This is a genomic window from Streptomyces sp. YIM 130001 (assembly GCF_003574445.1).
GTDB lineage: Bacteria > Actinomycetota > Actinomycetes > Streptomycetales > Streptomycetaceae > Streptomyces.
The window spans coordinates 170,404-221,090 of sequence record NZ_KZ984548.1 but is presented as its reverse complement, the minus strand read 5'-3'; the positions used below and the strand labels follow the sequence as shown (position 1 = coordinate 221,090).

At 66.9% G+C, this 50,687-nt stretch carries 58 protein-coding genes, 1 tRNA gene and 1 pseudogene (1 of these 60 running past the window's edge); 11 read left to right on the top strand and 49 right to left on the bottom strand.

The features are described from left to right. The 30 genes and pseudogenes from DSC45_RS01105 to DSC45_RS00955 all read right to left on the bottom strand — a co-directional run. Positions 1–276 (bottom strand): annotated as a pseudogene (locus DSC45_RS01105) (DNA-directed RNA polymerase subunit alpha); the annotation flags it as partial. 138 nt (positions 277–414) lie between these two features. Then, entirely contained in the window at positions 415–819 is a 405-nt protein-coding gene (rpsK, locus tag DSC45_RS01100) for a 30S ribosomal protein S11 (protein ID WP_003948617.1), read from the bottom strand. A gap of 65 nt (positions 820–884) precedes the next feature. Next, positions 885–1,265 carry a 30S ribosomal protein S13 gene (gene rpsM / locus DSC45_RS01095; protein ID WP_119286218.1) on the bottom strand — a complete coding sequence of 127 codons (381 nt, stop codon included), beginning with the start codon at positions 1,263–1,265 and terminating at the stop codon, positions 885–887. A gap of 207 nt (positions 1,266–1,472) precedes the next feature. Next, positions 1,473–1,586 (bottom strand): 50S ribosomal protein L36, encoded by a 114-nt coding sequence (gene rpmJ / locus DSC45_RS01090; RefSeq protein WP_003974245.1) that lies wholly within the window; start codon positions 1,584–1,586, stop codon positions 1,473–1,475. Between the two features lie 68 nt (positions 1,587–1,654). Further along, positions 1,655–1,876, bottom strand: a complete 222-nt coding sequence (gene infA, locus DSC45_RS01085) for a translation initiation factor IF-1 (protein WP_003948620.1) — start codon at positions 1,874–1,876, stop codon at positions 1,655–1,657. 139 nt (positions 1,877–2,015) lie between these two features. Continuing rightward, entirely contained in the window at positions 2,016–2,852 is an 837-nt protein-coding gene (gene map, locus DSC45_RS01080; protein WP_119286217.1) for a type I methionyl aminopeptidase, read from the bottom strand. 149 nt (positions 2,853–3,001) lie between these two features. After that, on the bottom strand, positions 3,002–3,661 hold the full coding sequence (locus tag DSC45_RS01075; RefSeq protein WP_119286216.1) for an adenylate kinase: 660 nt from the start codon (positions 3,659–3,661) through the stop codon (positions 3,002–3,004). Further along, positions 3,661–4,974, bottom strand: a complete 1,314-nt coding sequence (gene secY, locus DSC45_RS01070; RefSeq protein ID WP_119286215.1) for a preprotein translocase subunit SecY — start codon at positions 4,972–4,974, stop codon at positions 3,661–3,663. The genes DSC45_RS01075 and secY overlap by 1 nt, the downstream gene beginning before the upstream one ends. A 290-nt stretch (positions 4,975–5,264) precedes the next feature. Continuing rightward, the gene (gene rplO, locus DSC45_RS01065; protein ID WP_119286214.1) at positions 5,265–5,720 is read right to left on the bottom strand and encodes a 50S ribosomal protein L15; all 456 of its coding nucleotides are present in this window, start codon (positions 5,718–5,720) and stop codon (positions 5,265–5,267) included. 1 nt (position 5,721) lies between these two features. After that, complete coding sequence (gene rpmD / locus DSC45_RS01060) at positions 5,722–5,904, bottom strand: 50S ribosomal protein L30 (RefSeq protein WP_119286213.1); 183 nt, start codon at positions 5,902–5,904, stop codon at positions 5,722–5,724. Then, a complete protein-coding gene (gene rpsE, locus DSC45_RS01055) occupies positions 5,904–6,506 on the bottom strand; it encodes a 30S ribosomal protein S5 (protein WP_030351447.1) in 603 nt (200 codons plus the stop codon). Before rpsE ends, rpmD begins: the two co-directional genes overlap by 1 nt. 42 nt (positions 6,507–6,548) lie before the next feature. Continuing rightward, positions 6,549–6,932, bottom strand: coding sequence for a 50S ribosomal protein L18 (rplR, locus tag DSC45_RS01050; RefSeq protein ID WP_119286212.1), 384 nt, complete (start codon positions 6,930–6,932; stop codon positions 6,549–6,551). Between the two features lie 3 nt (positions 6,933–6,935). After that, a complete protein-coding gene (gene rplF, locus DSC45_RS01045) occupies positions 6,936–7,475 on the bottom strand; it encodes a 50S ribosomal protein L6 (protein ID WP_119286211.1) in 540 nt (179 codons plus the stop codon). Between the two features lie 24 nt (positions 7,476–7,499). Beyond that, entirely contained in the window at positions 7,500–7,898 is a 399-nt protein-coding gene (gene rpsH / locus DSC45_RS01040; protein ID WP_119286210.1) for a 30S ribosomal protein S8, read from the bottom strand. Positions 7,899–8,108: 210 nt separating this feature from the next. Further along, positions 8,109–8,294, bottom strand: a complete 186-nt coding sequence (locus tag DSC45_RS01030) for a type Z 30S ribosomal protein S14 (protein ID WP_003956452.1) — start codon at positions 8,292–8,294, stop codon at positions 8,109–8,111. A 2-nt stretch (positions 8,295–8,296) separates the two neighbouring features. Continuing rightward, positions 8,297–8,854: a 50S ribosomal protein L5 gene (gene rplE, locus DSC45_RS01025; protein ID WP_119286209.1), complete on the bottom strand. Its 558-nt coding sequence runs from the start codon at positions 8,852–8,854 to the stop codon at positions 8,297–8,299. Beyond that, positions 8,854–9,177: a 50S ribosomal protein L24 gene (gene rplX, locus DSC45_RS01020; RefSeq protein ID WP_119286208.1), complete on the bottom strand. Its 324-nt coding sequence runs from the start codon at positions 9,175–9,177 to the stop codon at positions 8,854–8,856. The genes rplE and rplX overlap by 1 nt, the downstream gene beginning before the upstream one ends. A gap of 2 nt (positions 9,178–9,179) precedes the next feature. After that, positions 9,180–9,548 carry a 50S ribosomal protein L14 gene (gene rplN / locus DSC45_RS01015; RefSeq protein WP_119286207.1) on the bottom strand — a complete coding sequence of 123 codons (369 nt, stop codon included), beginning with the start codon at positions 9,546–9,548 and terminating at the stop codon, positions 9,180–9,182. Between the two features lie 129 nt (positions 9,549–9,677). Then, positions 9,678–9,965 (bottom strand): 30S ribosomal protein S17, encoded by a 288-nt coding sequence (gene rpsQ / locus DSC45_RS01010; RefSeq protein ID WP_119286206.1) that lies wholly within the window; start codon positions 9,963–9,965, stop codon positions 9,678–9,680. Then, positions 9,965–10,189, bottom strand: coding sequence for a 50S ribosomal protein L29 (rpmC, locus tag DSC45_RS01005; protein ID WP_119286205.1), 225 nt, complete (start codon positions 10,187–10,189; stop codon positions 9,965–9,967). The genes rpsQ and rpmC overlap by 1 nt, the downstream gene beginning before the upstream one ends. Continuing rightward, positions 10,189–10,608 carry a 50S ribosomal protein L16 gene (gene rplP, locus DSC45_RS01000; RefSeq protein ID WP_119286204.1) on the bottom strand — a complete coding sequence of 140 codons (420 nt, stop codon included), beginning with the start codon at positions 10,606–10,608 and terminating at the stop codon, positions 10,189–10,191. The genes rpmC and rplP overlap by 1 nt, the downstream gene beginning before the upstream one ends. A gap of 5 nt (positions 10,609–10,613) precedes the next feature. Next, the gene (gene rpsC, locus DSC45_RS00995; protein ID WP_119286203.1) at positions 10,614–11,450 is read right to left on the bottom strand and encodes a 30S ribosomal protein S3; all 837 of its coding nucleotides are present in this window, start codon (positions 11,448–11,450) and stop codon (positions 10,614–10,616) included. Then, the gene (gene rplV, locus DSC45_RS00990; RefSeq protein ID WP_119286202.1) at positions 11,450–11,797 is read right to left on the bottom strand and encodes a 50S ribosomal protein L22; all 348 of its coding nucleotides are present in this window, start codon (positions 11,795–11,797) and stop codon (positions 11,450–11,452) included. Before rplV ends, rpsC begins: the two co-directional genes overlap by 1 nt. Positions 11,798–11,840: 43 nt before the next feature. Next, on the bottom strand, positions 11,841–12,122 hold the full coding sequence (rpsS, locus tag DSC45_RS00985; protein ID WP_030619138.1) for a 30S ribosomal protein S19: 282 nt from the start codon (positions 12,120–12,122) through the stop codon (positions 11,841–11,843). A gap of 12 nt (positions 12,123–12,134) precedes the next feature. Next, entirely contained in the window at positions 12,135–12,971 is an 837-nt protein-coding gene (gene rplB / locus DSC45_RS00980; protein WP_119286201.1) for a 50S ribosomal protein L2, read from the bottom strand. Between the two features lie 38 nt (positions 12,972–13,009). Further along, the gene (gene rplW, locus DSC45_RS00975) at positions 13,010–13,330 is read right to left on the bottom strand and encodes a 50S ribosomal protein L23 (RefSeq protein WP_119286200.1); all 321 of its coding nucleotides are present in this window, start codon (positions 13,328–13,330) and stop codon (positions 13,010–13,012) included. Further along, the gene (rplD, locus tag DSC45_RS00970) at positions 13,330–13,977 is read right to left on the bottom strand and encodes a 50S ribosomal protein L4 (protein ID WP_119286199.1); all 648 of its coding nucleotides are present in this window, start codon (positions 13,975–13,977) and stop codon (positions 13,330–13,332) included. The genes rplW and rplD overlap by 1 nt, the downstream gene beginning before the upstream one ends. A 7-nt stretch (positions 13,978–13,984) precedes the next feature. Continuing rightward, positions 13,985–14,629, bottom strand: a complete 645-nt coding sequence (gene rplC, locus DSC45_RS00965) for a 50S ribosomal protein L3 (RefSeq protein WP_119286198.1) — start codon at positions 14,627–14,629, stop codon at positions 13,985–13,987. Positions 14,630–14,643: 14 nt separating this feature from the next. Beyond that, a complete protein-coding gene (gene rpsJ / locus DSC45_RS00960; RefSeq protein ID WP_014054162.1) occupies positions 14,644–14,952 on the bottom strand; it encodes a 30S ribosomal protein S10 in 309 nt (102 codons plus the stop codon). A 526-nt stretch (positions 14,953–15,478) separates the two neighbouring features. Continuing rightward, positions 15,479–15,823, bottom strand: a complete 345-nt coding sequence (locus DSC45_RS00955; protein WP_119286197.1) for a hypothetical protein — start codon at positions 15,821–15,823, stop codon at positions 15,479–15,481. Between the two features lie 334 nt (positions 15,824–16,157). On the opposite strand from DSC45_RS00955, the gene DSC45_RS00950 reads away from it, so the two are divergent. Beyond that, a complete protein-coding gene (locus DSC45_RS00950) occupies positions 16,158–17,360 on the top strand; it encodes a cytochrome P450 (RefSeq protein ID WP_240434304.1) in 1,203 nt (400 codons plus the stop codon). 48 nt (positions 17,361–17,408) lie between these two features. Here the strand turns inward: DSC45_RS00950 and DSC45_RS00945 are convergent, their stop codons facing one another. From DSC45_RS00945 to DSC45_RS00935, 3 genes are all read right to left on the bottom strand, one after another. After that, positions 17,409–18,371, bottom strand: coding sequence for a lantibiotic dehydratase C-terminal domain-containing protein (locus DSC45_RS00945; protein ID WP_205571213.1), 963 nt, complete (start codon positions 18,369–18,371; stop codon positions 17,409–17,411). Next, positions 18,346–20,997: a lantibiotic dehydratase gene (locus DSC45_RS00940; protein ID WP_205571212.1), complete on the bottom strand. Its 2,652-nt coding sequence runs from the start codon at positions 20,995–20,997 to the stop codon at positions 18,346–18,348. Before DSC45_RS00940 ends, DSC45_RS00945 begins: the two co-directional genes overlap by 26 nt. A gap of 226 nt (positions 20,998–21,223) precedes the next feature. Further along, positions 21,224–21,364 carry a thiocillin/thiostrepton family thiazolyl peptide gene (locus DSC45_RS00935; protein WP_119286194.1) on the bottom strand — a complete coding sequence of 47 codons (141 nt, stop codon included), beginning with the start codon at positions 21,362–21,364 and terminating at the stop codon, positions 21,224–21,226. Between the two features lie 187 nt (positions 21,365–21,551). Between DSC45_RS00935 and DSC45_RS00930 the strand changes: the two genes are divergently transcribed. The 5 genes from DSC45_RS00930 (at position 21,552) to DSC45_RS00910 (ending at position 27,057) form a co-directional block, all read left to right on the top strand. Then, entirely contained in the window at positions 21,552–22,625 is a 1,074-nt protein-coding gene (locus tag DSC45_RS00930) for a hypothetical protein (protein WP_162929078.1), read from the top strand. A 101-nt stretch (positions 22,626–22,726) separates the two neighbouring features. Next, a complete protein-coding gene (locus DSC45_RS00925) occupies positions 22,727–24,073 on the top strand; it encodes a YcaO-like family protein (protein WP_119286192.1) in 1,347 nt (448 codons plus the stop codon). Next, positions 24,070–24,708: a cyclodehydratase gene (locus DSC45_RS00920; protein WP_119286191.1), complete on the top strand. Its 639-nt coding sequence runs from the start codon at positions 24,070–24,072 to the stop codon at positions 24,706–24,708. The genes DSC45_RS00925 and DSC45_RS00920 overlap by 4 nt, the downstream gene beginning before the upstream one ends. Before the next feature lie 16 nt (positions 24,709–24,724). Then, positions 24,725–26,356, top strand: coding sequence for a tpaE (locus DSC45_RS00915; RefSeq protein WP_119286190.1), 1,632 nt, complete (start codon positions 24,725–24,727; stop codon positions 26,354–26,356). Positions 26,357–26,373: 17 nt separating this feature from the next. After that, entirely contained in the window at positions 26,374–27,057 is a 684-nt protein-coding gene (locus DSC45_RS00910) for a tpaF (RefSeq protein WP_240434303.1), read from the top strand. Between the two features lie 119 nt (positions 27,058–27,176). Here the strand turns inward: DSC45_RS00910 and tuf are convergent, their stop codons facing one another. The 4 genes from tuf to rpsL all read right to left on the bottom strand — a co-directional run bounded on the left by tuf (position 27,177) and on the right by rpsL (position 31,535). Continuing rightward, positions 27,177–28,370, bottom strand: a complete 1,194-nt coding sequence (gene tuf / locus DSC45_RS00905; RefSeq protein ID WP_119286188.1) for an elongation factor Tu — start codon at positions 28,368–28,370, stop codon at positions 27,177–27,179. A gap of 154 nt (positions 28,371–28,524) precedes the next feature. After that, on the bottom strand, positions 28,525–30,648 hold the full coding sequence (fusA, locus tag DSC45_RS00900) for an elongation factor G (protein ID WP_119286187.1): 2,124 nt from the start codon (positions 30,646–30,648) through the stop codon (positions 28,525–28,527). A 42-nt stretch (positions 30,649–30,690) separates the two neighbouring features. Further along, entirely contained in the window at positions 30,691–31,161 is a 471-nt protein-coding gene (gene rpsG / locus DSC45_RS00895) for a 30S ribosomal protein S7 (RefSeq protein WP_119286186.1), read from the bottom strand. Positions 31,162–31,163: 2 nt separating this feature from the next. Then, positions 31,164–31,535, bottom strand: a complete 372-nt coding sequence (rpsL, locus tag DSC45_RS00890) for a 30S ribosomal protein S12 (RefSeq protein ID WP_007265893.1) — start codon at positions 31,533–31,535, stop codon at positions 31,164–31,166. Positions 31,536–31,852: 317 nt separating this feature from the next. Between rpsL and DSC45_RS00885 the strand changes: the two genes are divergently transcribed. Continuing rightward, entirely contained in the window at positions 31,853–32,302 is a 450-nt protein-coding gene (locus DSC45_RS00885; RefSeq protein ID WP_119286185.1) for a GNAT family N-acetyltransferase, read from the top strand. Positions 32,303–32,398: 96 nt separating this feature from the next. Here the strand turns inward: DSC45_RS00885 and DSC45_RS00880 are convergent, their stop codons facing one another. The 10 genes from DSC45_RS00880 to DSC45_RS00830 all read right to left on the bottom strand — a co-directional run bounded on the left by DSC45_RS00880 (position 32,399) and on the right by DSC45_RS00830 (position 45,826). Then, positions 32,399–36,313 (bottom strand): DNA-directed RNA polymerase subunit beta', encoded by a 3,915-nt coding sequence (locus DSC45_RS00880; protein ID WP_119286184.1) that lies wholly within the window; start codon positions 36,311–36,313, stop codon positions 32,399–32,401. Between the two features lie 128 nt (positions 36,314–36,441). Further along, positions 36,442–39,924, bottom strand: coding sequence for a DNA-directed RNA polymerase subunit beta (rpoB, locus tag DSC45_RS00875; RefSeq protein WP_119286183.1), 3,483 nt, complete (start codon positions 39,922–39,924; stop codon positions 36,442–36,444). A 581-nt stretch (positions 39,925–40,505) separates the two neighbouring features. Next, complete coding sequence (gene rplL / locus DSC45_RS00865) at positions 40,506–40,889, bottom strand: 50S ribosomal protein L7/L12 (RefSeq protein WP_119286182.1); 384 nt, start codon at positions 40,887–40,889, stop codon at positions 40,506–40,508. A gap of 124 nt (positions 40,890–41,013) precedes the next feature. Beyond that, on the bottom strand, positions 41,014–41,541 hold the full coding sequence (gene rplJ, locus DSC45_RS00860) for a 50S ribosomal protein L10 (protein ID WP_119286181.1): 528 nt from the start codon (positions 41,539–41,541) through the stop codon (positions 41,014–41,016). A 371-nt stretch (positions 41,542–41,912) separates the two neighbouring features. Next, positions 41,913–42,830 (bottom strand): SCO4651 family lipoprotein, encoded by a 918-nt coding sequence (locus tag DSC45_RS00855; protein ID WP_119286180.1) that lies wholly within the window; start codon positions 42,828–42,830, stop codon positions 41,913–41,915. Positions 42,831–42,962: 132 nt separating this feature from the next. Then, positions 42,963–43,685 (bottom strand): 50S ribosomal protein L1, encoded by a 723-nt coding sequence (gene rplA, locus DSC45_RS00850; RefSeq protein ID WP_119286179.1) that lies wholly within the window; start codon positions 43,683–43,685, stop codon positions 42,963–42,965. Positions 43,686–43,768: 83 nt separating this feature from the next. Beyond that, entirely contained in the window at positions 43,769–44,203 is a 435-nt protein-coding gene (gene rplK, locus DSC45_RS00845; RefSeq protein ID WP_119286178.1) for a 50S ribosomal protein L11, read from the bottom strand. A 190-nt stretch (positions 44,204–44,393) separates the two neighbouring features. Continuing rightward, the gene (nusG, locus tag DSC45_RS00840; RefSeq protein WP_119286177.1) at positions 44,394–45,278 is read right to left on the bottom strand and encodes a transcription termination/antitermination protein NusG; all 885 of its coding nucleotides are present in this window, start codon (positions 45,276–45,278) and stop codon (positions 44,394–44,396) included. Between the two features lie 78 nt (positions 45,279–45,356). Beyond that, complete coding sequence (secE, locus tag DSC45_RS00835; RefSeq protein ID WP_119286176.1) at positions 45,357–45,644, bottom strand: preprotein translocase subunit SecE; 288 nt, start codon at positions 45,642–45,644, stop codon at positions 45,357–45,359. 109 nt (positions 45,645–45,753) lie between these two features. Continuing rightward, positions 45,754–45,826 (bottom strand) — tRNA-Trp (locus DSC45_RS00830). A gap of 182 nt (positions 45,827–46,008) precedes the next feature. Between DSC45_RS00830 and DSC45_RS00825 the strand changes: the two genes are divergently transcribed. Together DSC45_RS00825 and DSC45_RS00820 are read left to right on the top strand one after the other, a co-directional pair. Further along, positions 46,009–47,235 carry a pyridoxal phosphate-dependent aminotransferase gene (locus DSC45_RS00825; protein ID WP_162929077.1) on the top strand — a complete coding sequence of 409 codons (1,227 nt, stop codon included), beginning with the start codon at positions 46,009–46,011 and terminating at the stop codon, positions 47,233–47,235. Positions 47,236–47,364: 129 nt separating this feature from the next. Then, positions 47,365–48,408 carry an adenosine deaminase gene (locus DSC45_RS00820; protein WP_119286174.1) on the top strand — a complete coding sequence of 348 codons (1,044 nt, stop codon included), beginning with the start codon at positions 47,365–47,367 and terminating at the stop codon, positions 48,406–48,408. Positions 48,409–48,414: 6 nt separating this feature from the next. Here the strand turns inward: DSC45_RS00820 and DSC45_RS00815 are convergent, their stop codons facing one another. Next, complete coding sequence (locus tag DSC45_RS00815) at positions 48,415–49,317, bottom strand: LysR family transcriptional regulator (RefSeq protein ID WP_119286173.1); 903 nt, start codon at positions 49,315–49,317, stop codon at positions 48,415–48,417. A 141-nt stretch (positions 49,318–49,458) separates the two neighbouring features. Here DSC45_RS00815 and DSC45_RS00810 point away from each other — a divergent pair, with 141 nt between their 5' ends. Continuing rightward, positions 49,459–49,809, top strand: a complete 351-nt coding sequence (locus DSC45_RS00810; protein WP_119286172.1) for a DoxX family protein — start codon at positions 49,459–49,461, stop codon at positions 49,807–49,809. A 15-nt stretch (positions 49,810–49,824) separates the two neighbouring features. Here DSC45_RS00810 and DSC45_RS00805 read toward each other — a convergent pair whose 3' ends face one another. Further along, positions 49,825–50,427: a TetR/AcrR family transcriptional regulator gene (locus DSC45_RS00805; protein ID WP_119286171.1), complete on the bottom strand. Its 603-nt coding sequence runs from the start codon at positions 50,425–50,427 to the stop codon at positions 49,825–49,827. Positions 50,428–50,538: 111 nt separating this feature from the next. Here DSC45_RS00805 and DSC45_RS00800 point away from each other — a divergent pair, with 111 nt between their 5' ends. Next, positions 50,539–50,687: the start of an NAD(P)-dependent oxidoreductase gene (locus tag DSC45_RS00800; protein WP_119286170.1), read on the top strand. It continues 493 nt past the right edge of the window; 149 of the gene's 642 nt are visible here — the first part of the coding sequence; the start codon lies at positions 50,539–50,541; its stop codon lies off the right edge, out of view.

The window sequence follows — 50,687 nt, the reverse complement described above, 5'->3', positions numbered from 1 at the left end:
GGGCTCGTCGTGCTCCGAGGAGACGACCAGCTGCTTGATGTTGAGGATGAGGTCGGTGACGTCCTCCTTGACGCCCGGCACGGTGGTGAACTCGTGCAGGACACCGTCGATACGGATGGACGTGACCGCCGCACCCGGGATCGAGGAGAGGAGCGTACGACGCAGCGAGTTGCCGAGGGTGTAGCCGAAGCCCGGCTCCAGCGGCTCGATCACGAACCGGGACCGGAACTCGTCGACGACCTCTTCGGTCAACGAGGGACGCTGAGCAATCAGCATGAAATGCATCCTTCAGTCATGGGCACCCGCTATTTGATGCCCTCTGATACTGCAAGGGTACGGGCGGCACAGCTCCGAAGAGCCGTACCGCCCGAAAACCCACAAGTCGATCAACCGGCCGCAAGGACCGGCGCCGACTCAGACGCGACGGCGCTTGGGCGGACGGCAGCCGTTGTGCGGGGTGGGGGTGACGTCCTGGATCGAGCCGACCTCGAGGCCGGTGGCCTGGAGGGAGCGGATCGCGGTCTCACGGCCGGAGCCGGGACCCTTGACGAAGACGTCGACCTTGCGCATGCCGTGCTCCTGCGCGCGACGGGCGGCCGACTCGGCGGCCATCTGCGCGGCGAAGGGGGTGGACTTGCGCGAGCCCTTGAAGCCGACGTGGCCGGCGGAGGCCCAGGAGATCACGTTGCCCGTGGGGTCCGTGATCGAGACGATCGTGTTGTTGAACGTGCTCTTGATGTGCGCGTGGCCGTGAGCGACGTTCTTCTTTTCCTTGCGGCGCACCTTCTTGGCAGCGCCCTGACGACCCTTGGGGGGCATCTATAACTCCTACGGGAGGTGGTCGGTCCTACAGCGAAGACCGCTGATGAGCGTCCAGCTGAGGACTACTTCTTGCCCGGCTTCTTCTTGCCGGCGATCGCGCGACGCGGGCCCTTGCGGGTACGAGCGTTCGTGCTGGTGCGCTGACCGTGCACGGGCAGGCCACGGCGGTGACGCAGACCCTGGTAGCAGCCGATCTCGACCTTGCGGCGGATGTCGGCCTGAACCTCGCGGCGCAGGTCGCCCTCGGTCCTGAGGTTGGCGTCCACGTACTCGCGGATCTTGATCAGGTCCTCTTCGGACAGGTCACGAACGCGGGTGTTCGGGTCCACCTCGGTGGCGGCCAGCGTCTGCTGGGAAAGCGTCCGGCCAATACCGAACACGTAGGTGAGGGCAACCTCCACGCGCTTTTCGCGCGGGATGTCAACACCGGAAACGCGTGCCATCTAATGGCTCCAGTTGATTCTCGGAGGTCTTCCGCAGGTCCACTCCCACCCGCCGACCGCTTCTGCAGGAGAAGCAGTGGTACGGGCTGGGTCCCCGGCCTCCGACCGGGGGTGTCGCCCTCCATCACTGAAGAGGAACGGGCCCTGCGTATGTACGTATCGCTTGCGTCGCGCGAGATCTGCGGATGCAGAGGGATTGATCTGGCTTCAGCCCTGGCGCTGCTTGTGGCGCGGGTTGTCGCAGATGACCATGACTCGACCGTGACGGCGAATCACCCTGCACTTGTCGCAGATCTTCTTGACGCTCGGCTTGACCTTCATTGGGTGAGGTTCTCCGGGCTCAGTGCCACCACCCCGACGTGAAGTCCACGGCGGAATGCGGGCAAGATCTACTTGTACCGGTAGACGATCCGACCACGGGTCAGGTCGTACGGAGACAGCTCCACCACGACCCGGTCGTCAGGGAGGATGCGGATGTAGTGCATGCGCATCTTGCCGCTGATGTGTGCCAGGACCTGGTGGCCGTTCTGGAGCTCAACCTTGAACATGGCGTTCGGAAGAGACTCGACGACAGTGCCCTCGATCTCGATGGCACCTTGCTTCTTGGCCACGCTTCGCCCTTCGAATCGACTACCTTGATCGGCCTCGTGCGAGCATGCAGACATGCGGATGCACGAGAGCCGACGCGTCAGTCTACGTCAGGGCATCCCGAAAGACGAATCGAGGAAGGATGCCCCGTGACGGAGATTTTTAAGCAGCGGGATCCGGCGCGATGGTGACGCCGTACTCCGCCAGCTTGGCCTTTCCGCCGTCCACGGCGGTCAGTACCAGTGGTCCCTGCTCGGTCAGCGCGATGGAGTGCTCCCAGTGCGAGGACCAGCTGCCGTCGGTGGTCTCCACCGTCCACTCGTCCTCGAGCGTGCGCGTGCGCGGGGTGCCGAGGCTCACCATCGGCTCGATCGCCAGGCACATACCGGGCACCAGCTTGGGGCCGCGTCCGCGCCGGCGCTCCACGTAGTTCAGGACGTGCGGGTCCATGTGCATCTGGGAGCCGATGCCGTGGCCGCCGTACTCCTCGATGATTCCGTACTTGCCGGTCGACGGGCGGGGCTGACGGCGGATGTAGGACTCGACGGCCTTGGAGATGTCGACCAGGCGGTTGCCGGCCTTCATCGCCGCCAGGCCGGCCCACATCGACTCCTCGGTGACCCGGGACAACTCGACCAGCTCGGGGGCGTGACCGGTGCCGACGAAGGCGGTGTACGCCGCGTCGCCGTGCCAGCCGTCGATGATCGCGCCGGCGTCGATCGAGATGATGTCGCCGTCCTTCAGGACAGTGGCCTGGTCCGGGATGCCGTGCACGACGACCTGGTTCACCGAGGTGCAGATGGTGGCCGGGAAACCGCCGTACCCGAGGAAGTTGGGCTTCGCGCCGTGCTCGTCGAGGACCTTGCGGGCCACCTGGTCGAGGTCGTGGGTGGTCGCGCCGGGCACCGCGGCCGCCCTGGTCGCCTCGTGAATGGCGGCGACGACGAGCCCCGCCTCACGCATCTTCGCGATCTGCTCGGGGGTCTTGATCTCCACCATGGTCCTTCAGCTCTCCGTCTTCGTACAGCCGTCTGTGCGGGCCTCGTTCAGCCCTCTGCTCGTGCGGGGACCGCGGGTCCCGGGCCCCTCACAACAGTACGGCCGCGGCGCCCTGCGAGGGCACCGCGGCCGTGGGGACCACTGTTCAGTCAGGCGGCGTGGTCGCGCTTGAGTGCGTCCATCGCGCGCTGCGTCACGTCCGACACCTTGCCGAGCGCCGAGATCGTGACGACCAGGCCCTGGGCCTTGTAGTAGTCGATGATCGGCTCGGTCTCGCTGTGGTAGACCTCGAGCCGACGGCGCACCGTCTCCTCGGAGTCGTCACCGCGCTGGTAGAGCTCGCCGCCACAGGTGTCGCAGACACCTTCCTGCTGCGGAGGGCTGTACGTCACGTGGAAGACGTGACTCGACTCGTTCTTGCAGATGCGGCGGCCGGCGATGCGCTTGACCACCTCGTCCTCGGGGACCTCCAGGTCGAGCACCGCGTCCAGCTGCACACCGTCCGACGTCAGCGAGGCGTCGAGCGCCTCGGCCTGCGAGACGTTGCGCGGGAAGCCGTCGAGCAGGAAACCGTTCTCGGCGTCCGGCTGCTCCATGCGGTCCTTCGCCATACCGATGGTCACCTCGTCGGGCACCAGGTTGCCGGCGTCCATGTACGCCTTCGCCTGCTTGCCGAGCTCGGTGCCCTGGCTGATGTTGGCGCGGAACAGGTCGCCCGTGGAGATGTGCGGGATCGACAGATTCTCGGCGAGGTACGCGGCCTGCGTGCCCTTGCCCGCTCCGGGCGGTCCGACGAGGACGATTCTCATCAGCGGAGGAACCCTTCGTAATTGCGCTGCTGGAGCTGGCTCTCGATCTGCTTCACCGTCTCCAGACCCACACCCACGATGATCAGGATGCTTGTCCCGCCGAACGGGAAGTTCTGGTTCGCACCGAAGCCCGCCAACGCCATTGTCGGCACAAGAGCAATGAGGCCCAGATACAGCGAGCCCGGCCAAGTGATCCTGTTGAGCACGTAGCTCAGGTACTCGGCAGTGGGCCTACCAGCCCGGATGCCCGGGATGAAGCCACCATACTTCTTCATGTTGTCGGCGACTTCCTCGGGGTTGAACGAGATCGCGACGTAGAAGAAGGCGAAGAAAACGATCAGCACGAAGTACGTGGCGATGTAATACGGGTGGTCGCCCTTGACGAAGTGGGCCTCGATCCACTGCACCCAGCCGGCGTTGGAACCGCTGAACTGCGCGACGAGCGCCGGGATGTAGAGCAGGGACGAGGCGAAGATCACGGGGATGATGCCCGCCTGGTTCACCTTCAGCGGGATGTACGTCGACGTACCCCCGTAGGAACGGCGGCCGATCATGCGCTTCGCGTACTGGACGGGGATCCTGCGCTGAGCCTGCTCGACGAAGACGACCAGGGCGACCATGAACAGGCCGACCAGGATCACGATGCCGAACTCGATCCAGCCTCCCGCGAGGCTGCCCTGCTCCTTGATGGCCCACAGCGAGCCGACGAAACCGGCGGCGATCGAGATGAACATCAGGATCGACATGCCGTTGCCGATGCCCCGGTCGGTGATGAGCTCACCGAGCCACATGACCGCGGCGGTGCCGGCGGTCATGGTGAGGACCATGGTGACGGTCACGAAGATCGACTGATCGGGAACGATCTCGTTGCCTACCGGACAACCCTGGAAGAGCGCGCCGCTGCGCGCGGTGGCTACCAGGCCCGTGCCCTGCAACACGGCGAGGGCGACGGTCAGATAACGCGTGTACTGCGTGATCTTGGCCTGACCCGACTGGCCTTCCTTCTTCAGGGCCTCGAGCCGCGGAATCACCACGACGAGGAGCTGAAGGATGATGCTCGCCGTGATGTACGGCATGATCCCCAACGCGAAGATGGTGATCTGCAGCAGAGCGCCACCACTGAACATGTTCACCAGACCGAACAGGCCCTGGTTGGTGTTGGCCTGGTCGATACAGACCTGCACGTTCGAGTAGCTCACACCGGGAATCGGGATATGTGCCCCGAGCCGGTAGATCACGATCATGGCGAGCGTGAAGAGCAGCTTCTTGCGCAGGTCGGGCGTCTTGAACGCCCGGGCGAACGCGGTGAGCACGGTGCCTCCTGCGACCCCCGCGCTACTGCGTCAGAGGTGACGGTCTTGAGGATCGACGAATACGTAAGTGTGAGTAACTGAGCGGTCTGGCTGTGAAGTTGGTGGTCGGGGGTCCGAACGGCATGCAATTAGCGCGCGGACAGGCCTGTAGGCAGACCACGCGGAAAGTACAGTGCCGCCACCTTACCGGCGACCACACCCCCCTAGGAACGACCAACCGGGGATGCCCCTTTTGCGAGGCATCCCCGGTGGGGTCGTTCATGTCATCGGTATGTCTGGTCCAACCCGGATCAGACGAGCTCGGTGACGGTTCCGCCCGCGGCGGTGATCTTCTCCTTGGCGGAGCCGGAGACGGCGTCGACCGTCACCTGCAGCGCCACGGTGACCTCGCCCTGACCGAGAACCTTGACCAGGCTGTTCTTGCGAACGGCGCCCTTGGCGACCAGATCGGCCACCGTGACCTCGCCACCCTGCGGGTAGAGCGCGGTCAGCTTGTCGAGGTTCACGACCTGGAACTCGGTCTTGAACGGGTTCTTGAAGCCCTTGAGCTTCGGAAGGCGCATGTGGAGGGGCATCTGCCCACCCTCGAAGCCTTCCGGAACCTGGTAACGGGCCTTGGTGCCCTTGGTTCCACGACCAGCTGTCTTACCCTTCGACGCCTCACCACGACCCACACGGGTCTTGGCGGTCTTGGCGCCCGGGGCAGGACGGAGGTTGTGGACCTTCAGCGGGTTCTGCTCACCCATGTCAGTCGACCTCCTCGACCGTCACGAGGTGCCGCACGGTGTTGGCCATGCCGCGGAACTCGGGGCGGTCCTCCTTGACAACCACGTCGTTGACCTTCTTGAGGCCGAGCGAACGCAGGGTGTCGCGGTGGTTCTGCTTGCTGCCGATGTACGACTTCGTCTGCGTGATCTTGAGCTGTGCCATTACGCACCTGCTCCCGCACGCGCACGCAGCAGAGCCGCAGGAGCGACGTCCTCGAGGGGCAGGCCACGGCGAGCCGCGATCTCCTCGGGACGCTGCAGACCCTGCAGGGCCGCCACAGTCGCGTGCACGATGTTGATCGCGTTGTCGGAGCCGAGCGACTTCGACAGGATGTCGTGCACTCCGGCGCACTCGAGCACGGCACGCACCGGGCCGCCGGCGATAACACCGGTACCGGGGGAAGCCGGCTTGAGCAGGACGACGCCCGCAGCCTTCTCGCCCTGGATCGGGTGCGGGATGGTGCCCTGGATACGGGGGACCTTGAAGAAGTGCTTCTTGGCCTCCTCAACACCCTTGGCGATGGCGGCCGGCACCTCCTTGGCCTTGCCGTAACCGACACCCACGGTGCCGTCACCATCGCCCACCACGACCAGCGCGGTAAAGCTGAAGCGACGACCACCCTTCACAACCTTGGCGACGCGGTTGATCGCGACTACGCGCTCAACGTACGCGGTCTTTTCGGCAGCTGCGCCACCGTCACGGCCCTTCCGGTCCCGCCGCTCGCCGCCACCGGCACCGCTTCCGCGGCGCTGGGGTCCAGCCATTGGATTTACCTCTCTCTGTTTCCGCTAGCTACGCAGCGAGGCTCAGAACTTGAGCCCGGCTTCGCGGGCGGCGTCCGCAAGGGCGGCGATGCGCCCCGCGTACTTGTTGCCGCCACGGTCGAACACGACGGTCTCGACACCTGCGGCCTTGGCGCGCTCAGCAACCAGGGCACCGACCGACTTGGCCTGAGCCGACTTGTCGGCCTCGGCACCACGGATCGAGGTGTCCAGGGTGGACGCCGACGCCAGGGTGTGCCCCTTAACGTCGTCGATGACCTGGGCCACGATGTTCCGGTTCGAGCGCGTCACGACGAGGCGCGGACGCTCGGCAGTACCCGAGACGTGCTTACGGATCCGGATGTGACGCCGCTTGATGGCTGCACGCTTGTAAGCGTCGCCCTTAGCGATCTTGACACCGTATGCCATGGCTTACTTACCCGCCTTTCCGACCTTGCGGCGGATGACTTCGCCCTCGTACTTGACGCCCTTGGCCTTGTACGGGTCAGGCTTGCGCAGCTTGCGGATGTTGGCCGCAACCTCGCCGACCTTCTGCTTGTCGATGCCCTCGACCGAGAACTTGGTCGCGGACTCCACCTTGAAGGTGATGCCCTCGGGGGCCTCGACCAGGATCGGGTGGCTGTAGCCCAGCGAGAACTCCAGGTTGGAGCCCTTCGCGAGGACGCGGTAACCGACACCGCTGATTTCGAGCTTCTTCACGTAACCGTCGGTCACGCCGGTGATCATGTTCGCCACCAGCGTGCGGGACAGGCCGTGCAGGGCCTTGTTCTGACGCTCGTCATTGGGACGGGTGACGTTCAGAACGCCGTCCTCGTCCCTGGCGATCTCGATCGGCGCGACAACGGTGTGGCTCAGGGCGCCCTTGGGGCCCTTCACCGAGACCGTCTGGCCATCGAGGGTGACGTCCACGCCGGCGGGAACCGTGATGGGGAGCTTGCCAATACGCGACATAGCTGTTTCCTCCGTTCCCTTCCGCTACCAGACGTAGGCGAGAACTTCTCCGCCTACGCCCTTCTTGCCGGCCTGCTGTCCAGTGAGGAGCCCGTGGGACGTGGAGATGATCGCCACGCCGAGGCCGCCGAGCACCTTCGGCAGGTTGGTGGACTTCGCGTAAACCCGGAGACCGGGCTTGGAGATCCGCTTGATGCCCGCGATGGAGCGCTCACGGTTCGGGCCGAACTTCAGCTCGAGGACGAGGTTCTTGCCGACCTCGGCGTCCTCGGTCTTCCAGCCCGTGATGAAGCCCTCCTGCTGGAGGATCTCCGCGATGTGCGACTTGATCTTGCTGTGCGGCATCGACACCGAGTCGTGGTACGCCGAGTTCGCGTTCCGCAGACGCGTAAGCATGTCTGCGATCGGATCAGTCATGGTCATGAATTGGCCTTCGGCCTCTCTCGCCGGGGTTTCCTATGTGCGCCATCCCTCTCCCCACACAGTGGCGGGACGGGTGCGGCGCGGGGACCTACGGCGTAGTAAGTCGTACGGGGCGGCGGGCGCCCAACCCTCCAAGCCTAAGCCATGGAGAGCAGGGCACCCTACCGACCCAATGCTTACCGAGAGACTCCTGCTACCCCAACTGGGGTATTACCAGGAGCTCTTGGTTACGCCCGGCAGCTCGCCACGGTGAGCCATCTCACGAAGGCACACGCGGCACAGGCCGAACTTGCGGTAGACGGAGTGGGGCCGGCCGCAACGCTGGCAGCGGGTGTACGCGCGCACACCGAACTTCGGCTTGCGGGCGGCCTTAGCGATCAGAGCCTTCTTCGCCACGGTCAGTTCTCCTTGAACGGGAAGCCGAGGTGACGAAGGAGGGCGCGGCCCTCGTCGTCGTTGGACGCCGTGGTGACCACGGTGATGTCCATGCCCCTGACCCGGTCGATCTTGTCCTGGTCGATCTCGTGGAACATGACCTGCTCCGTGAGACCGAAGGTGTAGTTGCCACGGCCGTCGAACTGCTTGGGGGACAGACCACGGAAGTCGCGGATGCGCGGAAGCGCGAGCGACAGGGTGCGGTCCAGGAACTCCCACATGCGGTCGCCACGGAGCGTGACGTGGGCACCGATCGGCTGACCCTCACGCAGCTTGAACTGCGCGATGGACTTGCGGGCCTTGGTGACGGCCGGCTTCTGACCAGTGATCGTGGTGAGGTCGCGGATGGCGCCCTCGATCAGCTTGGAGTCGCGGGCGGCGTCGCCCACACCCATGTTGACCACGATCTTGACGAGGCCCGGGGTCTGCATGACGTTCTCGTAGGAGAACTGCTCCTGCAGCTTGCCCGCGATCTCCTCGCGGTACTTCGTCTTGAGACGCGGAGTGGTGGTGGTAGCCATCAGATGTCCTCACCGGTCCGCTTGGCAACGCGGATCTTGTTGCCCTCGTCGTCGAAGCGGAAACCGACTCGCGTGACGACCTTGTTGCCGTCCTTCTCCACGACCAGCTGGACGTTGGAGACGTGGATCGGGGCCTCGGTCGTGACGATGCCGCCGGCCTGCGAAGCGCGGCCCGGCTGGTTCGCCTTCGTGTGCTTCTTGACCCGGTTGACACCCTCGACCAGGACGCGACCCTCGCGGGGGAAGGCCGCAATGACCTTGCCCTGCTTGCCACGGTCCTTACCGGTGATGACCTGTACCAGGTCGCCCTTCTTGATCTTCATGCTTACAGCACCTCCGGCGCGAGCGAGATGATCTTCATGAACTTCTTCTCGCGCAGCTCACGGCCCACGGGGCCGAAGATACGGGTGCCGCGAGGGTCGCCGTCGTTCTTCAGAATGACAGCGGCGTTCTCGTCGAAGCGGATGTACGAGCCGTCCGGACGGCGACGCTCCTTGACGGTGCGAACGATGACCGCCTTGATGACGTCACCCTTCTTCACGTTGCCACCGGGGATCGCGTCCTTCACGGTGGCGACGATGACGTCGCCGATGCCCGCGTAGCGGCGGCCGGATCCACCGAGAACACGGATGCAAAGGATTTCCTTCGCACCAGTGTTGTCGGCGACCTTCAGCCGCGACTCCTGCTGGATCACGTCTATCTCCTGTTTGTCTGCCGGTTCCCGGCGGGGGCCACTCGCATGACCCCCACCGAGCCTGGCGGAACGAACCTGAGGGAATGCCCCTCAGGCAGTGCTAACGGTCAACTCCCTTACGGGAATTGCCTACTTGGCCTTCTCAAGGATCTCGACGACGCGCCAGCGCTTCGTCGCGGACAGCGGCCGGGTCTCCATCAGGAGGACACGGTCGCCGACACCCACGACGTTCTGCTCGTCGTGCGCCTTGACCTTGGTCGTACGGCGGATGACCTTGCCGTACAGGGCGTGCTTCACGCGGTCCTCGACGGCGACGACGACGGTCTTGTCCATCTTGTCGCTGACGACGAGACCCTCACGGGTCTTGCGGAAGCCTCGGGCGGCCTTGGTCTCTTCAGTCACGTTGCTCTCGCTCATCAGGCGCTCTCCACCGTCTCGATGCCCAGCTCGCGCTCACGCATGAGGGTGTAGATCCGCGCGATGTCCTTGCGGACGGCCTTGAGCCGGCCGTGGTTCTCGAGCTGTCCCGTGGCCGCCTGGAAGCGGAGGTTGAACAGCTCTTCCTTGGCCTCGCGGAGCTTTGCAACGAGCTCCTCGTTGTTCAGCTCGCGCAGCTCGGACGCCTTGGTACCGGCCGACATCACGACTCACCTGCCTCGCGCCGAACGATCCGGCACTTCATCGGAAGCTTGTGAGCAGCGCGGGTAAGCGCCTCACGCGCAATCTTCTCGTTCGGGTAGGACAGCTCGAACATCACCCGACCGGGCTTGACGTTCGCGATCCACCACTCGGGGGAACCCTTACCGGAACCCATGCGGGTCTCGGCGGGCTTCTTGGTCAGCGGGCGGTCCGGGTAGATGTTGATCCAGACCTTGCCGCCACGCTTGATGTGACGGGTCATCGCGATACGAGCGGCCTCGATCTGACGGTTCGTCACATACGCCGGGGTCAGCGCCTGGATGCCGTACTCGCCGAACGCAACCTCAGTGCCACCCTTGGCCATACCACTGCGCTTGGGGTGGTGCTGCTTGCGGTGCTTGACCCTACGAGGGATCAGCATGTCGGTCAGGCCTCCGTTCCAGTGCTCTCAGCCGGAGCGGCAGCTGCGGGAGCCTCGGCCTTGGGGGCCTCTGCTGCCGGGGCCTGCTGCTGCGGCTTGCGGCCGCGGCCGCCACGCTCGCCACCACGACCACCACGGGCCGGACGGTCGTTGCCGCCGCCACGCGCCGGACGGTTGCCCGCACGGGCAGCCGCGTTCTCGGCACGGACCTCGGCGATGTTCTTGACGTCGCCCTTGTAGATCCAGACCTTCACGCCGATACGGCCGAAGGTCGTCTTGGCCTCGAAGAAGCCGTAGTCGACGTTCGCGCGGAGCGTGTGCAGGGGCACGCGGCCCTCGCGGTAGAACTCCGAGCGCGACATCTCGGCGCCGCCGAGACGGCCGCCACACTGGATCTTGATGCCCTTGGCGCCGGCCTTCATCGAGCTCTGCATCGACTTGCGCATCGCACGACGGAAGGAGACGCGGGAGGACAGCTGCTCGGCAACGGCCTGGGCCACGAGCTGAGCATCGGTCTCGGGGTTCTTGACCTCGAGGATGTTCAGCTGGACCTGCTTGCCCGTGAGCTTCTCGAGGTCACCGCGGATGCGGTCGGCCTCGGCGCCACGGCGGCCGATGACGATGCCGGGACGAGCGGTGTGGATGTCCACCCGCACGCGGTCACGGGTGCGCTCGATCTCCACCTTCGAGATGCCGGCGCGCTCCATGCCGGACGTCATCATCCTGCGGATGGCGACGTCTTCCTTGACGTAGTCCTTGTACAGCTTGTCGGCGTACCAACGCGACTTGAAGTCGGTCGTGACACCGAGCCGGAACCCGTGCGGGTTTACCTTCTGGCCCATTACCGGGTTCCTTCCTTGCTGCTGACGACCACGGTGATGTGGCTGGTCCGCTTACGGATCCGGTAGGCACGGCCCTGGGCACGCGGACGGAACCGCTTCAGGGTCGGGCCCTCATCCACGTACGCCTCGCTGATGACCAGCGAATTGGCGTCACTGTGGTCGTAGTTGTGCGCGGCGTTGGCAATGGCGCTGTCCAGCACCTTGCCGACCGGCACGCTCGCGGCCTGCGGGGCGAAACGCAGGACCGCCTGAGCCTCCGTGGCATCCATGCCACGGATGAGGTCCACCACGCGGCGGGCCTTCATGGGCGTGACGCGGATGTACCGCGCCTGGGCCCTGGCTTCCATGGTTGTCCCTTCGGTGTAAGTCATAGTCGTTTCCACCCCGCCTTTAGCGGCGCTTCGACTTCCGGTCGTCCTTGACGTGGCCTCGGAAGGTGCGAGTCGGCGAGAACTCGCCGAGCTTGTGGCCGACCATCGACTCGGTGACGAACACCGGGATGTGGGTCTTGCCGTTGTGCACCGCGATCGTGTGGCCCAGCATGGCCGGGACGATCATCGAGCGACGGGACCAGGTCTTGATGACGTTCTTGGAACCGGCTTCGTTCTGTACGTCCACCTTCTTGATCAGGTGGTCGTCGACGAAGGGCCCCTTCTTGAGACTGCGCGGCATCTAAACCCGCTCCTAGCGCTTCTTGTTCGTCTTGCGGCGGCGGACGATGTACTTGTTCGACGCCTTCTTGGGCGAACGCGTACGACCTTCCTTCTGGCCCCAGGGCGAGACCGGGTGGCGACCACCGGAGGTCTTGCCCTCGCCACCACCGTGCGGGTGGTCGACCGGGTTCATCACGACACCGCGAACGGTGGGACGAACGCCCTTCCAGCGCTTGCGGCCGGCCTTGCCCCAGTTGATGTTCGACTGCTCGGCGTTGCCGACCTCGCCGATCGTGGCGCGGCAGCGGACGTCGACCAGGCGGATCTCACCGGACGGCATGCGCAGGTGGGCCATCGAGCCCTCCTTCGCGAGCAGCTGCACGGAGGCACCCGCGGAGCGGGCGAACTTGGCGCCACCACCGGGACGGAGCTCGATCGCGTGGATCGTGGTACCGACCGGGATGTTGCGGAGCGCCAGGTTGTTGCCGGGCTTGATGTCGGCGCCGGGGCCGTTCTCGACCCGGTCGCCCTGCGCCAGGCCGCGCGGCGCGACGATGTAGCGCTTCTCGCCGTCGGCGTAGTGCAGGAGCGCGATGCGCGCGGTGCGGTTGGGGTCGTACTCGATGTGCGCGACCTTCGCCGGCACGCCGTCCTTGTCGTGACGACGGAAGTCGATCACTCGGTAGGCGCGCTTGTGTCCGCCACCCTGGTGGCGAACGGTCACACGACCGGAATTGTTACGGCCGCCCTTGCTGTGCAGCGGGCGGACCAGCGACTTCTCCGGCGTGGACCGCGTGACCTCGACGAAGTCGGCGACGGAGGAGCCACGGCGGCCCGGCGTCGTCGGCTTGTACTTGCGGATTCCCATTTCTCAGTCCTCGTCCGATATCGGACCAGGGCGCTCCGTTAGGAGGCCTGGCCGAAGATGTCGATACGGTCGCCCTCAGCGAGGGTCACGATGGCGCGCTTGGTGTCCGCACGCTTACCGAAACCAGTGCGGGTGCGCTTGCGCTTGCCCTGGCGGTTGATCGTGTTGACCCCGGTGACCTTGACCGAGAAGACCGCCTCGACGGCCTGCTTGATCTGGGTCTTGTTCGCGCCGGGCGCGACGATGAACGTGTACTTGTTCTCGTCGAGGAGGGCGTAGCTCTTCTCCGAGACGACCGGCTTGACGAGAATGTCGCGCGGGTCGGAGAAGGTCTTGCTGGTGACGGTGGCCTCAGTCATCAGGCCTCGCTCCCTTCGGTCTCAGCCTTGGGGCCGGCGACGAAGGAGTCGAAGGCGGCCTTGGTGAAGACCACGTCGTCCGAAACGAGCACGTCGTACGTGTTCAGCTGGCCCGGCTCCAGGATGTGCACCTGGGGCAGGTTCCGCGCCGACAGCAGGCCGGTCTCGTCCTCACGGGCGACCACCAGGAGCACGTTCTTGCGCTCGCTGACCTTGCCCAGGAGAGCCTTGGCGGCCTTGGTGGAAACGTCGCCCTCGACCACGTCGGACACGACGTGGATTCGGTCGTGACGCGCCCGGTCCGAGAGGGCACCGCGCAGAGCGGCGGCCTTCATCTTCTTCGGGGTGCGCTGCGAGTAGTCGCGCGGCACGGGTCCGTGCACGACGCCACCACCGGCGAACTGCGGCGCACGGGTCGAACCCTGGCGCGCGCGGCCGGTGCCCTTCTGGCGGTACGGCTTCTTGCCACCGCCGCGGACCTCGCCACGGGTCTTGGTCTTGTGCGTGCCCTGTCGGGCAGCGGCCAGCTGTGCGACAACGACCTGGTGGATCAGCGGAACGCTGGTCTTGGCGTCGAAGATCTCCGCGGGGAGCTCGACGGTCCCGGCCTTGTCGCCTGCCGGCGAAAGGATGTCAATGGTGCTCATCGTTACCTCAGGCCCCCTTGGCCGCGGTACGGACCAGGACGAGGCCGCCGTTCGGACCAGGAACCGCGCCCTTGATGAGCAGCAGGCCCTTCTCCGCGTCAACGGCGTGGACGGTCAGGTTCTGGGTGGTGACCCGCTCGTTGCCCATACGACCCGCCATGCGGAGGCCCTTGAACACACGGCCCGGGGTGGCGCAGCCACCGATCGAACCGGGAGAGCGGTGCTTGCGCTGGGTGCCGTGACCGGCGCCGAGGCCCTTGAAGTTGTGACGCTTCATGACACCGGCGAAGCCCTTGCCCTTGCTCTTGCCCGTGACGTCGACCTTGACGCCGGACTCGAACGCTTCGGCAGTGATCTCCTGGCCGAGCGTGTACTCGGCGGCGTCGGAGGTGCGGAGCTCCACCAGGTGGCGGCGGGGGGTCACGTCGGCCTTGGCGAAGTGGCCCTTGAGGGGCTTGTTCACCTTGCGCGGGTCGATCTCGCCGAAGGCGATCTGGACCGACTCGTAGCCGTCGATGTCATTCTTACGGACCTGGGTAACGACGCAGGGTCCGGCCTTGACCACGGTCACGGGGACGACACGGTTGTTCTCGTCCCAGACCTGGGTCATGCCGAGCTTCTCGCCCAGGACACCCTTGATCTGCTTGGTCATCTCTTCCGCGCCTCTCAGAGCTTGATCTCGATGTCGACGCCGGCCGGAAGGTCCAGGCGCATCAGCGAGTCAACGGTCTTGGGCGTCGGGTCGAGGATGTCGATCAGGCGCTTGTGCGTGCGCATCTCGAAGTGCTCGCGCGCATCCTTGTACTTGTGCGGCGACTTGATGACGCAGTACACGTTCTTCTCAGTGGGCAGCGGCACCGGGCCCGCGACCGACGCACCAGTGCGAGTCACCGTCTCGACGATCTTCTTCGCCGAAGAGTCGATGACCTCGTGGTCGTAGGCCTTGAGCCGGATGCGGATCTTCTGTCCCGCCATGGCTACTTCGTAGTCCTGTCTCTCGTAACGCTCTGGAACCCGAGGGTTCTGATGACTCCTCCTCCGACCCACGCGGTCGGGCGTGTCGCAGTCTCGTTCACACAGTTCTCCCGAAGGAGATTTCCCTGCTGGGGACTGCGGCCCTTGGCCGCGGACCGGGGGAAGGCTGCAATCACCTGAAGTCCCACCGGGTGCCTGGTTGAAGGCACCCCGCCACACTTCCCGGAAGATTCCCGTACGTCCGCTCCAGCGCCGCCTTACGACGGTTGGGGCGACGAGTACTGTGGGACTCGCTTCCAGTCCTCCCGGCGGGAGGCGTGCAGCATCGGCACTCAACCGAGCAACCTGGTCAGTGTGCCATACGGGGCATTGCGCTGGCCAATCAAGGGCGAAGACCCTACCCCCCGCCCCACGGCCGTCAAACCCGGCCATCGAGGGGCCCGGACACCCGCACATCGAGGGCGCCGAAGCAGCCCCTCCGCACGCTCTGGGCGATCACCTGATCACGCGCGGTCAGGGGCGCGGCTCACTTCGCCTGGCCCTCCAGGGCGACACCCAGACCGCTCAGCGCCTCGTGGACGCTCTTTCCTTCCGCGGTCGCCTCCAGCGTGAAGCCGCCGACCGAGGTGGGCGGATATCCGATGCGTTCGATGGCTCGGCTGACGCTGTACAGGCCCGGCACCCGGTCGGCGTCGTCCCACAAATAGACCGCCCCCCACAGCTGACGCTCGGCATTCGAGAACCATGCCTTGAGGCGCATGCCGTCCAATGTGGAGTACGCGTCCACGGCGTAATCCCGGAGATATTCCCTGAGACTCTCCACCGTGGCTTCCGACTTCTTCAGATCCCACATCACAATCTGCAGATACATACCCTGAACCCCCTGGTCGGACGGGTGACTTCGCCCGGCCGAGCCTACCTCCGCACCGTCGGCGAAGGGGGCGGACGTGTCGCCAACTCCGTTACTTGCGGAGGGAGTAGCTCCGCAAGCGGGGCGGACCCCCTGGGCGCTCTTCCCGGCGACTGGCGGGCCGAATCCACACTCGGTGACATTGGCGGAATTTCAGGTGCGGAGCCTCGCGAGTTCGGCCCGGTTCCCGTGTTCGCTATGCATCGAATTACCCGTCCGCTTGGATGGTTGGCGTCAACCAGTTCCGTTGCGACCGGTTGCCTGAGTTCCGTTCCAGTCATCGGTGGAGAAGATTTTGACAGACCGTCAGGACGGTGCCTTTCCCTACCCGCGTACCTGCCCGTTGCAGCCGCCGCCGGAGTACGCGTCCCTGCGTACGGACGAGCCCATCTCGAGAGTCACCCTGGCTTCCGGGCGGTCCGCCTGGCTGCTCACCCGCCACGAGCACATACGGCAGTTGCTCGCGAGCCCGCAGGTGAGCTCGAATCTGGCGCACCCCGGCTACCCGCTGCACTTCGACGTGCCGGCCGAGGTCATGGAGCGGATGCGGCCGGTGATGCTCGCGATGGACCCGCCGGTGCATACGGCACAGCGCAAAATGGTGGCCTCGGAGTTCACGGCCAAGCGGGTGCAGCGGATGCGGCCCCGCGTCGAGGAGATCGTGCACGAGCGCATCTCGGCCGTGCTCGAAGGGGAGAGCCCCCTCGATCTGGTCGAGGCCCTGGCTCTGCCCGTCCCCTCCCTGGTCACCTCGGAACTGCTCGGAGTGCCGTACTCCGACCGCGAGTTCTTCCAGGACCGCACCAGAAAGCTGGTGTCGATCGATGTCGACCCGCAGGAGCGCAACGGCGCACACCAGGACCTTCACGAGTACTTCGTCGGGCTGGTGACGGCGCAGGGGGCCGACCCCGGTGACGACCTGCTCGGCAGGCTCGTCGCGAAGAACCGCGAAGCCGGGACGTTCGACCGCGAGGAGTTGGTCGGCATGGCGAACGTCCTGCTCGTGGGCGGGTTCGAGACCACGGCCAACATGATCGCGCTGGGCGTCGTGGGCCTGCTCGAGAACCCCGAGCAGTTGGCGAGGCTGAAGGCGGACCCGGAGCTGGCCCCGCAGGCGGTCGACGAACTCCTGCGCTACTTCAGCATCGCCGACCAGGTGACCTCGCGGGTGGCCCTGGCCGACCTCGAGATCGGCGACGTGCTGATCCGTGCGGGCGAAGGGGTCATCGGGCTCAGCGCCTCGGGCAACCATGACGAAGCGGTGTTCGCCGCTCCGGAGCGCTTGGACATCGATCGCGGCGGCCGGCGCCACCTCGCCTTCGGGCACGGCATCCACCAGTGCATCGGACAGAACCTCGCCAGGCTGGAACTGGAGATCGTCTTCGCCGCGCTCTTCACCAGGATTCCCGGCCTGAAGCTCGCGGTCCCGGTCGAGGAACTCCCGTTCAAGGACAGCATGGGGGTGTACGGCCTCCACCGGCTGCCGGTGACCTGGTGAAGGACCCGGGCGCGCGGGCACGCAGGTGCACACCCGCGCGCCCCGGGACTATCCGGCGGACTCCTCAAGCCCTTTGCGTACCAGATACGCGACCAGGCCTTCGGCGGCGGGGAGCAGGCCGAGACGGTTGTTGGTGGTGTGCACGTAGTTCGAGAGGCAGCCCGGATACGGCGTGGCATCGAGGAGCAGCTCACGGACGTCGCTGCCGTCCTCCGCTCCGCACACGGAACGTGCTCGTGCCGCGGCCTCCGTACTGATGTCGTGGAACACGTCGTCCGTCGCGCCGTCCCGCCAGACGGCGCCACACAGATTGATCATCTGGGGCGCGACGTTTCGGTACAGTCCCGGCCAGGCCCGCTGCGCGTCGTCCGGGGCGTACCTGCGCCACCAGTCCTCGTACTCCCGTAGGAACCGCACGGCCGCTTCGCGGTCGAGTCCGGCGCCGTGCAGGAACATCGCCATGATCCTCGCCGCCTCACCGATCGGCGCCCGTGCGGCCCCGGGTCGGCCCGGCGGCCGGCGATCGAGCATGTCGAGGACCGCGGCCGACGTCCTGCGGAAGACGGCCTCGGCGATGTCCAGTCCCTGCCGGCCGCCGTACTTGCGGTACTCCGGTGCGTAGGGCGCGCGGTCCAGGCTTCCGATCGGGCGGGTCTCCCTGGTGGACGCCTCCTCCAGCCGCGCCAGCTCGTCCTGCAGGGTCAGGCCGAACTCGTACTCCTGCCGTTCCTCCGCCCCGAATTCCGGCATGGCGCGAGCCAGCCCGTCGACGACCCGTTCCGCGGCGTCCGCGGATCCTGCTTCCGGTCCGCAGAGCATCCTCAGCCGCAGATGAGGGCCGCCCTGCCAGTACCGCAGGAAGAAGAAGTGGTCCTGGAGCCCCTCCTGCCGTAGGAGCGGGCCGACGACATCGCACAGGAACGGAGTGTGCGCCGAGTGCGGGACGTGGATGTGCACCACCCGCCACTCCGCCACCCGATTCTGCTCAAGGCCTGTCTGTACAGAGCTCAATGAAAAACTCCTCTGCTGCGGTCCAGCCCGTGGCCGGGCCGTAGTCGTCCACCGACGGAAGGCACTCGCGGATCGACACGAGCACGTCGCCGCGCGACAGCGCGGACTTCGCGAGACTGCGGACCAGGAAGGGATTGCGGAAATCGACGTACATCGGCTTGTGCACGCTGGCACGGCGCAGGTGCGCGTAGTCCGCCCACTGGCGGGTGGCCTTCCGGCCGCGGCCCGCCATCACCTCACGTTCGTCCGGCGTCTGGCACAGCACGAAGGCGTGCCGTGGAAGGCCGCGGTCCCTGCGCCACGCGTCGAAGGCGACCAACGCCTCGAACGAGTCCCGGCTGAGGTCCTGCAGCATGGGGATGTCGGCGGCAGGCACGTTCCACGACCTGCGCTCGGCGACGACGTCGCCGACGACCAGCCGGGGCGCGGTGTCGCTGTGGGCCGGTGGGCCGCCGGCGTCCCGGATGTCGTCGAGCGGCTTCCACAGGTACCGGTTCGACGGGGTCAGCGCCTCGATCAGGCGGTACAGCAGCGGCACTCCGATCGGGGTGAGGAAGTTCATCGGCACGAGGTCGACGACTTCCTGCTCCTGCGGGTCCCACAGACGAAGGGACTTCGTGGCGGGATCCGCTCGAACCTCCAGATGGGCGAGGCCGTACACGGTTCGGTCCGTGCCGCGTGACACCGCGCCCGGGTAGTTCACCACGCGCCGGGTGACCGGAGGATGCAGATTGAAGTTGAAGCCGAGCACGGAGTTGAGGTCGACCTGGTCGGGAAACCGGCGGGCGAGGTGCTCACGCTGGGCGGTCTGCAGGGACCACCCGTCGGTGCCGGTGGCGAACGAGCCGAAGCGTGAGAAGTAGACGCCGTATCCGGTGAGCAGTCCGTTCACGACCAAGGAGCGGTCCCGGCCCGGCAGGACGCGGTGGGCGAACTGCGCGCGCAGCGTGACCGACTCGGTGCCGAGGACGTCATCGACTCGCTCGCAGGCCCGCTCGATGTGCGCGGGGTCGAGGTACACGGTGTCGCCGTCGTGTTCGAGGCTCCCGCGGACGGTGCGCAGGGCCTCGGCCCGCTGCGCCGCGAACCTCTCGGCGGACTCCACCTCGCGCCCCATGAAGACATCGATCTGCTGTTGATCGGTCAGGTCCGAGAAGGCCTTGAAGAAGTCGAGGAACGGCATGGTGCGACGCTCGCCGAGCAGGCCGGTGGCGAAGGCGTACAGGCCGAGCCGTTTCATCTGGCTGTTGTCCATCATCGAGGCCAGGCGCCACAGGCCGGTCAGCGCCGGAATGCTGTGCTCGACGGTCGGCAGGCTCCAGGAGCGGGGCGCTGTGGCCGCGGGGGTGTCCTCGAAGACCGGTGACTTCAGGACTTCCTCCGGTGGCGGTGACACCTCGCAGAGTTCGGCGATGCCGCCGACCGCGCCGTACGCGGAGTCCAGCAGTTTCTGGCGCTCCTCGGCGGCGGCCCCGGCGAAGTCCGTCTCCAGCCGCCTGAGTTCGGCGAAGTGACCGCGCAGGGCGGCCGTCTGCGCAGTGCCCCCGGCAGCGAACGAGGCGTCCAGTTTCGCCGTGTAGTCCGGGTCGTGATCGTCGACGTCCGGCCGGAAGAACAGGACTCCGGCCCGGATCAGACCGTGCACGACCTTGCGGCTCAGCTCGCGCCCACCGGTTGCCGCCGTGACCTCGCGCAGCACGTCAACGGCCTGCGCGGACCCGTCCGGCATGGCCGCCAGCAGCGCACTGACGACTGCCTCCCGGCGGATCCTCAGCACTGTCTCGGAGGCGATCCGGCCCTCCTGGTGGCCTCCCGAGGGCACCCCGATGAACTCGACGGTCTCGGGCCCTGCCCGCAGCGTGGAGTTCAGTACGAGATGCCCGGACTCCAGGCCGCCGGGTACCCGGGGCCAGGCCGCGAGTACCCAGTTCACGAGCAGTCGGTTGAGTGTGGTGACCGACTCCCCCGGTCCCTCCACCCGGTGGGCCGGGGCGGCGGCGCCCGGATCGTCGGGAGGGAACGCGCCGATCTCCGTGAAGCGGCCGAACGGTGAGGGCTTGAGGCTCGCCCGGTAGGCGAAGTTGACCAGTGACGACTCCCGCAGCCTGGCCTTGCTGGGCTTCAGGCCGCCGTCGTCGCCCATCACGAAGTCCCGTAGACCTCGATAGAGCTGATCACCGGAGAGCTGGATACTCCGGGCCATGGCATCGTGCTCGAAGAGCGCCCTGAATCCAGCAGCCGCCTGTGCCTTGTCGTTCTCGAGTTCCCGACGGCCGGCTCGATCGCACTCCTCGGCTCGCGCCGCCAGCGCGCACCAGGTCCGTGCCGCGACCACGGCCTCGGGCGCCAGCCGGGTGGCGATCAGTTCGAGCCGTTCCGTGGCCCGGTCGTGGCGCAGGTTGTGCACATCGCGTCTGAGGCGGATGAGCTGGGTCCGGACTCCGTCGTCGACCGTGGGCACGAACTCCCCCAGGAAGTCGGCCAGTTCGACGGCACGCTCAGCCGTCTCGGCGCGCAGGGCGTGGAGTTCGTCGATGTGTGACCAGGCGGTGGCGAACGACATCGTCGTGAGCTCGCGGAGCGGGAGCCGGCTCCGTCGATGGACGACGTACGGACTGATGCTCACTCCCATGGGAATCCCCCAATTTCGACGCGCGTGACCCACGCCCTCCGCGGCCCCGCCCGTGCGGTACTGAACCGGGAATCGCCTTTTCCCGGGCATCACATTTCAGCCCCGATGCACTGCGGGACGGCAGAATTCCTGGTGGCGCGAATAGATGACCCCAGACTCACAGAAGGCCACCGTCGAGGTGCACCTCGACGGTGGCTCAGCTGCTTACTCGGTCCTTGAATCAGGACGAGGACGAGGAACTCGTCGAAACGCTGCTGGTGGTACAGGACGAGGCCATCACCTGCGCCACGTCGTCATTCTCACCAGCACCCTCGATAAGGTCCGAAATCTCGATAACGTCGAGCTCGATCTGCTGCTCCATTGATTACACCCCCTTTCATCAATGTGATTTCGAAGTTAGTGAGCCAACCGATCATCACGCAAGAGGGTCCGGTGTGACGATGGTCACAGCATAATCGGCCCCACTCGTTGGGCATGGGAGCAATGGGTCGCACGCGAGAACACATGACGACCCATCAAGGGGAACGGCTAAATCCGGGGGCTTATTCGTGCACGTGTTTGCCACTATCACGCAGGCCAATGGTTCGAATTTCAAAGAAACCTGCGTGCCGCTCATCCGCGCGCTGTTCAGTCGGTCACGTACCGCCGGCCACGGCCCCTATTACTTCGTCCGCACCTGGGACGCGCGCACCTCGGCAGACGTCCTGCACATCAGCATCGACGGGACGGCCGAACCTGACCACACCATCGCTGACCTGCAGAGATTGGCACGGGAGCATGGATGCACGGCAGAGGCGGCGGCGACGCCCGCGGAGAACACGCCCTCCCCTCTCTGGAACGCCGGATTCAGCGGAAGGGGATTCTCCGATTCCTCCCGACGGCTCTTCCAGAAGGCCGCCCCCATCCTCGTCGCGCACCTGAACCGTTCCGAACAGGCCAAGGATCCCCTCGCCTCCACCTTGGACGTACTGCGCCTGATGGCCGCGCACAGCAGAGCGACGCTCCTCGGATCTCCGCAGCGGGAAATCGAACGCTATGAATTTCGGGATCTGCTTCCGCTGCGCCTGCTCAGCTATCGCTCGCATTACGAGGCCGTATACCTGCGTACGAAGGACCCGGATTCCTTCGAGGCCGCCTGCTCCCGCTTCTACGAACAGGTAGGGCCGACGGTCCGTGAATTCATCGAACAGTGCGGCGGTCCGGACACCGCACCGATGCCGGACCCACTCCTCGAACAGTGGACCGAACTCGCCACGTCGGAATCACGCCAACTGGCCGATGATTTCGCGTCGGGCGCCCTGGTCAATTCCGGCCAAACCCTCGAAGACCTGGAACGCAAGCAAGGTGGCCCGGTCGCACCCACGCGATTCCATATACCACCCATCCCCGAGACCGAGCACTTGATACAGCGCGACCCCGACTTCATGGCGTTCCGACTGCTCACCAGCCTGATGTACAGCTGCCTGTACTCACTCGGTTTCAGTCTGGCCGAAAGATACGTCTTCTGTTACGTCCTCGCCCGCGCCAACGAAGAGGCCTGCGGGAAGTCGATGACGGACCTCAGGGACGACCTCGACGCCCTCGCCAAGGCCATCACGGCGGCGCACAGCACGACACCCTGACGACGGTCCGGTGACGACCGCCCCGCGACCCCACCCACCGACGAGCGCGCCCCGGTCCCGCACACCGGCGTCGGAGCCACACGACCGGCAGGAAGAAGAGCATGCACAGGGACAGCTACCAGGAGCACATATCGGCCGAGCTGCGCGCACTCGACAAGCTCGTCTCGCCCTACGGCCTGGTCTCCCACACCCGGGCACTGCCGGTACGCGAGGGCGAACCCGACTTCGCCGTCCACATGGCACACCTCGGTGTCCCCTCCCATGCCCTGACCCAACTCAGTACGTGGTCCGACGACGAGGACACGGGCAACTCGGACGGCGCCGGCACCGGCCTCACATCGGAACGCGCACGGCTGATCTCCGTCGCGGAGGGCCTCGAGCGCTACTCCACCTGCGCCTGGGACGAAGAGGAGATGGTCTTCGCCGCCGAGCGGGACCTCACCGAGGACCACGTGTCGCCGTCGCGGTGGCCCCGGTGCTCACCGGCCGAAATGGCACATGACGACTGCGGCATGTCCGAGTACGACCCCGCCGTGCCGATCCGCTGGGTACGAGCCTGGTCGCTGACCCGTCGGCTGCCCGTGCTGGTGCCCGCCATCTCCGTGTACCTGCACATGCCCTACCGGTCGACGTCCGAGGAGTTCACCCGCGGGATCTCCACCGGAGCAGCCGTCCACTCCGACGTACGCACCGCCGTGCTCGGTGGACTGCAGGAGGTGGTGGAGCGGGACGCCATCGCCCTGGTCTGGCTCCAGCGACTGCGACTGCCCGAGCTCCGGGTGGACCCCGCACGGCTCGGCCCCGGCACCCGGGAGTACCACAGGATCGGCACCTCGACGGACCTGCGGGTGAGGTTGTTCGACGCCACGACGGACCTCGGCATCCCGGTGATCTACGGCGTGCAGCTCGCCGACGCCGATCCCACGCTCGCGCAGGTCGTGGCGGCCACCTGCGATATCGACCCCGAGCGGGCCCTGGGCAAGATCTACCGCGAACTGTCCTCGCTGCGCGTGGCGTTGCACGGCTACGTCTCCGCGTACGCGGGGCGTGAACCTGACCCGTCCAAGGTGAGCGTGGTCGGAGGCGCCGTGCACAGCGCGGCCCGCGAACGTCGCGGAGTGTTCGGGTTCCTGTTGGACGGCGAGAGGCCTACGTACGGTCTGCAGGACATGCAGGGCCTGCCGGCGGGAGCCGACCCGCTCGACACCGCGGTCGCCCGGCTCGCCGCGCGGGGCGCAGAGGTCCTCGTCGCCGACATCACCACGGACGAAGCGCGCCAGGTGGGCATGCGCGCCGTCAAGGTCCTGGTGCCGGAGGCCATGCCCGTGTCGTTCGTGCACGGCGAGCGGTACCTGGGCACGCCGCGCCTGTACGAAGCACCTCGCGCGATGGGCCACCCGAGCCACCCCGAGGACGCGATCAACCCCGAGATACAGCCGTTCGCATGAGCGAGCAGAAGGAGCCGCGCACCATGCCGCACAATCCGCGTCCGCAGTGTCTCTATCTCATCGGCGACGCGTTCGGAAGAAGCCTCGTCGAGCACCGGGGCGTCCCCGCACGTCGGTGCGCGTCCTACGGAGACTTCCGGGACGGAGCGGCGGGGCCCGAGGATGTCGTCGTCCCCGTGCACTCCGGCGGAGCCCACGAGATGCGCGACGAGATCGACCGGATCTGCGCGGAACGCGGCACCGCGTCCCTGGGAGTCCAGCTGCTGCCGACCCGGATCGTCTGCGGTCCGGTGGCGGTACCCGGACGCACGGCGTGCTACGCCTGCCACCGCAAGCGCGCCGCACAGCACGCGGGTTCGGCGCTTCCGTACGACATGGACGCGGCCGTGGACGGGCTGCCCGAGGGATTCGGGCCGCACCATGTGGCCGTCGCCTCCGGCCTCCTCGAACTGGCTCTCACCGAGATCACCGACGGTGTCACCGGAATCGGGGGCACCGTCCGCACCTTCGACCTCGTCTCGGGCGCGGTGTCGGCAGCGCCGACCGTATCGGTGAACCGGTGTCCGCGGTGCGGCGGTCGATTCGCACGGGAACGCACGACAGGAGCCGTGCCGTTCCCGGAACTGGCGCGGTGAAGAGGGGATCGGTGTCATGGCTGCGGAGATGAAGGCAGAGCAGATCGGCCGTGCGGCACGTACGGACATGCAACTCACGGTCCCCGTCCGGCCCGTACTCCGACGTGGCGTACGCCTGCGCAGGGCGGGTGACGCCGTCGTCCTCGACGGAGCGGACCGTAAGCAGGCCTTCTCCGGCGCGTTCGCGCGCGAGGGGCTGGTGCCCTTGACCGAGGCCTGCGACGGCACCCGCGGCCACGCGGAACTGGCACTCGAGCTGGGGATGGACGAGGCCGCTGTCTACAAGTGCCTGGCCCTGCTCCGGACCGCGGGAGCCATCGAGGAGGCGCCCGGCGGAGAAGAGCCGAAGGTCGCCGCGGAGTGGGCCGTGCTGCTCTCCCGGCTGGGCAACTCCACGGGGGCGAACGCCTCCTGGGCGGACGCCGTCACACGGCTCGACCGGCGCGCGGTGCGCCTGGAGGGCGACCGCGAGCTCGTCAGCTCGGCCCGTCGCATCCTCGACGGAGTCTTTCGGACGGACCGGGACCCGGGCGGTGCGTCGGACGAGCTCACGGTGTTCTTCGAGACGGCAGCGTCGGCACCGCAGCTCGCAGACGTCGAGCAGCGCTGCCGAGAGAGCGGGCAGCCGCTCCTGCGTATCCGCGCGGACGCCACGACCGTCGTCATCGGCCCGTACGTGGACCCCGCGATCACGCCCTGCCTCGGCTGCGGCCGCCACGGCGAGCCGGGCCCGCCCGGTGAGCACCCCGGCCGACTGGACGACCTGGTCGTCGGCCTGGCCTCGCACCACATCGCGGCCCTGCTCACCCGGACCACGATCACCCAGCTGCCGATCGACTCCGTCGTGATCGATGCCGCGACGCTCAGCACCACCTACCGCCCGGCGGCCGTCCGCCCCGGGTGCCCGCGGTGCTCCGCCGCACGGGGCCCCGTCGCGCCGGAGCCGCCGGCCGGGGCCGTCTACGAGGCCTCGGTGGCGATCCCACCGCGCACGTTCCTCTCGCCCAGGGACCACCAGGCGCACTACCACTCCGGGAACCTCCGTCTGCAGTCGCAGTTCAAGGACTGGCCGAGCCGGACCCACACACCGCTCCCCGAGCCCGACGTCGGCCGACTCGCAGGCCCCGGACGGTCGGCCGCACGGACCTCCGGGTCCGGCGGCGACGTCCCGCTCACCCTGGACACCCTGGGACTCGTGCTGAAGACGGCCTTCGGCATCAGGGACGACCGGACCACTCCGTCGAACGTCAAGCGCTGGACCGCCGCGGCCGGGAACATCGGATGCACCACGGCGTACGTCGTGGTGCGCGACGGGCAGGTGCTGCCGCCGGGCGTCTACGCCTACGCCCAGGCCGACCACTCCCTCGCGCTGGTCTCCGGAGAAGTGCCCTCCGGAAACGCACCGTGCGACATCGTCATCACCGGGGACCTCAGGAAGATCATGACGAAGTACGGCACCTTCGGCCTCCGCCTCGTCTTCCTCGACGCAGGCTGCAGTCTGACCACGGCCCGCGAGGTCACCGGCCACCTCGGCGTGGCCTTCGCGCCCCACACCGACTGGGACGACGAGGCACTGTCCGCCATGCTCGGCATCTCACCGGCCGACGAACCGATCGCCGCGGTCGCGTCCCTGGGAGGCACGGCATGAGGAGCGACCTGACAGCCATGAACGCCGTACTGGAGGGCTTCGCCACCCGTACGAGCACCTCGGACGGCTTGGCCACCGAGCGGCACCCTGTCCCGTTCACGACAGCCGTGCCCGTCGAGCCGGCCCCCGAGGAGGACGGTCTCCGACCGGTCCACGACCTGCGGGACACCCTCCTGCGGCGCCGCTCCACCCTGCAGTACGCCACGCGCCCGGTACGCACCGAGACGGTTCTCTCGCTGTTGCGCGAGGTACTGGTCCGGGACGGGGACGACTGGGGGCTCGACACCGAGGCGGGCGCGCTCGAAGGTTTCGTGTTCGCGCTGCGCAGCGAAGGCACGGAAGCGCCCGGCCTGTACCGGGTGACCGCGGAAGGGAGCTCCCGGCTCGCGGGGCTCGAGGCGCTGGGTCCGGCCGAGGATCTGGGCGTGCAGCGGGAGTTCGCCACCGCAGCGGGCATCGTCGCGCTCTACGCCGACCTGGACCGCTCGGACAGCTGGGCCGGTACCCATGGCTACCGCATCAGCGCCGTACGGGCGTCGATGGCGGCGTACGACTTCAATCTGCGGTGCCAGTCGCGGGGGCTCGTCGGCACTCTCTTCGGCGGGTTCATCCCCTCCGCCGTACACGACCTGGTGCACGGCGACGGCGTGCAACGCCACCCGCTGCTGGCCGCCACGTACGCCCATCCCGTGCAGGACTGAGCCACTCGCTCGTCCCGGACACGGAACGGCACAGGGCCCGTACGACGGAATGTCGTACGGGCCCTGCGTAGCGCTCAATTCAGAGCGACCGGGTCACCCCGATCAGCAAGTAATCGGGATTACTTGGTGATCTTGGTGACCTGGCCGGCGCCCACGGTCCGGCCACCCTCACGGATGGCGAACTTCAGGCCCTCCTCCATGGCGACGGGCTGGATGAGCTTGACGCTCATCTCGGTGTTGTCGCCGGGCATGACCATCTCGGTGCCCTCGGGGAGCTCCACAACACCGGTCACGTCAGTCGTACGGAAGTAGAACTGCGGACGGTAGTTGTTGAAGAACGGCGTGTGGCGGCCACCCTCGTCCTTGGACAGGATGTAGGCCTGGGCCTCGAACTCGGTGTGCGGCGTGACCGAACCGGGCTTGATGATGACCTGGCCGCGCTCGACGTCCTCGCGCTTGATGCCACGGAGGAGCAGACCGACGTTCTCACCGGCCTGGCCCTCGTCGAGCAGCTTGCGGAACATCTCGATGCCGGTGACCGTGGTGGTGGTCTTGTCCTGCTTGATGCCGATGATGTCGACGGTCTCGTTGACCTTGAGGACACCACGCTCGATACGACCGGTGACGACGGTGCCACGACCGGTGATCGTGAAGACGTCCTCGATCGGCATCAGGAACGGCTTGTCGACGTCACGCTCGGGCTGCGGGATGGCCTCGTCGACAGCCTTCATCAGGTTGAGGACGGACTCGCCCCACTCCTTGTCGCCCTCGAGCGCCTTCAGAGCCGAGACCTTGACGACCGGTACGTCGTCGCCCGGGAACTCGTACTCGGAGAGGAGCTCACGAACCTCGAGCTCGACGAGCTCCAGGATCTCCTCGTCGTCCACCATGTCGGCCTTGTTGAGGGCGACAACGATGTACGGCACGCCGACCTGGCGGGCCAGGAGCACGTGCTCCTTGGTCTGCGGCATCGGGCCGTCGGTCGCGGCAACCACCAGGATCGCGCCGTCCATCTGGGCGGCACCGGTGATCATGTTCTTGATGTAGTCCGCGTGACCGGGGCAGTCAACGTGCGCGTAGTGACGGTCCTCAGTCTGGTACTCGACGTGCGCGATCGAGATGGTGATACCGCGCTGGCGCTCCTCGGGCGCCTTGTCGATCATGTCGAAGGCCGAGGCCTCGTTCAGGTCCGGGTACGCGTCGTGCAGCACCTTGGTAATGGCGGCCGTGAGGGTCGTCTTACCGTGGTCGATGTGACCGATGGTGCCGATGTTGACGTGCGGCTTAGTCCGCTCGAACTTCGCCTTCGCCACTGGGGTCCTCCTGTGGAGTGGTTCTGTACGCCTTACTCATCGGCGCCAGGTGATCTTTGCTGGGATGCCCGGAGCCCGGGGCATTCCGTCCCGATGAGGGAGGGAATGCCCCAGCAGGCTCCGGTGACAAGCCTAAAGCGTCAACTCGGTTGAGTTATTCGCCCTTGGCCTTCGCGATGATCTCCTCGGCGACGTTCCTGGGAACCTCGGCGTAGGAGTCGAACTGCATCGAGTAGCTTGCGCGACCCGAAGTCTTGCTGCGGAGGTCTCCGACATAGCCAAACATCTCCGACAGCGGCACGAGGCCGATGACGAGCTTGGCACCCGAACGGTCTTCCATGGACTGGATCTGACCGCGACGGGAGTTGATGTCGCCGACGACGTCGCCCATGTAGTCCTCGGGCGTGGTCACCTCGACCTTCATCATCGGCTCGAGCAGGGCCGGGGAGGCCTTGCGGGCGGCCTCCTTGAAGGCCATCGAACCGGCGATCTTGAACGCCATCTCCGAGGAGTCGACCTCGTGGTAGGCGCCGTCGAGCAGCGTGACGCGGACACCCGTGAGCGGGTAACCGGCGAGCACGCCGAACTCCATGGCCTCCTGGCAGCCGGCGTCCACGGACGGGATGTACTCCCGCGGGACCCGGCCACCGGTGACCTTGTTCTGGAACTCGTAGCCGTCGCCCTCGAGAGGCTCGACCGCGATCTGCACCTTGGCGAACTGGCCGGAACCACCAGTCTGCTTCTTGTGCGTGTAGTCGAGGCGCTCGACCGGCTTGCGCAGCGTCTCGCGGTACGCGACCTGCGGCTTGCCGACATTGGCCTCGACGCGGAACTCGCGCTTCATGCGGTCGACGAAGACGTCCAGGTGGAGCTCGCCCATACCGGCGATGATCGTCTGGCCCGTCTCCTCGTCCGTCTTGGCGCGGAAGGACGGGTCCTCCTCGGCCAGGCGCTGGATGGCGACACCCAGCTTCTCCTGGTCGCCCTTGGACTTGGGCTCGATCGCGACCTCGATGACCGGCGCCGGGAAGTCCATGGACTCCAGGATCACCGGCTTCTTGTCGTCGCAGAGCGTCTCACCGGTGGTCGTCTGCTTCAGGCCCATGACGGCGACGATGTCGCCCGCGCCCACCGACTCGATCTCCTCACGCTTGTTCGCGTGCATGCGGTAGATCTTGCCGATGCGCTCCTTCTTGCCCTTGATGGGGTTCAGCACCGCAGTGCCGGCCAGCAGGCGACCCGAGTAGACCCGGATGAAGGTGAGCCTGCCCAGGTGCGGGTCGCTCGCGATCTTGAAGGCGAGCGCGGAGAGCGGCTCGTCCTCGGACGGCTTGCGCTCCACGACGACCTCGGGGTCCTTGACGTCGTGGCCCTCGATGGCCTCGACGTCCAGGGGCGAGGGCAGGTAACGCACGACCGCGTCGAGCAGGGGCTGAACGCCCTTGTTCTTGAAGGCGGTACCGCAGAACACCGGGGTGACAGTGGTGCCGTCGATGACCTTGCCGGAGGCGATGGTGATACGGCGCACGGCCGCGTAGAGCTGCTCCACGGTGGGCTCCTCGCCCTCCAGGTACAGCTCCATCATCTCGTCGTCGTTCTCGGCGACGGTCTCGAGGAGCTTGCCGCGCCACTCGTCGGCGGCTTCCTTGTGGGTGTCCGGGATGTCGACGGTGTCGTACATCTCGCCCTTGGAGGCCTCTGCGGACCAGACGAACGCCTTCATGGTGACGAGGTCGACGACACCCCTGAAGTCGGACTCCGCACCGATCGGGATCTGCATGACGATCGGGGTCGCGCCGAGGCGGTCCACGATCATGTCGACGCAGCGGTGGAACTCGGCACCGGTCCGGTCGAGCTTGTTGACGAAGCAGATACGCGGAACGCCGTAGCGGTCCGCCTGACGCCAGACGGTCTCGGACTGGGGCTCGACGCCGGCCACGCCGTCGAACACGGTCACAGCACCGTCGAGCACACGCAGGGAACGCTCCACCTCGACGGTGAAGTCGACGTGTCCCGGGGTGTCGATGATGTTGATCGTGTGGTCGACGTCTTCCAGCGGCCAGTGGCAGGTGGTGGCAGCGGACGTGATCGTGATGCCACGCTCCTGCTCCTGCTCCATCCAGTCCATCGTGGCAGCGCCGTCGTGGACCTCACCGATCTTGTACGAGACACCGGTGTAGAACAGGATCCGCTCGGTGGTCGTCGTCTTGCCCGCGTCGATGTGGGCCATGATCCCGATGTTGCGGACCTTGGCCAGGTCAAGCGAAGTGGTAGCCATAAGGCTTCAGTCTTCTCTCGGTTCTCTCGATGTCGGGTTCGACTACCAGCGGTAGTGCGCGAAGGCCTTGTTGGACTCGGCCATCTTGTGCGTGTCCTCGCGCTTCTTGACGGCCGCACCGAGGCCGTTCGAGGCGTCGAGCAGCTCGTTCGTCAGGCGCTCGGTCATCGTCTTCTCGCGGCGGGCGCGGGAGTAACCCACGAGCCAGCGCAGCGCGAGCGTGTTGGCACGGCCAGGCTTGACCTCGATCGGCACCTGGTACGTCGCGCCACCGACACGGCGGGACTTGACCTCGAGGGTCGGCTTGATGTTCTCGAGCGCGCGCTTCAGCGTGATGACCGGGTCGTTGCCCGACTTCTCACGGAGGCCCTCCATGGCGCCGTACACGATGCGCTCGGCGGTGGAGCGCTTGCCGTTCAGCAGCACCTTGTTGATGAGGGAGGTCACCAGAGGAGAACCGTAGACCGGGTCGATGATGACCGGGCGCTTCGGGGCGGGGCCCTTACGAGGCATTCTTACTTCTCCTTCTTGGCGCCGTAGCGGCTGCGGGCCTGCTTGCGGTTCTTGACCGCCTGGGTGTCGAGCGCACCACGGATGATCTTGTAGCGAACACCCGGCAGGTCCTTCACACGACCGCCACGCACGAGCACGATGGAGTGCTCCTGCAGGTTGTGCCCCTCACCCGGGATGTAGGCCGTGACCTCGATGCCGGAGGTCAGACGCACACGCGCGACCTTCCGCAGCGCCGAGTTCGGCTTCTTGGGGGTGGTGGTGAACACACGCGTGCAGACGCCGCGGCGCTGGGGCGAGGCCTCCAGGGCCGGGGTCTTGGTCTTCTCGACCTTGTCCTGCCGGCCCTTCCGGACCAGCTGCTGGATCGTAGGCACTACTTCTCCGGTTTCTGTGTGCCGTATAAAGCTAACCTGGAACTTCACCGACCCACGCGGTCGGGTGTGTCGAACGCTGCAGACTCCCGCACCAGGGCGAGGAGGGATGCAGATTGCGGTGTGTTCCTTTGAGAGGCTCTCCGCGCGGACTATGGGCACGCACGGAAGCCCAGGCACACCCCAGGCACAAGGTCTGAGCGTACCTACCTCACGGACTCCGGTCAAAACAAATGCGATGGCCCCCGACACGCCGGACTTGTCGCCCGCACCTGCCGGACGTTACCGGGACGAAACAGCCGCCGACGACAATCCTGCGCATGCGGATTGAACAGGTCGATTGGCACCACCCGGACGCCTCCGCGCTCCGTGCCGGCCAGCGGGCGGAGATCGCCCGGCGGTACGGCACCGACGACAGCGAGCCGGGCGTCCCACCCTCCGCCGACGACATCGCGGTGTTCCTCGTGGCCTACGCGGACGACGGCTCCCCCATCGCCTGCGGCGCCCTGCGCGACCTCGACGCCGGCACAGGTGAGATCAAGCGCATGTACGTGGACCCGCCGGCCCGCGGTTCCGGCGCCGCGTCCCTCGTACTCGCCGCCCTCGAGGACCGCGCCCGCGCCCGGAACCTGACCCGACTCCGCCTGGAGACCGGCGACAACCAGCCCGACGCCGTCCGCTTCTACACCCGCTCCGGCTACCGCCGCATCCCCAACTTCGGCCCGTACGCGGACGTGGCGGCGTCCCAGTGCTACGAGCGGGAGCTGTGAGCGGGCAGCACACTCCCCCACTCCCACACCCCCGCAGAACGCCGAAGGGCGGTCACCCCCGACAGGGGTGACCGCCCTTCAACTCAAGCTGCTCGCTTACTGGTTGTACGGACCGTAGTCGTAGTCCTCCAGCGGGACAGCCTGGCCGGAGCCGGTGCCGAACGGCGAGTAGTCGATGTCGTCGTAGCCGACGGCCGAGTACATCGCGGCCTTGGCCTCCTCGGTGGGCTCCACCCGGATGTTGCGGTAGCGGGACAGACCCGTACCGGCCGGGATGAGCTTACCGATGATGACGTTCTCCTTGAGGCCGATGAGCGAGTCGGACTTGGCGTTGATCGCCGCGTCCGTCAGCACTCGGGTCGTCTCCTGGAAGGAGGCGGCCGACAGCCAGGACTCCGTCGCCAGCGAGGCCTTGGTGATACCCATCAGCTGCGGACGACCCGAGGCCGGGTGTCCACCGGTCGTGACGACCCGGCGGTTCTCCGTCTCGAACTTCGAGCGCTCGACGAGCTCGCCCGGCAGCAGCTCCGCGTCGCCGGACTCGATGATCGTCACGCGGCGGAGCATCTGCCGGATGATGATCTCGATGTGCTTGTCGTGGATCGACACACCCTGCGAGTTGTAGACCTTCTGGACCTCGCCGACCAGGTGGACCTGGACCGCGCGCTGACCGAGGATCCGCAGCACGTCGTGCGGGTTGGTGGCACCCACCGTGAGCTTCTGGCCCACGTCGACGTGGTCGCCCTCGCCCACGAGCAGACGGGCACGCTTCGAGATCGGGAACGGCGTCTCGTCGCTGCCGTCGTCCGGGGTGACGACGAGCTTCTTGGTCTTCTCGGTCTCCTCGATCCGCACGCGGCCGGCGGCCTCGGAGATCGGGGCGACACCCTTCGGCGTACGAGCCTCGAAGAGCTCGACGACACGGGGCAGACCCTGGGTGATGTCGTCACCGGCCACACCACCGGTGTGGAAGGTACGCATCGTCAGCTGGGTACCGGGCTCACCGATGGACTGGGCGGCGATGATGCCGACCGCCTCACCGATGTCGACCAGCTTGCCGGTGGCGAGCGAACGGCCGTAGCAGAAGGCACAGGTGCCGACCGCCGACTCACAGGTCAGGACCGAGCGGGTCTTGACCTCCTCGACGCCGTTGGCGACCAGGGCGTCGATGAGCACGTCACCGAGGTCCACGTTGGCCGGCGCGATGACCTTGCCGTCGATGACGACGTCCTCGGCGAGCATGCGGGCGTACACCGAGGTCTCGACGTCCTCGGCCTTCCGCAGGATGCCGTCGGCGCCCTTCTCGGCGATCCGCAGCTTCAGACCGCGGTCGGTGCCGCAGTCCTCCTCGCGGATGATCACGTCCTGCGAGACGTCGACCAGACGACGGGTCAGGTAACCCGAGTCGGCCGTACGCAGGGCGGTGTCCGCCAGACCCTTACGGGCACCGTGCGTGGAGATGAAGTACTCCAGTACGGACAGACCCTCACGGAACGAGGCCTTGATGGGCCGCGGGATGGTCTCGTTCTTGGCGTTGGACACCAGACCACGCATACCGGCGATCTGACGCATCTGCATCATGTTTCCGCGAGCGCCCGAATTCACCATCATGTAGATGGGGTTGGTCTTCGGGAAGTTCGCGTTCATCGCGTCGGCGACCTCGGCCGTCGCACGCGTCCAGATGGTGATCAGTTCGTTGGTGCGCTCGTCCTTGGTGATCAGACCGCGCTCGTACTGCTTCTGGACCTTCTCGTCCTGCGCCTCGTACCCGGCGACGATCTCCTTCTTCGCGTCGGGGACGACGATGTCGGAGATGGCCACGGTGACGCCGGAGCGGGTCGCCCAGAAGAAGCCGGCCGCCTTCAGGTTGTCGAGCGTCGCCGCCACGATGACCTTCGGGTAGCGCTCGGCGAGGTCGTTGACGATCTCGGAGAGCTGCTTCTTGCCGACCGTGTAGTCCACGAACGGGTAGTCCTCGGGCAGCAGCTCGTTGAAGAGCGCGCGGCCCAGGGTCGTCCGCAGACGGAACGAGTCGCCCTGCTGCCAGGGGCCCTGGCCGAGTGCCTCGTCGGCCTCGTCCTCGGCCGGCGGGGTCCAGCCGCGCGGCGGGATGGTGCCCACCGGGAAGCGGATGTCGACCTTCGCCTGCAGCGAGAGCTCCTTGGCGTCGAACGCCATGGTCGCCTCGGCCGAGGAGCCGAAGGAACGGCCCTCACCGATGACCTTGCGCTCCGCCTCGTCGGTCGTGAGGAAGAACGTGCCGAGCACCATGTCCTGAGTCGGCATGGTGACCGGACGGCCGTCGGCCGGCTTCAGGATGTTGTTCGAGGACAGCATCAGGATGCGCGCCTCGGCCTGCGCCTCCGCGGAGAGCGGCAGGTGAACGGCCATCTGGTCACCGTCGAAGTCCGCGTTGAACGCGGTACAGACGAGCGGGTGGATCTGAATGGCCTTGCCCTCGACCAGCTGCGGCTCGAAGGCCTGGATGCCGAGGCGGTGCAGCGTCGGCGCACGGTTCAGCAGAACCGGGTGCTCGGCGATGACCTCTTCCAGGACGTCGTACACGACCGTGCGGCCGCGCTCGACCATGCGCTTGGCCGACTTGATGTTCTGCGCGTGGTTCAGGTCGACCAGACGCTTCATCACGAACGGCTTGAAGAGCTCCAGCGCCATGGCCTTCGGCAGACCGCACTGGTGCAGCTTGAGCTGCGGACCGACGACGATCACGGAACGCGCGGAGTAGTCCACACGCTTACCGAGCAGGTTCTGACGGAAGCGGCCCTGCTTGCCCTTGAGCATGTCGGACAGCGACTTCAGCGGGCGGTTGCCGGGGCCCGTGACCGGGCGACCACGACGGCCGTTGTCGAAGAGCGCGTCGACGGCCTCCTGGAGCATGCGCTTCTCGTTGTTCACGATGATCTCGGGGGCACCGAGGTCGAGAAGGCGCTTCAGGCGGTTGTTGCGGTTGATCACGCGGCGGTACAGGTCGTTCAGGTCGGAGGTCGCGAAGCGGCCACCGTCCAGCTGCACCATCGGACGCAGGTCCGGCGGGATGACCGGCACGCAGTCGAGCACCATGCCCTTGGGGCTGTTGCTGGTCTGCAGGAACGCGGAGACGACCTTGAGGCGCTTGAGCGCACGGGTCTTCTTCTGGCCCTTGCCGGTACGGATGATCTCGCGGAGGCGCTCGGCCTCCTCGTTGAGGTCGAAGGACTCGAGGCGCTTCTGCAGCGCCGCGGCACCCATCGAGCCGTCGAAGTACGTGCCGAAACGGTCACGCAGCTCGCGGTAGAGCAGCTCGTCGCCCTCGAGGTCCTGGACCTTGAGGTTCTTGAAGCGGCTCCACACCTCGTCGAGACGGTCGATCTCGCGCTGCGCACGGTCACGCAGCTGCTTCATCTCACGCTCGGCGCCCTCGCGCACCTTGCGGCGCACATCGGCCTTGGCACCCTCGGCCTCGAGCTCGCCCAGGTCGGTCTCGAGCTTCTTGGCGCGGGCCTCGAGGTCCGAGTCCCGCCGGTTCTCGATCTGCTGGCGCTCGACGGAGACGTGTGCCTCCAGGGACGGCAGGTCGCGGGTACGACGCTCCTCGTCCACGAACGTGATCATGTAGGCGGCGAAGTAGATGACCTTCTCGAGGTCCTTCGGCGCGAGGTCGAGCAGGTATCCCAGGCGCGACGGGACGCCCTTGAAGTACCAGATGTGGGTGACGGGAGCGGCAAGCTCGATGTGGCCCATCCGCTCACGACGCACCTTGGCGCGAGTGACCTCGACGCCGCAGCGCTCGCAGATGATGCCCTTGAAGCGGACACGCTTGTACTTGCCGCAGTAGCACTCCCAGTCCCGGGTCGGACCGAAGATCTTCTCGCAGAAGAGTCCGTCCTTCTCGGGCTTGAGCGTGCGGTAGTTGATGGTCTCCGGCTTCTTCACTTCGCCGTGGGACCAGGTCCGGATGTCGTCCGCGGTGGCAAGGCCGATCCGCAGCTCGTCGAAGAAGTTGACGTCGAGCACTTTGTCGTCAATCCCTCTTTCGGGGGTCGTGCCCCTCGCACTCAGCGAGCGAAAGGGCGCTAAATCATGGTCTGTACGGGTCCGGGGCGGGGTCGGGGCCTCTCAGGGAGAGGCCCCGACCAGACCCGTCAGACCTCTTCGACGCTGCTCGGCTCGCGCCGGGACAGGTCGATACCGAGCTCCTCCGCGGCGCGGAAGACGTCCTCGTCCGTGTCGCGCATCTCGATGGACATGCCGTCCGAGGACAGCACCTCCACGTTCAGGCACAGGGACTGCATCTCCTTGATGAGCACCTTGAAGGACTCGGGGATGCCGGGCTCCGGGATGTTCTCGCCCTTGACGATGGCCTCGTAGACCTTCACGCGGCCGGTCACGTCGTCGGACTTGATCGTCAGCAGCTCCTGGAGGGCGTACGCGGCGCCGTAAGCCTCCAGCGCCCACACCTCCATCTCACCGAAGCGCTGGCCACCGAACTGCGCCTTACCACCGAGCGGCTGCTGGGTGATCATCGAGTACGGGCCGGTCGACCGAGCGTGCAGCTTGTCGTCGACCAGGTGGTGGAGCTTGAGGATGTACATGTAGCCGACGGAGATCGGCTCCGGGAACGGCTCGCCGGACCGGCCGTCGAACAGGTTGGCCTTGCCCGAGGGCAGCACCATCCGGTTGCCGTCGCGGTTCGGGACCGTGGACTCGAAGAGGCCGGCGATCTCGTCCTCGCGGGCACCGTCGAAGACCGGCGTCGCGACGTTGGACCCGGGGGCCACCTCGTCGGCGCCGATCGCCTTCAGGCGCTCCATCCACTCCTCGGCACCCTGGACGTTCCAGCCCTGGCTGGCGAGCCAGCCGAGGTGGATCTCCAGGACCTGTCCCGGGTTCATTCGGGACGGGACACCGAGCGGGTTGAGGATGATGTCGACCGGGGTGCCGTCCTCCAGGAACGGCATGTCCTCGATCGGGTTGATCTTCGAGATGACGCCCTTGTTGCCGTGACGGCCGGCGAGCTTGTCACCGTCGGTGATCTTGCGCTTCTGCGCCACGTACACGCGCACCAGCTGGTTCACACCGGGGGGAAGCTCGTCGCCCTCCTCGCGGTCGAAGACGCGGACGCCGATGACCTTGCCGGTCTCGCCGTGCGGCACCTTCAGTGAGGTGTCACGGACCTCGCGGGCCTTCTCGCCGAAGATCGCGCGCAGCAGGCGCTCCTCGGGCGTCAGCTCGGTCTCGCCCTTGGGCGTGACCTTGCCGACGAGGATGTCGCCGGCGACGACCTCGGCACCGATCCGGATGATGCCGCGCTCGTCGAGGTCGGCGAGGACCTCCTCGGAGACGTTCGGGATGTCCCGGGTGATCTCCTCCGGACCGAGCTTGGTGTCACGGGCGTCGACCTCGTGCTCCTCGATGTGGATCGAGGAGAGGACGTCGTCCTGCACCAGACGCTGGCTGAGGATGATGGCGTCCTCGTAGTTGTGGCCCTCCCACGGCATGAACGCCACGAGGAGGTTCTTGCCGAGCGCCATCTCGCCGTCTTCGGTCGAGGGGCCGTCCGCGAGGACCTGGCCCTCGATGACACGCGCGCCCTCGTTGACGACGACCTTCTGGTTGAAGGAGGTGCCCTGGTTGGAGCGGGAGAACTTGGCGATGCGGTACGTGGTGTACGTGCCGTCGTCGTTGGCCACCGTGACGTAGTCCGCGGAGACCTCCTGGACGACACCGTCCTTCTCGGCCTTGATGACGTCGCCGGCGTCGACCGCGCAGCGGTACTCCATGCCGGTGCCGACCAGCGGCGACTCCGCCTTGATCAGCGGAACGGCCTGGCGCATCATGTTCGATCCCATGAGCGCGCGGTTGGCGTCGTCGTGCTCGAGGAACGGGATCATCGCGGTCGCGACCGACACCATCTGGCGCGGCGAGACGTCCATGTAGTTGACGTCGTCGCCCGGGATGTAGTCGACCTCGCCGCCACGGCGGCGGACCAGGACGCGGTTCTCGGCGAAGTGCAGATCGTTCGTCAGCGGCGCGTTGGCCTGCGCGATGACGAATCGGTCCTCTTCGTCGGCCGTCAGGTAGTCGACGTCGTCGGTGACGACGCCGTCGACGACCTTGCGGTACGGAGTCTCGATGAAACCGAAGGCGTTGACCCGGCCGTACGAGGCGAGCGAACCGATCAGACCGATGTTCGGTCCTTCGGGCGTCTCGATCGGACACATGCGGCCGTAGTGCGAGGGGTGCACGTCACGGACCTCGAAGCCGGCCCGCTCACGGGACAGACCACCCGGGCCGAGCGCGTTGAGACGACGCTTGTGCGTCAGGCCCGACAGCGGGTTCGTCTGGTCCATGAACTGCGACAGCTGGCTGGTGCCGAAGAACTCCTTGATGGAGGCGACGACCGGCCGGATGTTGATCAGGGTCTGCGGCGTGATCGCCTCGACGTCCTGAGTCGTCATCCGCTCACGGACCACGCGCTCCATACGAGCCAGACCCGTACGGACCTGGTTCTGGATGAGCTCGCCGACGCTGCGGATGCGGCGGTTGCCGAAGTGGTCGATGTCGTCGGTCTCGACGACGACGCCCTGGCCGTTGTCCCCGACCGTCTCGGTCTCGCCGGCGTGCAGCTTCACCAGGTACTTGATCGAGGCGATGATGTCCTCGACCGTGAGGATGCCCGCGTCGAGCGGAGCGTCCGCACCCAGCTTCTTGTTGACCTTGTAACGGCCGACCTTCGCGAGGTCGTAGCGCTTCGGGTTGAAGTAGAGGTTCTCGAGCAGAGTCTGCGCGGCCTCACGCGTCGGGGGCTCGCCCGGACGCAGCTTGCGGTAGATGTCGAGCAGCGCGTCGTCCTGCCCCTGGGTGTGGTCCTTCTCCAGGGTGGCGCGCATGGACTCGTACTCGCCGAACTCCTCGAGGATCTGCTCGGTGGTCCAACCGAGAGCCTTCAGGAGAACGGTGATGGACTGCTTGCGCTTGCGGTCGATGCGCACACCGACCATGTCGCGCTTGTCGATCTCCATCTCCAGCCAGGCACCACGTGACGGGATGACCTTGACGGAGAAGATGTCCTTGTCGGACGTCTTGTCGATGGAGGAGTCGAAGTAGACGCCGGGCGAGCGGACCAGCTGCGAGACGACGACACGCTCGGTGCCGTTGATGCAGAAGGTGCCCTTGTCGGTCATGAGCGGGAAGTCGCCCATGAAGACCGTCTGGGACTTGATCTCGCCGGTCTCGTTGTTCGTGAACTCTGCGGTGACGAAGAGCGGAGCGGCGTACGTGAAGTCGCGCTCCTTGCACTCGTCGATCGAGTTCTTCGGGGGCTCGAAGCGGTGGTCGCGGAAGGTCAGCGACATCGACCCGGAGAAGTCCTCGATCGGGGAGATCTCCTCGAAGATCTCCTCCAAACCGGACTTGGTGGGGACGTCCTGTCCACTGTCCAGGGCTGCCTCGACACGACCCTTCCACGCGTCATTGCCGAGCAGCCAGTCAAAGCTTTCGGTCTGCAGCGCAAGAAGGTTCGGAACCTCGAGGGGCTCCCTGATCTTTGCAAAAGAGATGCGCAGCGGGGCGGTGCTGGCGCCGTTGTTCGTATTCGCGGTCGAGGCGGTGCGCGAGGCGGCCAAGAGGGGGTCCTTCCGAGGGCTCGGACTCACTACGCGCGTGCCGGTCCCACAAAAGCCGACGCCAAGAACTCCCACCTCAGGGATGTCGATCGGCGATGGCTCATGCGAGGGCTTGCCCCTGGTGACGGGCAGGGGGCAGCTAACAGGCAGCGCAAAGGGTCAGTGTAGCCACTTGGCCCACTGATGTCCAGAGCGGGTATTTTTCAAGACCCACGACATCCTCGGCATCCCGCCGTTATCAACACCTTCGGCCGACCCCTCGCCGTTCGGCGCCATATCCACACTGCCCTCTTCGCCACCGATCCATGCCTCGGATACGGATCGATGTGACGACGCGTCCTGAGAATTGCGCGCCGCGTGCGGTTCGTCAAGGCCCCCCAGTCCAAATCCGAGCCCTTGTGATCGCCACCGGACCGGGTCTGGGCACAACCAAGATCACCATACTCGGCCGCAACCGCCACGCAAGGCAGCCTCCCCAAGGACGCCGAAGGGCGACCACCCATATGGGTGATCGCCCTTCAGTGCTTGCGCGTTACAGCGCGATGCGCGGTTTCGCGCGAGGAGTCAGCAGACTCCGTGGGTCACTTGACCTCGACGGTGGCGCCGGCGCCCTCGAGGGACTCCTTGGCCTTGTCCGCGGCGTCCTTGGCGACCTTCTCGAGGACCGGCTTCGGGGTGCCGTCGACGAGGTCCTTGGCCTCCTTCAGACCCAGCGAGGTCAGCTCACGCACGACCTTGATGACCTGGATCTTCTTGTCGCCGGCGCCGGTGAGGACGACGTCGAACTCGTCCTGCTCGACAACCTCTTCGGCGGCCGGGGCACCCGGGCCCGCAACGGCGACGGCGGCCGGGGCGGCGGCGGTGACGTCGAACTTCTCCTCGAAGGCCTTCACGAACTCGGAGAGCTCGATGAGGGTCATCTCCTCGAACTGCGCGAGCAGGTCGTCCTGGGTGAGCTTCGCCATGGTGGCGGTCCTTCCACTAATTCGGCTGGTGCCGGGTGTACATGTGAGGCGGGCGTACGTTCAGGCCCGCTGCGGCCTCCCGCCCAGGCGTACCTGGACACGGGCTGCCATTACGCGAGCCGAATTACTCGGCACCGCCCTGCTCGGCCTGCTTGGCACGAAGCGCCTCCGCGGTGCGGACGAACTTCGAGGGAAGCGCCTGGAAGAGCGCGGCAGCCGAAGACTGCTTGCCCTTCATGGCGCCCGCCAGCTTGCTGAGCAGAACCTCGCGGGACTCGAGGTCCGCGAGCTTCTTGAACTCGTCGGCAGACATCGTCTTGCCGTCAAGGACGCCGCCCTTGATGACGAGAGCGGGGTTGTCCTTGGCGAAGTCACGGAGACCCTTCGCAGCCGTGACCGGGTCACCGGTCACGAAGGCGACAGCCGTCGAGCCACTGAGGTGCTCGTCCAGCTCGACCCCGGCCTCCTTGGCCGCGATCTTGGTCAGCGTGTTCTTCACCACACGGTACTGAGCGTCCTCACCGAGAGAACGACGCAGCTGCCGGAGCTGTGCAACGGACAGTCCGGTGTACGAAGTGATGACAGTCGCGTTGGAGTCACGGAGCTTTCCAGTGATCTCGTCGACGGCTGCGACCTTGTCGGACGTCGCCATGAGCCTCGGCCTCCTTCCGGGGTGATGATCCTCGACTGACCTTTCGATCAGCCGCGTTCGCCGGACCGCCTGCATCAGGCACACGAGGAAGGGACTGGAGCACAGTCTGAAAACAGCCTGTACAAAGCGAAACGCCCCGAGCGAAGGCGCACGGGGCTGAGCTCTACCGGACACAGTCCGGGAGCACTTCCACAGTCACCTGCGCGGGCCGTCCGCATTCAGCGGATCCTTCGGCCACCGCGTACCTACAGGCACACAGCAACAACCAGCGGTCTTTGGCTTCTCGGGAAGAGTACGCGAACGCGTCCACGTCGAGCAAATCGCCCGGCACCGGACCCCGCGAGGGCCGGTACCGGGCGTCAGGACAGCTGCTACGACTGCGGCTGCTGCTGCTTCACGAGCTCCTTGAAGTCCATGGTGTCCCCGGCCGACGGCTCGGTCGTGTCCACCTCGGTGCCGTAGTCCGAGTAGAAGACCGTGGACGAGAAGGTGCCGTCCTTGGTCTCGCCCTTCTCGGTCTTCTTCACCAGGAGGTCCTCGTCGTCGACCCAGATGTCGACCTTCTCGGTCTTGAGGCCGGCCTGGTCGAGCTGCTTCTTCAGTGCGGACAGCTGCTTGGCGTCCAGGTCCGAGCTCTTGCCCGCGAGGTCGGCCACGTCGACGGTGCCCGAGTAGTGGGTGGCGTCGACGCCACGGACCTTCTCGTCGCCGACCTTCTTGACGTCACCTGAGGCCAGGAGCATCTTCACCGACTGGTTCGGTGTCGTGTTCTCCATCTGGTCCTTGAGGTACTCTCCCGAGGCGCCTGCCATCTGGGCCAGCGTCTCGTAGTCGTACTTGATCCAGTGCTTGCCGCCTGCCTGCTTCGCGAACTCGTCCCCCATGTTCGCGTAGTAGGCGTCCGGCAGGTACCGGTAGTCGATCGACGAACCGCCGAGCTGCTTCATCTGCTGCGCCATCGCGCCGCCGGTGAAGTTGACCTTCATGTCGCCGACCACGCCCTTGTTCCAGGACATCGCACCGTTCATCTTCATGGACATCTGGCTGCCCATGACCGTGGTGCCCTCGATCTTCGACGACTCGGCCTTGTCGGTCGTGTCCGCGACGGTCCGCAGGGCGGCGAGCGGGCTGAAGCCGCCGCCCTCCTTCTTCCCGCTGCTCCCCTTGTCCCCACCCTTGGCCGAGGAACCGCCGTCACCGTCCGAAGAGCCGCCACAGGCGGCGACGCCCGTCAGAGCGGCCGCAGCCACCAGCGATACGCAGGCGCGTCGCAGAGCCCTGTTGGTCATAGTTCCCACCCCAGTCTTCATACAAGTGTCGGCAGCAACGTACGTGAAAAGGGACGAGCCCCGCACCTCGTAAGGTTGCGGGGCTCGTGTGCAAAGCGCGTACGCTCCGCGGCCGTTCATCGACCCGGGGGGTCAGACGGCGGCCGGGTCCTCCTCGGTGAGGAGGTTGCGGGTGCGGTTCGGGTCGAGCTGAATGCCGGGGCCCATCGTGGTCGAGAGGGCGGCCTTCTTGATGTAACGGCCCTTCGCCGCGGACGGCTTGAGACGCAGGATCTCCTCCAGCGCGGCACTGTAGTTCTCCACCAGCTTGGCGTCGTCGAAGGACACCTTGCCGATGATGAAGTGCAGGTTGGAGTGCTTGTCCACGCGGAACTCGATCTTGCCGCCCTTGATGTCGTTCACAGCCTTGGTGACATCGGGGGTGACGGTGCCGGTCTTCGGGTTCGGCATCAGGCCACGGGGACCGAGCACGCGGCCGAGGCGGCCGACCTTGCCCATGAGGTCCGGGGTGGCGACGACGGCGTCGAAGTCGAGCCGGCCCTTCGACACCTCGTCGATGAGCTCGTCGGCGCCGACGATGTCGGCGCCCGCGGCACGCGCGGCCTCGGCACGGTCACCGGTCGCGAAGACCAGGACCCGGGCGGTCTTGCCGGTGCCGTGCGGAAGGTTCACGGTGCCACGGACCATCTGGTCGGCCTTGCGCGGGTCGACACCCAGGCGGAAGGCGATCTCGACGGTGCCGTCGAACTTGGTCGTGGTGGTCTCCTTGGCGAGACGGACGGCCTCGAGCGGGGCGTAGAGCTTGTCCCGGTCGATCTTGGCGTCCGCAGCGCGGAGGGTCTTGCTGCGCTTCACTTCTACTCCTGGAGTCTCAGGTGTGGAGTCGTGGTGCGGACCAGCGCGTGGTCCTTCCACTTCAGGTCAGACGGGGGTGGAGGTCAGCCCTCGACCGTGACGCCCATGGAACGAGCGGTACCGGCGATGATCTTCGACGCCGACTCGAGGTCGTTCGCGTTCAGGTCTTCCATCTTGGTCTGCGCGATCTCGCGGATCTGCGCCTCGGTGACCTTGGCGACCTTGGTCTTGTGCGGCTCGCCGGAGCCCTTCTGGACGCCCGCGGCCTTGAGGATCATCTTGGCGGCCGGCGGGGTCTTCGTGATGAAGGTGAAGGAACGGTCCTCGTAGACCGTGATCTCCACCGGCACGACCCAACCGCGCTGCGACTCGGTCGCGGCGTTGTAGGCCTTGCAGAACTCCATGATGTTGACGCCGTGCTGACCGAGCGCGGGGCCGACCGGCGGTGCCGGGTTGGCCGCGCCGGCCTGGATCTGGAGCTTGATGAGCCCCGTGACCTTCTTCTTCTTGGGAGGCATAGCTCTCTCCGGGTCCTAGTGAGAGGTGATCCGCCTCGATCCGACACATCGGATCGAGGCATACCGCACAACGATAACGGGTATCCATGTGCGGCCAAAAACCGAGCAGGTCAGAACGGCTTCAGCAGCCGTTCTGACCTGTTCGGAGGCTTTGTGTTCCGTACGAACCGGGGGACCGACGAACGGTCCGTCAGTTCTTCTGGATCTGGTCGAAGCTGAGCTCGACCGGGGTCTCGCGGCCGAAGATCTCGACGAGGCCCTTGACCTTCTTCGAGTCGGCGTTGATCTCGTTGATCGTGGCCTGCAGCGTCGCGAACGGGCCGTCGGTGACGGTGACCGAGTCGCCCACCTCGAAGTCCAGAACCTGGACCTCGACCTTGCGGGACGGTGCCGGCTTGCCCTCGGCCTCGGCCGCCTCGCGGGCGGCCTTCTCCTCGGCCTCCGGGGCCAGCATCTTGACGATCTCGTCCAGGGTCAGCGGGTACGGGTCGTAGGCGTTGCCCACGAAGCCGGTGACGCCGGGGGTGTTACGGACGACGCCCCAGGACTCGTTCGTCAGGTCCATGCGGACCAGGACGTAGCCCGGGAGCTTGTTCTGCCGGACGGTCTTGCGCTCGCCGTTCTTGATCTGCGCGACCTCTTCCTGCGGCACCTCGGCCTGGAAGATGAAGTCCTCGACGTTCAGCGAGACGGCGCGCTGCTCGAGGTTGGTCTTCACGCGGTTCTCGTAGCCGGCGTAGGTGTGGATGACGTACCACTCGCCGGGCAGCGTGCGCAGTTCTTCCCGCAGGGAAGCGATCGGGTCGACCGGCTCGGCCTCCTCGACGGCTTCCGCTTCCTCGAGTGCTTCGGCCTCGACGGCTGCCTCGTCCTCGGCGGTCTCCGCGACCGCCTCGGCGTCCGCCTCGACGTGCACGGCCGCGTCCTCCGCGGCTTCGCCGGCAGCGATGTCGGCAGCCTCGGCCTGGTCCGGGTCCTCGGAGTCAGCCGCCTCGACGATGTCCAGCTCGTCCTCGGCGGACTCGACAGCATCCCCGCGAGGCTCGATGGCGTCGTTCAGGTTCGGGTCAGACACGGTGGCTGCTTCTTCCTGGATACAGAGGGGTGGAACGCGCGAAAGCGGGCGCCGGATCCGGCGCCCTTCGCTCGGCTGTTAACCGAAGACGTACTTGACGACTTCCGAGAAGCCATAGTCAATCACGGTCACCAGCGCGATCATGATGACAACGAAGACAATCACCACTGAGGTGTACGTCGTGAGCTGGCTGCGAGTCGGCCAGACGACCTTGCGGAGCTCCGCGACGATCTGGCGGTAGAAGAGGGCCAGGCGCCCGAAGGGGCCCTTCTTGCCGCGCTTGCCGCCCTTGCGCGCCTTCTTCTTGGACTCGTCTGTCTCGTCCGGGGCGTCAGGCGTATCGATCGAGCCCACGGCGTCCGTCACTCGTCCTCACCTGATTCCGGGTCGTGGCCGTGCCGCGCCCGGTTGAGCCGCACGGCGGTGCATTGCAGTACGTACATGCGCACACATCCTGGCGAAAAGGTGTGTGAAGCAGGGCCGGAGGGACTTGAACCCCCAACCGCTGGTTTTGGAGACCAGTGCTCTACCAATTGAGCTACGACCCTTTGATTTCCCCCAACGTACCGCATCCGATCCAGTGCACCGAGTGCGCGGAGTGAGTGCGGGCGCTGAAGGCCAACGAGGGAAGAGCATACGTGGTCTGCGCCCCGGCGTCGAACAGAAAGGGACCGGGCGGTCCTCCAAACCCCGGTGCCGCGTGGACCGGGGGTCTGGAACGATGGGGCCCATGAGCCCTGCAACTCCTCCCACCGAACGCCGGATCTCCGCCCGCATCGGCGCGATCTCCGAGTCCGCCACCCTCGCCGTCGACGCCAAGGCCAAGGCCCTCAAGGCCGCCGGGCGTCCGGTGATCGGATTCGGCGCGGGCGAGCCGGACTTCCCGACTCCCGACTACATCGTCGAAGCCGCGATCGAGGCCTGCAAGAACCCCAAGTACCACCGGTACACGCCCGCCGGCGGGCTCCCCGAGCTCAAGGCCGCGATCGCCGCGAAGACGCTGCGCGACTCCGGCTACGAGGTGGAGGCGGCCAACGTGCTCGTCACCAACGGTGGCAAGCAGGCGATCTACGAGGCCTTCGCGACGATCCTCGACCCGGGCGACGAGGTCGTCGTGCCGACCCCGTACTGGACCACCTACCCGGAGTCCATCCAGCTCGCGGGCGGTGTGCCGGTCTACGTGACCGCCGACGAGACGACCGGTTACCGCGTATCGGTCGAGCAGCTCGAGGCCGCCGTCACCGAGAACACGAAGGTGCTCCTCTTCGTCTCCCCGTCGAACCCGACCGGCGCGGTCTACACCCGCGAGCAGGTCGAGGAGATCGGCCGCTGGGCCGCCGGCAAGGGTCTGTGGGTGCTCACCGACGAGATCTACGAGCACCTCGTCTACGGAGACGCCGAGTTCAGCTCGCTGCCCGTCGTCGTCCCCGAGCTGCGCGACAAGTGCATCGTGGTCAACGGCGTCGCCAAGACGTACGCGATGACCGGTTGGCGGGTGGGCTGGGTGATCGCCCCGAAGGACGTCATCAAGGCCGCGTCCAACCTGCAGTCGCACGCCACCTCCAACGTGAGCAACGTCGCGCAGGCCGCTGCCATCGCCGCGGTGTCCGGTGACCTGACCGCCGTCGCGGAGATGCGGACCGCCTTCGACCGGCGCCGCAGGACGATCGTGCGGATGCTGAACGAGATCGACGGGGTGCTCTGCCCCGAGCCCGAGGGCGCGTTCTACGCGTACCCCTCGGTCAAGGACCTGCTCGGCAAGGAGATCCGCGGCAAGCGGCCCGCCACCACGGTGGAGCTCGCCGCGCTGATCCTGGACGAGGTGGAGGTCGCGGTCGTGCCGGGCGAGGCCTTCGGGACGCCCGGTTACCTGCGTCTGTCGTACGCGCTCGGGGACGAGGACCTGGTCGAGGGTGTGTCCCGGATCCAGAAGCTGCTCGCGGAGGCGAAGAGCTGACGCGTCGCCGCTTCGACGGGCGTCCGGGGTCTGCCCGGGCGCCCGTTTCTTCGTTCGGGTCGTACTCCGCACAGCTCCAGAAACGAAAGCGGGTACCGGGAGGGGCGGTGCGTACGGCAGGATCTTGGGATGGAGCGTGTACGTGTCGGCGGCGAGGCCGCGTCCCGGGATCTGCGAGAGCTGCCCAAGGCCCATCTGCATCTGCACTTCACCGGATCGATGCGGCCCAGCACGCTGCTCGAACTGGCCGACAAATACGGCGTTCACCTGCCCGATGCGCTCACCGGCGGGGAACCGCCGAAGCTGCGGGCCACCGATGAGCGCGGCTGGTTCCGCTTCCAGCGGCTCTACGACATGGCCCGGTCCTGTCTGCGGTCCCCGGAGGACATCCAGCGTCTGGTGCGCGAGACGGCGCAGGAGGACATCAGGGACGGGTCGCGGTGGCTCGAGATCCAGGTCGACCCCACTTCGTACGCCCCGCGGCTGGGCGGTCTGATCCCGACGATCGAGGTCATCCTGGACGCGGTGGAGACGGCTCAGCGGGAGACCGGGCTCGGAATCCGGGTACTGGTGGCCGCGAACCGGATGAAGCACCCGCTGGACGCGCGCACGCTGGCCCGGCTCGCGGTGCGGTACACGGACCGCGGCATCGTCGGTTTCGGACTCTCGAACGACGAACGGCGCGGTATGGCACGGGACTTCGACCGGGCCTTCGCCATCGCACGGGAGGGCGGGCTGCTCGCGGCTCCGCACGGCGGCGAGCTGAACGGACCGTCCTCGGTCCGCGACTGCCTGGACGATCTGCACGCGTCCCGGATCGGGCACGGGGTGCGGGCCGCGGAGGACCCGAGGCTGCTGCGGCAGCTCGCGGACAGCGGGGTCACCTGCGAGGTGTGCCCTGCCTCCAATGTGGCGCTCGGGGTGTACGAGAAGCCCGAGGACGTACCGCTGCGCACGCTCTTCGACGCCGGGGTGCCGATGGCGCTCGGTGCGGACGACCCGCTGCTCTTCGGCTCACGGCTCGCGGAGCAGTACGAGATCGCCCGTACCCACAGCGGCTTCGACGACGGTGAACTGGCCGAGCTGGCACGGCAGTCGGTGCGCGGGTCCGCGGCGCCCGCGGATGTACGCGAGGGGATGCTGAAGGACATCGACGGGTGGCTGGCGGGTTAGGTACGGCTACTTCTCGCCGGAGCGTCCGGCCCCCGGGCAACAGCGGACGAAGTCCTGGACCACGGCGTTGGAGTCGTCCGCGGGTGCCCAGGCGACGCCGACCTGGCTCGGCCCGACACCGGTGAGGGATCGGTAGGTGATGCCGGGACGGGCGTAGAAGCGGGCCGCTGACTCGGGGGCCAGGGCGACGCCGTAGCCGTTCGCGATCGCGCTGAGCCAGTCGTCCGGGTGCTCGGTGACGGCGCCGATGCGGACCGGGTGGCCGTCGCGCAGATCGGTGGCCAGCCAGAAGTCGCGCCACCGCCCCGTCTCGGGCGGGGCGGCGACGAACGGCTCGTCCCGCAGCTCGCGGAACGGGATCGTCTCGCGGGCCGCGAGCGGGTGCCCGGTGGCGAGTGCGACCAGGAGGGGTTCGGTCAGCAGGACCTTCGTGCGCAGCGCGTCCTGACCGGGGAAGGGCAGGCGTACCAGGGCGACGTCCACGTCCCCGTCCTCGAGCCCGGCGTCCGGGCGTGACCAGGAGGCCTGCCGCATGTCCACCCGCCAGCCCGGCCGGCGGCGGGTGAAGTCCTCGATGATGCGCGGGGTCGCCTCGTTGGCGGCGCTGGCGAGGAAGCCGACTCGCAGCACTCGGGCCGCGCGGCCGGCCGCGCTCTTCGTCGCCCTCAGCACCTGGTCCCAGTCGGACAGCAGGGCGGGCACGCGCTGCGCCAGTTCGCGACCGGGTTCGGTCAGCGTCATGCCTGTCCGCGAGCGCGTGAACAGCCGTACTCCCAGCTGGGTCTCCAACTGCTTGATCTGCTTGGTGAGAGCCGGCTGGGACACGAAAAGCCGCTCGGCGGCGCGGGTGAGCGTCCCCTCTTCCGCCACGGCGGCGAAGTAGCGCAACAAGCGGGTGTCCACGTCCATGCGTCCAGGCTAGCGAGGTATGCCGCCGGGTTATAGACGCAGGTATTGGACGCCGAGCGAGGACGTGGCGAGGCTTGCCGTGAGCAGCCCGCGGATGCGGGTGCGGTCGTCTCGCGGCCCCGGGGCCGGAAGGGGGAGCACATGTTCATCGCCTACGTCGTCGTCACTGTCGCCGCGGTCCTGGCCAACGCCGCGAGCGCCTTCGAGGACTTCCGGCGGTCCGGGTTCGTCGTCGCCAACTCGACCGAGGTCGGAGTTCCGCAGTCCTGGTTGCCCTGGCTCGCCACGCTCAAGGCCGCCGGCGCCGGGGGCCTGCTGCTGGGGCTCGTGGGGGCCGCGCCCCTCGGCATCGCCGCCGGGGTCGGGCTGGTCCTGTTCTTCGTCGGCGCGATGGCCGCACATGTACGGGCCCGGGTCTTCCACAACATCGCGTTCCCCGGGGCCTATCTGGCGCTCACCGTCTCAGCCCTCGTCCTGGCCGCGGCGCGATGAGGGGCGCTTCCCGGGTCAGCCGATGCCGTTCAGGAGGGTGCGAGTGAGGTCGGCGGCGAAGGCGTCGACCGGGGGCGGCGGGTGGCCCGCGCCCATGTCGTAGGCGAAGGCGCGCTGGGCGCAGGCGCCGAGGAGCAGGGAGGCGGCGGCGAAGGGGTCGGCGTCGGCGCGGATGCGGCCGCGCTCCTGCTCGTTGCGGAGGTAGCCGGCCAGGCCTTCGATGGGCATGTGGGGGCCGGTGCCCAGTTCGCGCATGGCGGACTCGTGGCGCTTCTTGAGCTTGGTCTCCGCATAGAGCGATGCGGCGATCGGGAAGCTCTCCTCGTAGAAGAGGGCGGCCTCGCGCGCGATGTGGGTGAGGTTCTGAGCGACGGAGTTCTCGCCGGGGTCGGCGACGAGGCGGTGCAGCAGCGGCGCCAGCTGCGGGAGCCGCTCGCGCAGTACGGCGACGAAGAGCTCCTCCTTGCTGGCGAAGTGCTTGTAGAGCGCGGCCTCGGAGCAGGCGGCCTCCTTCGCGATCTGTTTCGTGGTCGCCTTGGCGAGGCCGACGGTGCTCATGAGGTGGTGGGCGGCATCGAGGATGCGGGCTCTGGTGGGTGCGGGGCGGGCCGCTGGCACGAGTGGGACTCCTTTCGCCGCCCGTCGTCCGTCGTCCGGACTTGACGCGCGGGTGAGTGTTTACTCACCCTAGTAGGTGAGTGAACACTTACCCACCTGGAGGGTGCGGCCATGGAACTCACCGTATTCGGCGCCACCGGCGGTATCGGACGCGAGATCGTCGGCCAGGCACTGGCGGGAGGGCATCGCGTGACCGCGGTCGTACGCGATCCTGCCGCGCTCACCGCGACCGGCGAAGGCCTCTCGGTCGTCACCACGGA

Coding starts and splice junctions, on each gene's coding strand:
- rpsG (WP_119286186.1), bottom strand. CDS start 31,161: ATGCCTCGTAAGGGCCCCGCCCCGAAGCGCCCGGTCATCATCGACCCG.
- rpsC (WP_119286203.1), bottom strand. CDS start 11,450: ATGGGCCAGAAGGTAAACCCGCACGGGTTCCGGCTCGGTGTCACGACC.
- rplL (WP_119286182.1), bottom strand. CDS start 40,889: ATGGCGAAGCTCACCCAGGACGACCTGCTCGCGCAGTTCGAGGAGATG.
- DSC45_RS00810 (WP_119286172.1), top strand. CDS start 49,459: ATGTTCATCGCCTACGTCGTCGTCACTGTCGCCGCGGTCCTGGCCAAC.
- rplF (WP_119286211.1), bottom strand. CDS start 7,475: ATGTCGCGTATTGGCAAGCTCCCCATCACGGTTCCCGCCGGCGTGGAC.
- DSC45_RS00820 (WP_119286174.1), top strand. CDS start 47,365: ATGGAGCGTGTACGTGTCGGCGGCGAGGCCGCGTCCCGGGATCTGCGA.
- rpmD (WP_119286213.1), bottom strand. CDS start 5,904: ATGGCACAGCTCAAGATCACGCAGACGAAGTCGTACATCGGCAGCAAG.
- rpmC (WP_119286205.1), bottom strand. CDS start 10,189: ATGTCGGCCGGTACCAAGGCGTCCGAGCTGCGCGAGCTGAACAACGAG.
- DSC45_RS00925 (WP_119286192.1), top strand. CDS start 22,727: ATGCACAGGGACAGCTACCAGGAGCACATATCGGCCGAGCTGCGCGCA.
- rpsM (WP_119286218.1), bottom strand. CDS start 1,265: ATGGCACGCGTTTCCGGTGTTGACATCCCGCGCGAAAAGCGCGTGGAG.
- rpsQ (WP_119286206.1), bottom strand. CDS start 9,965: ATGAGCGAGAGCAACGTGACTGAAGAGACCAAGGCCGCCCGAGGCTTC.
- rplW (WP_119286200.1), bottom strand. CDS start 13,330: ATGACTGAGGCCACCGTCACCAGCAAGACCTTCTCCGACCCGCGCGAC.
- DSC45_RS00825 (WP_162929077.1), top strand. CDS start 46,009: ATGAGCCCTGCAACTCCTCCCACCGAACGCCGGATCTCCGCCCGCATC.
- rplJ (WP_119286181.1), bottom strand. CDS start 41,541: ATGGCGACGTCCGACAAGGTCGCAGCCGTCGACGAGATCACTGGAAAG.
- rpsH (WP_119286210.1), bottom strand. CDS start 7,898: ATGACCATGACTGATCCGATCGCAGACATGCTTACGCGTCTGCGGAAC.
- map (WP_119286217.1), bottom strand. CDS start 2,852: ATGGTGGAGATCAAGACCCCCGAGCAGATCGCGAAGATGCGTGAGGCG.
- DSC45_RS00915 (WP_119286190.1), top strand. CDS start 24,725: ATGGCTGCGGAGATGAAGGCAGAGCAGATCGGCCGTGCGGCACGTACG.
- rplC (WP_119286198.1), bottom strand. CDS start 14,629: ATGACCAAGCAGATCAAGGGTGTCCTGGGCGAGAAGCTCGGCATGACC.
- DSC45_RS00815 (WP_119286173.1), bottom strand. CDS start 49,317: ATGGACGTGGACACCCGCTTGTTGCGCTACTTCGCCGCCGTGGCGGAA.
- rplD (WP_119286199.1), bottom strand. CDS start 13,977: ATGAGCACCATTGACATCCTTTCGCCGGCAGGCGACAAGGCCGGGACC.
- rplP (WP_119286204.1), bottom strand. CDS start 10,608: ATGCTGATCCCTCGTAGGGTCAAGCACCGCAAGCAGCACCACCCCAAG.
- DSC45_RS00855 (WP_119286180.1), bottom strand. CDS start 42,830: ATGACCAACAGGGCTCTGCGACGCGCCTGCGTATCGCTGGTGGCTGCG.
- DSC45_RS01075 (WP_119286216.1), bottom strand. CDS start 3,661: ATGAGAATCGTCCTCGTCGGACCGCCCGGAGCGGGCAAGGGCACGCAG.
- DSC45_RS00920 (WP_119286191.1), top strand. CDS start 24,070: ATGAGCGAGCAGAAGGAGCCGCGCACCATGCCGCACAATCCGCGTCCG.
- fusA (WP_119286187.1), bottom strand. CDS start 30,648: ATGGCTACCACTTCGCTTGACCTGGCCAAGGTCCGCAACATCGGGATC.
- rplB (WP_119286201.1), bottom strand. CDS start 12,971: ATGGGAATCCGCAAGTACAAGCCGACGACGCCGGGCCGCCGTGGCTCC.
- rpsS (WP_030619138.1), bottom strand. CDS start 12,122: ATGCCGCGCAGTCTCAAGAAGGGGCCCTTCGTCGACGACCACCTGATC.
- rpsJ (WP_014054162.1), bottom strand. CDS start 14,952: ATGGCGGGACAGAAGATCCGCATCCGGCTCAAGGCCTACGACCACGAG.
- rplE (WP_119286209.1), bottom strand. CDS start 8,854: ATGGCTACCACCACCACTCCGCGTCTCAAGACGAAGTACCGCGAGGAG.
- rpmJ (WP_003974245.1), bottom strand. CDS start 1,586: ATGAAGGTCAAGCCGAGCGTCAAGAAGATCTGCGACAAGTGCAGGGTG.
- DSC45_RS00955 (WP_119286197.1), bottom strand. CDS start 15,823: ATGTATCTGCAGATTGTGATGTGGGATCTGAAGAAGTCGGAAGCCACG.
- rplX (WP_119286208.1), bottom strand. CDS start 9,177: ATGAAGATCAAGAAGGGCGACCTGGTACAGGTCATCACCGGTAAGGAC.
- rplR (WP_119286212.1), bottom strand. CDS start 6,932: ATGGCATACGGTGTCAAGATCGCTAAGGGCGACGCTTACAAGCGTGCA.
- DSC45_RS00935 (WP_119286194.1), bottom strand. CDS start 21,364: ATGGAGCAGCAGATCGAGCTCGACGTTATCGAGATTTCGGACCTTATC.
- rpsE (WP_030351447.1), bottom strand. CDS start 6,506: ATGGCTGGACCCCAGCGCCGCGGAAGCGGTGCCGGTGGCGGCGAGCGG.
- DSC45_RS00910 (WP_240434303.1), top strand. CDS start 26,374: ATGAACGCCGTACTGGAGGGCTTCGCCACCCGTACGAGCACCTCGGAC.
- DSC45_RS00885 (WP_119286185.1), top strand. CDS start 31,853: ATGCGGATTGAACAGGTCGATTGGCACCACCCGGACGCCTCCGCGCTC.
- rplK (WP_119286178.1), bottom strand. CDS start 44,203: ATGCCTCCCAAGAAGAAGAAGGTCACGGGGCTCATCAAGCTCCAGATC.
- rpsK (WP_003948617.1), bottom strand. CDS start 819: ATGCCCCCCAAGGGTCGTCAGGGCGCTGCCAAGAAGGTGCGCCGCAAG.
- rplV (WP_119286202.1), bottom strand. CDS start 11,797: ATGGAAGCCAGGGCCCAGGCGCGGTACATCCGCGTCACGCCCATGAAG.
- rplO (WP_119286214.1), bottom strand. CDS start 5,720: ATGGGTGAGCAGAACCCGCTGAAGGTCCACAACCTCCGTCCTGCCCCG.